This window comes from Lactobacillus sp. W8172, from assembly GCF_016102055.1.
GTDB lineage: Bacteria > Bacillota > Bacilli > Lactobacillales > Lactobacillaceae > Lactobacillus > Lactobacillus apis_A.
Map to the genome: position 1 here is coordinate 346,030 of NZ_JACFPG010000001.1, position 57,671 is coordinate 403,700.

The 57,671-nt window shown below is 36.5% G+C and carries 60 protein-coding genes and 1 riboswitch (2 of these 61 only partly in view); of the genes, 10 read left to right on the forward strand and 50 right to left on the reverse strand.

Going from position 1 to position 57,671, the window contains the following annotated elements; translation table 11 throughout:
* The 6 genes from topA to H3R21_RS01605 form a co-directional block, all read right to left on the reverse strand.
* On the reverse strand, positions 1-9 hold the start of the coding sequence (topA, locus tag H3R21_RS01580; RefSeq protein WP_198182540.1) for a type I DNA topoisomerase. The gene continues 2,097 nt to the left of window position 1, outside the view; only the first 9 of its 2,106 coding nucleotides appear in the window; the start codon lies at positions 7-9; its stop codon lies off the left edge, out of view.
* A 78-nt stretch (positions 10-87) separates the two neighbouring features.
* Entirely contained in the window at positions 88-924 is an 837-nt protein-coding gene (gene dprA, locus H3R21_RS01585; RefSeq protein ID WP_198182542.1) for a DNA-processing protein DprA, read from the reverse strand.
* Positions 925-969: 45 nt separating this feature from the next.
* Entirely contained in the window at positions 970-1,725 is a 756-nt protein-coding gene (locus H3R21_RS01590) for a ribonuclease HII (protein WP_198182544.1), read from the reverse strand.
* Positions 1,722-2,561 carry a ribosome biogenesis GTPase YlqF gene (gene ylqF / locus H3R21_RS01595; RefSeq protein WP_046306843.1) on the reverse strand — a complete coding sequence of 280 codons (840 nt, stop codon included), beginning with the start codon at positions 2,559-2,561 and terminating at the stop codon, positions 1,722-1,724. The genes H3R21_RS01590 and ylqF overlap by 4 nt, the downstream gene beginning before the upstream one ends.
* A 44-nt stretch (positions 2,562-2,605) precedes the next feature.
* Complete coding sequence (locus H3R21_RS01600) at positions 2,606-2,836, reverse strand: YozE family protein (protein ID WP_046306842.1); 231 nt, start codon at positions 2,834-2,836, stop codon at positions 2,606-2,608.
* Positions 2,837-2,840: 4 nt separating this feature from the next.
* Positions 2,841-3,701 (reverse strand): DegV family protein, encoded by an 861-nt coding sequence (locus H3R21_RS01605; protein WP_198182546.1) that lies wholly within the window; start codon positions 3,699-3,701, stop codon positions 2,841-2,843.
* A 122-nt stretch (positions 3,702-3,823) separates the two neighbouring features.
* Here H3R21_RS01605 and H3R21_RS01610 point away from each other — a divergent pair, with 122 nt between their 5' ends.
* Positions 3,824-4,489 carry a hemolysin III family protein gene (locus H3R21_RS01610; RefSeq protein WP_198182548.1) on the forward strand — a complete coding sequence of 222 codons (666 nt, stop codon included), beginning with the start codon at positions 3,824-3,826 and terminating at the stop codon, positions 4,487-4,489.
* Here H3R21_RS01610 and H3R21_RS01615 read toward each other — a convergent pair.
* Positions 4,486-5,688, reverse strand: a complete 1,203-nt coding sequence (locus H3R21_RS01615) for a CCA tRNA nucleotidyltransferase (RefSeq protein WP_198182550.1) — start codon at positions 5,686-5,688, stop codon at positions 4,486-4,488. The genes H3R21_RS01610 and H3R21_RS01615 overlap by 4 nt on opposite strands.
* An 87-nt stretch (positions 5,689-5,775) precedes the next feature.
* Here H3R21_RS01615 and H3R21_RS01620 point away from each other — a divergent pair, with 87 nt between their 5' ends.
* Together H3R21_RS01620 and H3R21_RS01625 are read left to right on the forward strand one after the other, a co-directional pair.
* Positions 5,776-6,663, forward strand: coding sequence for a YitT family protein (locus H3R21_RS01620; protein ID WP_198182551.1), 888 nt, complete (start codon positions 5,776-5,778; stop codon positions 6,661-6,663).
* Between the two features lie 161 nt (positions 6,664-6,824).
* Entirely contained in the window at positions 6,825-7,544 is a 720-nt protein-coding gene (locus H3R21_RS01625; RefSeq protein ID WP_198182552.1) for a TatD family hydrolase, read from the forward strand.
* 40 nt (positions 7,545-7,584) lie between these two features.
* On the opposite strand, the gene H3R21_RS01630 is transcribed toward H3R21_RS01625, so the two are convergent.
* The 18 genes from H3R21_RS01630 to H3R21_RS01715 all read right to left on the reverse strand — a co-directional run bounded on the left by H3R21_RS01630 (position 7,585) and on the right by H3R21_RS01715 (position 26,140).
* Entirely contained in the window at positions 7,585-8,844 is a 1,260-nt protein-coding gene (locus H3R21_RS01630) for a lipopolysaccharide assembly protein LapB (protein ID WP_046306836.1), read from the reverse strand.
* Between the two features lie 115 nt (positions 8,845-8,959).
* On the reverse strand, positions 8,960-9,235 hold the full coding sequence (locus H3R21_RS01635; protein ID WP_046306834.1) for an HU family DNA-binding protein: 276 nt from the start codon (positions 9,233-9,235) through the stop codon (positions 8,960-8,962).
* Between the two features lie 185 nt (positions 9,236-9,420).
* Entirely contained in the window at positions 9,421-10,731 is a 1,311-nt protein-coding gene (gene der / locus H3R21_RS01640; protein ID WP_046306832.1) for a ribosome biogenesis GTPase Der, read from the reverse strand.
* 61 nt (positions 10,732-10,792) lie between these two features.
* Complete coding sequence (gene rpsA / locus H3R21_RS01645) at positions 10,793-12,001, reverse strand: 30S ribosomal protein S1 (protein ID WP_198182553.1); 1,209 nt, start codon at positions 11,999-12,001, stop codon at positions 10,793-10,795.
* Positions 12,002-12,073: 72 nt separating this feature from the next.
* Positions 12,074-12,748, reverse strand: a complete 675-nt coding sequence (cmk, locus tag H3R21_RS01650) for a (d)CMP kinase (RefSeq protein WP_046306829.1) — start codon at positions 12,746-12,748, stop codon at positions 12,074-12,076.
* A gap of 41 nt (positions 12,749-12,789) precedes the next feature.
* Positions 12,790-13,269: a LysM peptidoglycan-binding domain-containing protein gene (locus H3R21_RS01655; protein WP_198182554.1), complete on the reverse strand. Its 480-nt coding sequence runs from the start codon at positions 13,267-13,269 to the stop codon at positions 12,790-12,792.
* A 112-nt stretch (positions 13,270-13,381) separates the two neighbouring features.
* Entirely contained in the window at positions 13,382-13,810 is a 429-nt protein-coding gene (locus H3R21_RS01660; protein ID WP_198183057.1) for an Rrf2 family transcriptional regulator, read from the reverse strand.
* An 11-nt stretch (positions 13,811-13,821) separates the two neighbouring features.
* Entirely contained in the window at positions 13,822-14,673 is an 852-nt protein-coding gene (locus tag H3R21_RS01665; protein WP_198182555.1) for an NAD(P)H-binding protein, read from the reverse strand.
* A 123-nt stretch (positions 14,674-14,796) separates the two neighbouring features.
* Positions 14,797-15,480, reverse strand: coding sequence for an ECF transporter S component (locus tag H3R21_RS01670; protein ID WP_232352282.1), 684 nt, complete (start codon positions 15,478-15,480; stop codon positions 14,797-14,799).
* Positions 15,481-15,582: 102 nt separating this feature from the next.
* Positions 15,583-15,697, reverse strand: a riboswitch (FMN riboswitch).
* A gap of 26 nt (positions 15,698-15,723) precedes the next feature.
* On the reverse strand, positions 15,724-16,443 hold the full coding sequence (locus H3R21_RS01675; RefSeq protein ID WP_198182556.1) for a pseudouridine synthase: 720 nt from the start codon (positions 16,441-16,443) through the stop codon (positions 15,724-15,726).
* The gene (gene scpB, locus H3R21_RS01680; protein WP_187157893.1) at positions 16,443-17,051 is read right to left on the reverse strand and encodes an SMC-Scp complex subunit ScpB; all 609 of its coding nucleotides are present in this window, start codon (positions 17,049-17,051) and stop codon (positions 16,443-16,445) included. The genes H3R21_RS01675 and scpB overlap by 1 nt, the downstream gene beginning before the upstream one ends.
* On the reverse strand, positions 17,041-17,778 hold the full coding sequence (locus H3R21_RS01685) for a ScpA family protein (protein WP_074425401.1): 738 nt from the start codon (positions 17,776-17,778) through the stop codon (positions 17,041-17,043). Before H3R21_RS01685 ends, scpB begins: the two co-directional genes overlap by 11 nt.
* Positions 17,779-17,781: 3 nt before the next feature.
* Positions 17,782-18,135: a reductase gene (locus tag H3R21_RS01690; protein ID WP_074425402.1), complete on the reverse strand. Its 354-nt coding sequence runs from the start codon at positions 18,133-18,135 to the stop codon at positions 17,782-17,784.
* Between the two features lie 8 nt (positions 18,136-18,143).
* Entirely contained in the window at positions 18,144-19,043 is a 900-nt protein-coding gene (gene xerD, locus H3R21_RS01695; protein WP_198182557.1) for a site-specific tyrosine recombinase XerD, read from the reverse strand.
* Positions 19,036-19,923, reverse strand: coding sequence for a S1 RNA-binding domain-containing protein (locus H3R21_RS01700; protein WP_198182559.1), 888 nt, complete (start codon positions 19,921-19,923; stop codon positions 19,036-19,038). Before H3R21_RS01700 ends, xerD begins: the two co-directional genes overlap by 8 nt.
* A 162-nt stretch (positions 19,924-20,085) precedes the next feature.
* Positions 20,086-21,855 carry a pyruvate kinase gene (pyk, locus tag H3R21_RS01705; protein WP_074425407.1) on the reverse strand — a complete coding sequence of 590 codons (1,770 nt, stop codon included), beginning with the start codon at positions 21,853-21,855 and terminating at the stop codon, positions 20,086-20,088.
* 30 nt (positions 21,856-21,885) lie between these two features.
* Positions 21,886-22,845, reverse strand: coding sequence for a 6-phosphofructokinase (gene pfkA, locus H3R21_RS01710; RefSeq protein WP_046306809.1), 960 nt, complete (start codon positions 22,843-22,845; stop codon positions 21,886-21,888).
* A gap of 166 nt (positions 22,846-23,011) precedes the next feature.
* Positions 23,012-26,140, reverse strand: coding sequence for a DNA polymerase III subunit alpha (locus H3R21_RS01715; protein WP_198182561.1), 3,129 nt, complete (start codon positions 26,138-26,140; stop codon positions 23,012-23,014).
* A gap of 105 nt (positions 26,141-26,245) precedes the next feature.
* Between H3R21_RS01715 and H3R21_RS01720 the strand changes: the two genes are divergently transcribed.
* Positions 26,246-26,452, forward strand: a complete 207-nt coding sequence (locus H3R21_RS01720; protein WP_046306805.1) for a YjzD family protein — start codon at positions 26,246-26,248, stop codon at positions 26,450-26,452.
* Positions 26,453-26,495: 43 nt separating this feature from the next.
* Here the strand turns inward: H3R21_RS01720 and H3R21_RS01725 are convergent, their stop codons facing one another.
* The 8 genes from H3R21_RS01725 to uvrC all read right to left on the reverse strand — a co-directional run bounded on the left by H3R21_RS01725 (position 26,496) and on the right by uvrC (position 35,516).
* Entirely contained in the window at positions 26,496-28,043 is a 1,548-nt protein-coding gene (locus H3R21_RS01725) for a bifunctional UDP-sugar hydrolase/5'-nucleotidase (protein ID WP_198182563.1), read from the reverse strand.
* Positions 28,044-28,114: 71 nt separating this feature from the next.
* Positions 28,115-28,306: a 50S ribosomal protein L32 gene (gene rpmF, locus H3R21_RS01730; protein WP_046306801.1), complete on the reverse strand. Its 192-nt coding sequence runs from the start codon at positions 28,304-28,306 to the stop codon at positions 28,115-28,117.
* Between the two features lie 114 nt (positions 28,307-28,420).
* Positions 28,421-28,642 (reverse strand): lipopolysaccharide assembly protein LapA domain-containing protein, encoded by a 222-nt coding sequence (locus H3R21_RS01735; protein ID WP_046306800.1) that lies wholly within the window; start codon positions 28,640-28,642, stop codon positions 28,421-28,423.
* 8 nt (positions 28,643-28,650) lie between these two features.
* Positions 28,651-29,445 (reverse strand): SDR family oxidoreductase, encoded by a 795-nt coding sequence (locus H3R21_RS01740; protein ID WP_198182565.1) that lies wholly within the window; start codon positions 29,443-29,445, stop codon positions 28,651-28,653.
* Entirely contained in the window at positions 29,438-30,379 is a 942-nt protein-coding gene (gene rnz / locus H3R21_RS01745; protein WP_046306797.1) for a ribonuclease Z, read from the reverse strand. The genes H3R21_RS01740 and rnz overlap by 8 nt, the downstream gene beginning before the upstream one ends.
* 12 nt (positions 30,380-30,391) lie before the next feature.
* Complete coding sequence (locus tag H3R21_RS01750) at positions 30,392-32,311, reverse strand: acyltransferase family protein (protein WP_198182567.1); 1,920 nt, start codon at positions 32,309-32,311, stop codon at positions 30,392-30,394.
* Between the two features lie 22 nt (positions 32,312-32,333).
* The gene (obgE, locus tag H3R21_RS01755) at positions 32,334-33,638 is read right to left on the reverse strand and encodes a GTPase ObgE (RefSeq protein ID WP_198182569.1); all 1,305 of its coding nucleotides are present in this window, start codon (positions 33,636-33,638) and stop codon (positions 32,334-32,336) included.
* 75 nt (positions 33,639-33,713) lie between these two features.
* The gene (uvrC, locus tag H3R21_RS01760; protein WP_198182571.1) at positions 33,714-35,516 is read right to left on the reverse strand and encodes an excinuclease ABC subunit UvrC; all 1,803 of its coding nucleotides are present in this window, start codon (positions 35,514-35,516) and stop codon (positions 33,714-33,716) included.
* A gap of 149 nt (positions 35,517-35,665) precedes the next feature.
* On the opposite strand from uvrC, the gene H3R21_RS07510 reads away from it, so the two are divergent.
* A complete protein-coding gene (locus tag H3R21_RS07510) occupies positions 35,666-35,785 on the forward strand; it encodes an SPJ_0845 family protein (RefSeq protein ID WP_255524804.1) in 120 nt (39 codons plus the stop codon).
* A 23-nt stretch (positions 35,786-35,808) separates the two neighbouring features.
* Here H3R21_RS07510 and yihA read toward each other — a convergent pair whose 3' ends face one another.
* From yihA to rpsO, 7 genes are all read right to left on the reverse strand, one after another.
* Complete coding sequence (yihA, locus tag H3R21_RS01765; RefSeq protein ID WP_198182573.1) at positions 35,809-36,393, reverse strand: ribosome biogenesis GTP-binding protein YihA/YsxC; 585 nt, start codon at positions 36,391-36,393, stop codon at positions 35,809-35,811.
* Positions 36,383-37,654, reverse strand: a complete 1,272-nt coding sequence (gene clpX / locus H3R21_RS01770; RefSeq protein ID WP_074425422.1) for an ATP-dependent Clp protease ATP-binding subunit ClpX — start codon at positions 37,652-37,654, stop codon at positions 36,383-36,385. The genes yihA and clpX overlap by 11 nt, the downstream gene beginning before the upstream one ends.
* 128 nt (positions 37,655-37,782) lie before the next feature.
* A complete protein-coding gene (tig, locus tag H3R21_RS01775) occupies positions 37,783-39,105 on the reverse strand; it encodes a trigger factor (RefSeq protein ID WP_046306788.1) in 1,323 nt (440 codons plus the stop codon).
* Positions 39,106-39,248: 143 nt separating this feature from the next.
* Positions 39,249-40,439: an elongation factor Tu gene (tuf, locus tag H3R21_RS01780; RefSeq protein WP_046306787.1), complete on the reverse strand. Its 1,191-nt coding sequence runs from the start codon at positions 40,437-40,439 to the stop codon at positions 39,249-39,251.
* Between the two features lie 184 nt (positions 40,440-40,623).
* Complete coding sequence (locus tag H3R21_RS01785; RefSeq protein WP_198182575.1) at positions 40,624-41,457, reverse strand: tetratricopeptide repeat protein; 834 nt, start codon at positions 41,455-41,457, stop codon at positions 40,624-40,626.
* A gap of 1 nt (position 41,458) precedes the next feature.
* Entirely contained in the window at positions 41,459-43,243 is a 1,785-nt protein-coding gene (locus H3R21_RS01790) for a ribonuclease J (protein WP_198182577.1), read from the reverse strand.
* A 165-nt stretch (positions 43,244-43,408) separates the two neighbouring features.
* The gene (gene rpsO, locus H3R21_RS01795) at positions 43,409-43,678 is read right to left on the reverse strand and encodes a 30S ribosomal protein S15 (protein WP_046306781.1); all 270 of its coding nucleotides are present in this window, start codon (positions 43,676-43,678) and stop codon (positions 43,409-43,411) included.
* Positions 43,679-43,877: 199 nt separating this feature from the next.
* Here rpsO and rpsT point away from each other — a divergent pair, with 199 nt between their 5' ends.
* Positions 43,878-44,129, forward strand: a complete 252-nt coding sequence (gene rpsT, locus H3R21_RS01800) for a 30S ribosomal protein S20 (protein WP_046306779.1) — start codon at positions 43,878-43,880, stop codon at positions 44,127-44,129.
* Positions 44,130-44,195: 66 nt separating this feature from the next.
* Here rpsT and holA read toward each other — a convergent pair whose 3' ends face one another.
* The 9 genes from holA to typA all read right to left on the reverse strand — a co-directional run bounded on the left by holA (position 44,196) and on the right by typA (position 53,744).
* Entirely contained in the window at positions 44,196-45,182 is a 987-nt protein-coding gene (gene holA, locus H3R21_RS01805) for a DNA polymerase III subunit delta (protein ID WP_198182579.1), read from the reverse strand.
* Positions 45,179-47,467, reverse strand: a complete 2,289-nt coding sequence (locus tag H3R21_RS01810) for a DNA internalization-related competence protein ComEC/Rec2 (RefSeq protein ID WP_198182581.1) — start codon at positions 47,465-47,467, stop codon at positions 45,179-45,181. Before H3R21_RS01810 ends, holA begins: the two co-directional genes overlap by 4 nt.
* A complete protein-coding gene (locus H3R21_RS01815) occupies positions 47,436-48,149 on the reverse strand; it encodes a helix-hairpin-helix domain-containing protein (RefSeq protein WP_198182583.1) in 714 nt (237 codons plus the stop codon). Before H3R21_RS01815 ends, H3R21_RS01810 begins: the two co-directional genes overlap by 32 nt.
* A gap of 65 nt (positions 48,150-48,214) precedes the next feature.
* Positions 48,215-49,258 (reverse strand): SepM family pheromone-processing serine protease, encoded by a 1,044-nt coding sequence (locus H3R21_RS01820; protein WP_198182585.1) that lies wholly within the window; start codon positions 49,256-49,258, stop codon positions 48,215-48,217.
* Positions 49,248-49,742 (reverse strand): pantetheine-phosphate adenylyltransferase, encoded by a 495-nt coding sequence (gene coaD, locus H3R21_RS01825; protein ID WP_046306766.1) that lies wholly within the window; start codon positions 49,740-49,742, stop codon positions 49,248-49,250. The genes H3R21_RS01820 and coaD overlap by 11 nt, the downstream gene beginning before the upstream one ends.
* Positions 49,739-50,293 carry a 16S rRNA (guanine(966)-N(2))-methyltransferase RsmD gene (rsmD, locus tag H3R21_RS01830; protein ID WP_198182587.1) on the reverse strand — a complete coding sequence of 185 codons (555 nt, stop codon included), beginning with the start codon at positions 50,291-50,293 and terminating at the stop codon, positions 49,739-49,741. The genes coaD and rsmD overlap by 4 nt, the downstream gene beginning before the upstream one ends.
* Positions 50,290-50,634, reverse strand: coding sequence for a YlbG family protein (locus tag H3R21_RS01835; protein ID WP_046306762.1), 345 nt, complete (start codon positions 50,632-50,634; stop codon positions 50,290-50,292). Before H3R21_RS01835 ends, rsmD begins: the two co-directional genes overlap by 4 nt.
* The gene (locus H3R21_RS01840; protein ID WP_198182589.1) at positions 50,618-51,811 is read right to left on the reverse strand and encodes an FtsW/RodA/SpoVE family cell cycle protein; all 1,194 of its coding nucleotides are present in this window, start codon (positions 51,809-51,811) and stop codon (positions 50,618-50,620) included. The genes H3R21_RS01835 and H3R21_RS01840 overlap by 17 nt, the downstream gene beginning before the upstream one ends.
* 91 nt (positions 51,812-51,902) lie before the next feature.
* The gene (gene typA / locus H3R21_RS01845; RefSeq protein ID WP_109715429.1) at positions 51,903-53,744 is read right to left on the reverse strand and encodes a translational GTPase TypA; all 1,842 of its coding nucleotides are present in this window, start codon (positions 53,742-53,744) and stop codon (positions 51,903-51,905) included.
* A 257-nt stretch (positions 53,745-54,001) separates the two neighbouring features.
* Here typA and def point away from each other — a divergent pair, with 257 nt between their 5' ends.
* The 4 genes from def (at position 54,002) to H3R21_RS01865 (ending at position 57,628) form a co-directional block, all read left to right on the forward strand.
* Positions 54,002-54,556, forward strand: a complete 555-nt coding sequence (gene def, locus H3R21_RS01850) for a peptide deformylase (protein WP_198182591.1) — start codon at positions 54,002-54,004, stop codon at positions 54,554-54,556.
* Between the two features lie 177 nt (positions 54,557-54,733).
* Positions 54,734-54,958 (forward strand): DNA-dependent RNA polymerase subunit epsilon, encoded by a 225-nt coding sequence (locus tag H3R21_RS01855; RefSeq protein ID WP_046306751.1) that lies wholly within the window; start codon positions 54,734-54,736, stop codon positions 54,956-54,958.
* A 5-nt stretch (positions 54,959-54,963) separates the two neighbouring features.
* Positions 54,964-56,643, forward strand: coding sequence for a ribonuclease J1 (rnjA, locus tag H3R21_RS01860; RefSeq protein ID WP_046306748.1), 1,680 nt, complete (start codon positions 54,964-54,966; stop codon positions 56,641-56,643).
* Positions 56,630-57,628, forward strand: coding sequence for a diacylglycerol kinase family protein (locus H3R21_RS01865; RefSeq protein ID WP_232352283.1), 999 nt, complete (start codon positions 56,630-56,632; stop codon positions 57,626-57,628). Before rnjA ends, H3R21_RS01865 begins: the two co-directional genes overlap by 14 nt.
* A gap of 34 nt (positions 57,629-57,662) precedes the next feature.
* Here H3R21_RS01865 and H3R21_RS01870 read toward each other — a convergent pair whose 3' ends face one another.
* Positions 57,663-57,671, reverse strand: partial view of a GNAT family N-acetyltransferase gene (locus H3R21_RS01870; protein ID WP_198182593.1) — the 3' end only. It continues 408 nt past the right edge of the window; the window shows 9 of its 417 coding nt (coding positions 409-417); the start codon falls outside the window, past its right edge; the stop codon is at positions 57,663-57,665.

Consider the following 57,671-nt stretch of genomic DNA (forward strand, 5'->3'; position numbering starts at 1 on the left):
CGTAGGCATCAAAAGCCTCCTCATTAAAAATCTATTTAAAAATACTAGTCTGAGAATAGAATATTTGCCTACCAATTGTCAACTTATTCAAGCTAAAGAAGAAAAATCAGTTATTGGTGTTGCCCCTGCCTCAATCAACTTATTCGGACCAGTCGAAAGTTGACTATTAATCGGACCGGGAACTGCATAAATATTACGATTCTCTTGAAGCGCAATATTGGCCGTTATTAAGGAACCCGATTTTTCTTTAGCTTCGGTAACAATTACGCTATCAGCAATTCCAGCCAAAATTCGATTTCTTTCTGGAAAGCGAAAGGGCCTTGGTGGTGTATCAGGCAAATATTCACTCAGAACTAAACCTTCATTTATAATCTGCCTTTGAATTTGACTATTGCGTTCTGGATAAAAGTGATTTAAACCATTTCCAATAACGGCAATGGTTTTCCCGCCATTATTCAATGTAACGCTGTGCGCCATTACATCAACACCCATTGCCAATCCACTAGCAATAACAAAGTTGCTTTTAACTAATTGCGGCACTATTTTATTCAAAACCAATTGACTATAATCAGTTGCTTGACGCGAACCCACAATAGTGATGACGTTTTCCTGCAACAATTTCAAATTACCTTGCGCAAACAAAATTAACGGCGGTCGATATATTTCCCGCAATTTTTGGGGATACATTTGATCAAAAAAACTAATTATCTGACACTGCTTTTTTATTCGCACAATCTTTGCTTCAGCCTGTTGATTATAAAATGCTGTTAACGCTGACTTGATCAACTCACTTGGCAAATCCATTTGCTTAATTATTTCAGGATTAACTTCGCTAGTAGGCAATTGACTAGCAATTTGTAACATCTTAACATAACCGATTCCGTTTTGTAATTTTAAGCGCAAAAGAAAATTTGTTATCTTCATAAAAAGCCTCCTATTTAGAATTACGTAAAAAGGAGACAAAATTTCTTATTTATAAAAATCACTAACTGGTGCAAAAGTTTTTCGATGAATTGGAGTCGGCCCATATTTTTTAATTGCGGCAATATGATCTTTGGTTCCATAGCCCACATTCAGATCAAAGTGATACTCGGGATAAACTTTTGCGTAATCTTCCATCAATTTATCTCTGAAAACTTTGGCCACGATTGACGCAGCAGCAATTGAATTCGACTTACTATCACCTTTGATTAATTCTATCTGTGGTATGTCAACCGGAACGTTCATTGCATCTACTAATAAGGCATCTGGACGAACGTCAAGATTATTAACGGCTTGAGCCATAGCCAAACGATCGGCTTCATAAATATTAACCTGATCAATTACTTCAGCATCTTTAACACCAATTGCTACACTGACAGCTTCTTCCAAAATTTTAGGATAAAGTTCCAGTCTTTTTTGTGCACTTAACTTTTTGGAATCATTAACATCGATTAGGTCAAAATTCTCATCAATGATTACTGCTGCCGTAACAACTGGACCTGCTAAGGGGCCCCGTCCTACTTCATCGACACCAGCAACCATTTGATTCTTAGCCCAAAAAGTTTTCTCATAAGTAAATCTCTTTTCAAAGGATTCCCTTTTTTGCGCCAGTTTTTCTTTACGACGTCGATAGCTGTTCAAGAGCTTTTTGGCACCTGCACGTGAATCATTTTCAAGTTCGGCAAGTTCAGTTTCATTTAATCGGTCATTGGTCAATAGTTCTTTTATCTCATTAATTGTCATGGGCGGTCCAAAGTTATCCTTCCTACTTTACCTTTGCGCAAGCGTTGTAACAGATAAAGTGAAAAGCGGTCATAATCATCCCTCATCCCATATTGCTCCGTTAATGCAAGCAATAAATCAGTATCATTAATTTTGCTAACCTCTTCTTTAGTTGACCGAGCAAATTTAACGACATCGTTTAAGTAGTACTTACGCAATTTTGAAAGCAGGTATAGGGCAACATCATCAGCACTAAAAATACTATCTTTAATTGAACCAAGTGCTGCCAACTTATAGCCAACTTCCTGATCTTCAAATTTAGGCCAAAGAATACCCGGAGTATCCAAAATTTGAATGTTATACGGCGTTTTTAGCCAAGTTTGTCCCTTAGTGACTCCAGGCTTATTACCAACGGCAGCGACATTACGTCCAACCAATCGATTGATAATGGTTGATTTACCGCAATTAGGGACACCAGCTAAGGCAATTCTAATTACTGGATTGGAAGCACCCTTTGATTCAAGTTTAGCCACCTTTGAACTTGCAGCTTTTTTAATCATTCGGATTAAGACCTGCATATTAGTGCTATGCAATGAATCAAGGGCCATAACAACTTTACCCTTGCCACTGAGCTTTTTCTGCCACATCTTAGTCATCACAGGATCAGCTAAATCAGCTTTATTTAAGATAATTAAATGTGGTTTGTCGCCCACCAGCTCACTAATCATTGGGTTTCGGGATGATTCAGGGATGCGAGCATCCAAAACTTCAACTAAGACGTCGATTAACCCCATCTTATCTTCCAGTTGGTTACGCGCCTTGTTCATGTGACCAGGATACCATTGAATATTAGCCATTATTTCGCCTTCTTTTAACACTAAAAGGCCCAAAAGGGCCTTTGTTAATACATCATTTTATCTCGATACATTTGATAAGCTTGATCAAAAATACTCATGCTAGACAAATATCCTGCATTTAATTCAAGATAGTCTGACAGCTTGTCATAGTCCTGTTCCTGTTTAGGAAAAGTTTGATCATTTTGAGCATTATTTGCGAATTGCGCAACTTCATCGTTTGAATCGGCGTCACGTAATGTCATTAAATATCGGTAAAAACTCTCTCGATAGGCCAATTATTTACTCCGTATAATACAAAATTGCATATGCATCCATACCAGCATGTGTTGCAATAATTGGACTGGTCTCACGAACCAAGACATCAATTTTTGAATTAATATCTTTGATTTTTTGAGCAAAATCGAGCAATTTTTGCGGAACACCATCTAGCGAAACATAAGAAATTCCAACTTCTTTAATTTTCTCTTTATTTGCTTCAATATCATCAAGGACTCGTTGGTCAAAAGCCATCATGAATTTCTTACCACGACCTTTTTTGGCCACTTTCAATTCGCCGTTAGGCATTTGTAACTCAATTCTAATATTAAGCATATTAGCGATTTTACCTGAAATGGGACCCAAACGACCGCCCTTGACAACATTTTCTAAGTTGACAATCATCAGACGTAAACGTTGAGTCTTCTTAATTTTTTCAAGATGATCAATTATTTCAGAAATAGATTTGCCTTTTTCGGCATCACGAGCTGCTTCTAAAACTTGTAGACCTTCGGCCCGATCCGTCAGCTCTGAATCAACAATGTGAACTTGGTCAGATTTACCGGTAAGCTTCACTGCTTGACGAGCAGCATCAATTGTACCGCTTAGAACTTTCGCTAAGAAAATCCCAATAACTTCACTACCATCACTAGTTAAATCGTTAATTGTATCAACTAAGCGACCAATTGATGGTTGGCTTGTCTTAGGTAGTTCAGCTGACTCACTCATTTTTTTAACAAACTCTTGTCTGGAAATTTCAATACCATCAAGATAAGTATTTCCGCCAACTGTTACCGATAAGGGCACAACTGTAATATCATATTTTTCAATTTCTTCTGGTGTTAATTGTGCAGAAGAATCGGTCAAAATTTTTATTCTTGACAACTTACTCGACCTCAATTCTGAATTGCTTTTCACATTCTATGATAGAATGTGAACTGAATCAATTATAAATTATTATATCAAAAAAACCAGTAAAAAAAAGAAAGCGGATAGATTGTTGCATCATGAAATTTAAAGAATTTTGGCAAGAACCGAAAAACAGAAGTAAGAATTATCAAATTTGGGATAATACACTAAGTGCAGTAACACATGGAATCGGTTTCTTCTTAGCTGTGATCGGTTTAATTCTATTAATCATTAAAGCCATTTCTCTTCAGAGTCCACTCAGGCTAATTACATTCACTATCTATGGTGTCTGTTTGATTTTGCTATATCTTTTTTCAACTCTTTTTCATAGCTTGATTTTTACCAGAGCAAGAAATGTCTTTCAAATCTTCGATCATTCCTCTATTTACCTTTTAATTGCTGGATCTTATACTCCATTTTCGTTAGTAGCCATAGGCGGAAAATGGGGTTGGCTATTATTCACTTTAATCTGGCTAATTGCGATTTTTGGAATTGTTTATTACATCTTTAACCGTGGCAAGCACGTGATTTTAGATACAATCCTCTATGTCGGAATGGGCTGGCTAGTCATTTTAGCAGGCAACTATTTGTATGCTCGTCTTAGTCCAATCGGTTTTTGGCTACTAGTCGGAGGCGGGGTAGCTTACACAGTAGGTGCAGTTTTATATACGATGAAAAATGTACCATTTATCCATGTTATTTGGCACCTATTTGTCATCTTAGGTTCTGCATTAATGTACTTTTCAGTTTTGTTTTACGTTTAGGCACTGAGTCCGTTTAAATAAACCGTAATTGCTTCTTCACTATTTTCAAGCTCACCTGCAATGACTTTTTGCTTAATTTCGGTTAAAAGTTCGCCCAATCCAGGTCCAGGATGAATTCCTGCATTAATCAAAAAGCGTCCATCAATTGCTAAATCAGCTGAAGACTTAATTGGTAAAGCAGTATAGCGGTCTACTAAAGCTTCTGAATTAACAGGCTGTCCAAGTATTTTAGCCACATCGATTGTGTTTAGCAAAACATCCTTACCCGCCTTAAATAACTCATAATCCGATGGACTATGTTCAGAAAGCAAGTCAAATAGTTCAACGATTCGTTCTACATTAGTTGTCATTGCATTTGAATTTTTCCAATCACGCATAAAACTGGTGATTTGCTCATTAGGCAATTTTAACAAAATGATAATAATTGCCCACAAGCTAGACTCCATGCTTGGACCAAATTTCAAACTAGGAAAAATACTTAACAGTTCTTTTTTACCTGCAAAATCAGGAACTCCTTCACTTAATTCTGTATCTAGGAAAACCTGAAATGCTTGACGTGAATTAGGACCGGCTCCCATTTTGATGAACTCATCGCGGATCCGTTCAACAGAGATTTTAGGCAAAAGATCATGTAAATTCTTAATTGCCTCTTTTGTCTCATCCTCAAGATCAAACTTTAGTTGGCTCATAAATCTAACTGCTCGCATCATTCGAAGAGCATCCTCGTGGAAACGTTCCATAGGATCACCAACAGCTTTAATTAGGTGATTATTCAAGTCCCCTAAGCCATTGAATAAATCAACAATTTCGCCTTCTGTATTCATTGCCAGCGCATTAATTGTAAAGTCACGTCGTTTAAGATCTTCTTTTAAGCTACGGACAAAAGTAACATGGTCAGGTCGTCTAAAATCTTGATAACCGGATTCAGTTCTAAACGTAGTAATTTCATAACTTTCCCCTTCAAAAAGTACTGTTACCGTACCATGCTTGATACCGGTATCAATCGTTTTATGAAAGAGGGATTTTACTTCTTCAGGATATGCACTAGTAGCAATATCAATATCATGGATATGCCTTCCTAAAAGCAAATCTCTGATTGAACCTCCAACAAAATATGCCTCATAACCAGCTTCTTCTAATCGCTTTAGGACAGGAATTGCTGATAAAAAAATTGGTGGTAATTCATTTATTTTTTTCATTAATAATCAACTCATTTGTTTCGTGTTTTTTAGATCAAAATATGTTACGTTTAAGGTGATGAAAATAAAAAGAAAGATGACAACTTTATGCATAAACTTACAAAAAGAAACATACTTGAATTATTCATGATAATGCTTGGTTGCGCCATATACGGCCTAAGCTTAGATATGATTTCTGCACCTAATCAACTCACCGATGGCGGTATTAGTGGAATCACCCTTTTGCTCAGACACTTCTGGGGCATTAACATGGGACTTTCTTCACTTCTATTAAACATCCCTCTTATAATTCTTGGTTACCGTTTTATGGGTAAACGACTTTTAGCCTACACAATTTGGGGAACACTTTGGCTCTCTTTTTTCTTGTGGTTCTGGCGCTTAGTTCCTATTATATATCAATTAAACTTGGAACACGACCTCTTCCTGTCCGCAATTTTGGCCGGAACACTTTCCGGAATAGGGTTAGGTTTAGTTTTTCGCTATAATGGTACTTCAGGTGGGACTGATATTATCGCTAGAATTTGCCAGATAAAATATGGCCTATCTTCTGGAAAAGTTTTATTATTCTGCGATGCAATTATTTTATTTGCTTCCCTTTCATACTTAGACTTAAAGCATATTATGTATACGCTTGTTGCATCGTTCATTCTGTCTCGTGTGATGGATACTGTACAACAAGGGGCATATTCTGCAAGGGGGCTACTCATCATTTCTGAAAACTATGAAAAGATTGCTGAAATGATTGATTTGAAACTAGATCGTGGTTTTACTTATCTTGAAGCCCGCGGCGGTTACAAAAAGACAAAGCGCCCTGTAATCTACCTCGTAGTTTCACCGCGTGAAATTCCTGCAGTTAAGGAACTAATCGCAGCAGAAGACCCTAAAGCATTTGTGAGCGTAATTGAAGTGCACGAGGCCTTAGGTGAAGGATTTACGTATAAACAAAAACGACAACATTTACTAATTCGTAAATAACTAAAATAAAACTCAACATGTCATTAAGGTCCCCTGTTCTCGCTGACCTGCGAAAGTTAGGGGTTTTATTTTATTGATTAACTCTACCTACTCTAAAAGTGTTAGACAACAGTTTAAAAGACATTTACGATAGAATTTTATTGTATAAGGGACAAAAGTAAATGCTAATTGACGCACACTGCCATTTGGCAAGCAACCAAGAGCTTGCACAATTGCAAATCAAACAACAAATAACATCCATTATCAACTGCCAAACTCCAGAAGAGTGGCAAATCAATTCTAAGTTAACCATGCATATGCAGCCACTTAGTTTTGGCATTCACCCATGGGATGTTAACAAGTTAAAGTTTGAAGAAATTGTTCCTTATTTAGAGCAAGCCGACGCAGTTGGTGAAATTGGGCTTGATTCGGTTTGGACAAAAAATGATATAAAACTTCAAACAAAAACTTTTAGAAAACAACTTGCTTGGGCAGCTAAAAAGCAAAAACCGGTTCTTCTTCACACCAAAGGCTGCGAAAAAGAAATTCTCGCAATAATTCGGCAATATCCCAATAACTACTTTGTGCATTGGTATGATTGCCTAAAATATCAAAAAGACTACATTGACCTTGGCTGCTATTTTAGCATTTGCCTTGATATTTTAGACAATCCTGCCGTTATCAAATTAGCCCAAAGTGTTCCATTAGATCATTTATTAATCGAAACTGATGGTTTGAATTCAGTAGAATGGCTACTAAATAAACCAGTTAGCGTAACTGACTATTCCGGTATCTTGAAACAAACTCTCACTGCTTTAGCCCACTTACGCCATATTGATTCAAATAAGCTAGCTACAATATTAGGAAAAAATTTAATACACTTTCTTGATCAAGCCAAATAACAAAAACTTCTTAACTGAATTTACTCAGTTAAGAAGTTTTTTAACTATCTAAAAGATTATTATTAAGTTCTTGCATTTCAGTATCTTCAGGCTCAAGCTTGAGATAGCGCCTAAGCAATTCCTTAACTACCTGTTGGGAATTTGCTTCAGTATTAAAGAAGCGAATCATTTGTTTCAAGAAATCTGCATTATTTTGAAATTCGGGATATGCAAGCAGGAATTCACTTTTTGCTTGGTCATCTTGCTCCAAAGCTTGATATGACAATGCTAAGTTCCAGTGTGCTTGTGGGTCAAGATTATCTTCATCTACTTCTTTAAACAGCTGCAAATTCTCTTCATACTTGCCTTCTTGCAAATAAACATTTGACAACTGTAATAGTAAGTCAATATCTTCTGGAAGAAATTTTAGTCCCTTTTGAAGTAAATCCTCAGCAGTAGAAAAATCATTGAGTCGTACAGCAGCACTAGCACTCTTAGAATATAACACTGGATCAAGCTCATTATAAGCAATACCAGCTTGCGCTGAACGTAAAGTTTGATCATCATCATTTTTATTTTCATATGCTGTAGCTAATAAGCGATATGCATTAACATAATCAGGACTTTGGTCAATTACTTCATCAAGGTACTTAATTGCCTGATCATTTTTACCAACAGCAAGCATAATTAGTGCAGCTTGATATTTGCTGTCAATATCTAAGATATCACCACCATGCTGATCGATTACTTCACTAGCTTCTTCATAGCGTCCCAATTTTGCAAGTGTTTGAAACAGGCGGTCATTCAAGTTGATTTCACTAAAAGTGCTTTGCCGTTTTAACAAGTCACGATATAAATCAAGTGCTTGCTCGTAGCGGCCACTTAGGTAGTCTAATTCAGCCAAACCAAATTTAACAACATCTTCATCTGGGGCAATTTTAGCTGCTTTTTTCAGCTTGCTATATGCCGTCTCGAGTAAACCATTGGTTTGATAGTAATCAGCCTGTACCAAAAGGCTGTCTAGATATGAAGGTGAATCCTCTGGAATATCGTAAAGTAAGGACAAGCCATCATCGTCTTTACCATCATTTAATAAAATCTCTGCTAAATAAATTTTAAACAAATCTTCTTTAGGAAACCTGGCAATTAGACTTCGATAAACATCCTTGGCCAAGTCAGTAAAGCCGAGCCCCATTAAATTTTCAGCTAGCGACGCCAAAACTTCTGGTTCATCCTCGTCTAAAGCTTTTTTCAGTAAAACTTTTTCTTGCGAAAAATCTTGCTTCTCTATTGAATCAAGAAGTTGTTCGGAATAGCTCATCATTATCACCTTTTTAATTATAGAAATAGTTATAATCTAATGCTCTTTAAAAGAATAACAATCAAAAAAGATGATAGCAACTACGCCATCATCTTTTTTGATAGAACCATTAGTTTTATTTAACAGCGTCTTTAAGCGCTTTACCAGGTCTAAATGCAGGAACAACACTAGCTGGAATTTCAATTTCATCACCAGTTTGTGGGTTACGTCCCTTGCGAGCTGCACGTTGACGTACTTCAAAAGTACCAAAACCAATCAATTGTACCTTTTCACCTTTAGCAAGGTCTTCTTGGATTGAGTTAAAAATTGCATCAACAGCTGTTGCAGCATCTTTTTTGGTCAACTTAGTTTTTGAAGCAACTTCAGTAACTAATTCTGCTTTATTTGCCATCTGGAAATTCACCTCCCAAAATTGAATTTCATAATAGAAATTCATACTTATTTCTCAATAGAGAAACAAGGAACAATGATTCTTTCCCAATCATTCTTTCCTTGTTTCAAAATAGCACAAAACCTATAGTACAACAAGTGATTTAGGCAAAAATTGCCATTTTTCTTTATTTGGCAGATACAAAGTTATTTCCTTTTACGTCCAATAACTTTGATTGGTGTACCGGTAAAGTCAAAGTTATCTCGCAGCTGGTTAATCAAAAATCTTTCGTAAGAAAAGTGCATTAATTCCGGATCATTGACAAAAACGACAAAAGTAGGTGGATTAACCGCCACTTGCGTCATGTAATATACTCTAAGTCGCTTTCCTTTAATTATTGGTGTTGGAACTAACTTACTTGCTTCAAGCAATAGATCATTTAGCACACTAGACCTAATTCTCTGAACTTGGTTTTCGTGTACACGTTTAACCATTTTCGGAATTTGATCAAGATTTTGACCAGTTTTAGCGGAAACAAAAATAATTGGTGCATAATCAAGATATTGGAATTCTTCTCTTATTGTTTGCTCAAATTCCTTGCCACTATTACTATTCTTCTTTGGTAAATCCCATTTATTGACAACAATAATAATTCCACGCCCCGCATCATGTGCATATCCGGCCACATGTTTATCCTGCTCTCGGATACCAGTACTTGCATCTAAAACTAAACAAACGACGTTTGAATGCTCAATCGCACTCATTGCTCTCATTACGGAGTATTTTTCAGTTTTTTCATATACTTTCCCGCGGCGTCTGATTCCTGCGGTATCAACTATACGATACTTAGTGCCATCTTCACCTTCAAATGGCGTGTCAACTGCATCTCTAGTTGTTCCTTCCTCATTGTTCACGATTACTCGTTTTTCACCGAGTAACCGATTGACAATTGATGATTTACCAACATTAGGACGTCCAATAACACTGAAAGAAATTTGATCACTATCATTGTTGTTCAAGTCTTTTGGTAATTCACTGACGATTCGATCTAGTAAATCACCAATACCAGTACCGTGGACACTTGAAATTGGAATTGGCTCGCCAAGACCTAAACTGTAGAAATCATAAATATCCATTCTTTGTTCAGGATTATCGGCCTTATTAACTGCCAAAATTACAGGTTTTTTAGTCTGGTAAAGCATTTGTGCGATACGTTCGTCCAAATTGGTTACTTGATTTGTTGCACTAGTCAAAGCAACAATGACATCTGCTTCGTCAATTGCTATTTCAGCCTGCGCCCTGATCTCATCCTCTATCCGGCCGTCTTCCCAAGTAATACCACCGGTATCGATCAAATCAAATTTGTGCCCTAGCCATTCAGCTTGTGCGTAGTTTCGGTCTCGGGTTACCCCTGGCTTGTCTTCGACGATTGCCAAACGCTCATTAATAATCCGGTTGAAAAGCGTTGATTTACCAACATTTGGTTGTCCAACAATAGCAACTACGGGTAAAACCATATTTCCAGCCTCCTAACAATAAAAGAGCCGACTTAACAAAGTCGGCTCTTTTAATTAAAAACTAACGACGATCTTTCAATTGGTCACCAATTATGTCACCTAATGCAAAACCGCTGTCATCATTGCTCATATACTTCTTGTTAACTGCGTTTTTGTTGTATGAACTGTGTGAATGTGATTCTCCGCTATTTTCAGAACCTTTAGAATCTGCAGCCTTCATTGAAAGAGAAATTCTACGTTCACTAGGGTCAATGTTTAAAACCTTAACCTTAACCTTTTGTCCAACTTCCAAAACATCGCTTGGCTTATCTACATGCTTAAATGAAATTTCAGACACATGTACTAAACCTTGAATGCCGTCAGCAACTTCAACAAAAGCACCGAAGTTAGTTAAAGACTTAACTTCGCCTTCAAAGATATCACCTTCGTTTAATTCAGCAGTAGCTTGTTCAAATGGGGAAGGTTCAGTTTGTTTAATTGAAAGGGAGATACGATGTCTGTCATCGTCTATACCGATTACTTTAACTTTAACATCTTGACCAACCTTCAAAGCATCACTAGGTTTGTCCACGTGCTTGTATGAAATTTCAGATATGTGAACTAAACCGTCCACACCACCAACATCAACAAAGGCACCAAAGTTAGTTAAACGAGATACTTTGCCTTCAACTACATCACCAACAACTAATTGTGATGCAACTTTATCAAAGGCTTCTTCACGTTCTTCTTCGATTAAGTCTTTGTGTGAAAGAATCAGACGGTTCTTACTTGGGTCAATTTCTGTAATCTTAAGCTTCATTGTTTTACCAATGTAAGGTTTAAGATCTGAAACATAACGGTTAGAAATAAGTGAAGCTGGTAAGAAACCTCTAGTACCAACATCAACTAATAAACCACCACGTACTGATGAAGTAACAGTACCCTCGATTGTTTTACCTTCTTCGAAGTCTTTTTGTAATTCGTCATAAGCTTCTCTTTCCTTAAGACGAGTTACTGAGAAGAAGAATTCACCGTTCTCCTTGTCACCACCAGCTTTTCTCAAAACTAAAGCTTTGAATTTATCACCTGGTTTAACTGCTTCACGTAAGTCTAAGTTGCGATCTGAAGTGAATTCACGACGAGGAACAACACCTTCGACACCAGCATTTTCCACACCAACATCGATTTGACCATCTTCAACGTCTAAAACTTCAACGTCTACAATATCGCCAACCTCAACTCCTTGCATTTGCTTTAATGCATCTAAAAATTGATTACTGTTTTCTGACATTATTTACCTCCCAATATCATAATCTAATTCTAAATGAAAGTAAGATATTTTTCTACTCTTTTAGCCTGTTTTTTAAATATTTTTTTGAGATTTTTTGATTTGTACTAAAATTGCTTCAACTACTTGGTCAATATTCATCTCAGTTGTGTCAATTTCAACAGCATCAGTCGCCTTTTTTAAAGGAGAAATTTGACGATGAGAATCTTTATAGTCTCTTTCCTGAATACTCTGCTCTATTTCTTTCAAGGTTTGGTCACTTTTAATTCCTTGTTGTTTCAAGTCAAGCATTCTTCTTTGTGCTCGAGAATGAGCTGTTGCAACCAAAAATATTTTTACTTCTGCATTTGGTAGAACAGTAGTTCCAATATCTCTCCCATCCATTACCACATTCATTTCACCGGCCATTTTTCTTTGAAGGCTGACCATTTTCTCTCTGATTTTTGGAAGAGCTGAAACTTGAGAAACATTGGCAGAAATTTCAGGTAAACGGACATCACGAGTTATGTCCTTGTCACCAGCGTATACTTTTTGCCCACCGTCAACTGCTTTAAGTTGAATTTCATTGCGATCGATTGCAGCTAAGATGCCTTGTTCATTACCATAATCTATGTTATTTTCTTTTGCGATAACCGTACAGGCACGATACATTGCTCCTGTATCAATATATGTAAAATTCAATTTTTGTGCAATAATCTTTGCTACTGTACTTTTTCCAGCTGAAGCTGGTCCATCAATTGCTACTTGCATGCCAATAAAAAAGGGACTGTATGTCCCAACCTTTCTACAATTTATTTTAATTTAAGAACTTGTCCAGCATTAACTTGACCGGTTGAATCAAGTTGATTAATCTGAATCAACTCATCAACTGTTAAATGGAATTTGTCCGCAATACTGGTCAGAGAATCCCCTGTTTGTACAGTATACTCTGTTGGTTGCGAAATTTTCTTTTTAGTTTTAATCTCATCTTGCGAGTTAACTTGCGTTTTTTTCCTAGTCTGTTTCTGGACAGTAGATTTAGTTTTTTTCTTGCGCATCTCTTTAAGCTTAGAATGCACCTTTTTCTTAGTTGACTTTTGCAATTCAACAACCCGTTCATTCGTCTTTTCAGCCGAAGACAAGTGATGAACTACTGGAACAAGTGCTACTAAGACAACAACCAAAAAAATAACCGTCACTTGCCATGCTCGAGAGCCAGTTTTATTTATTATTGCTCTTTTGCTGCTAGGACGTTCATAATGTTTATATGGTCCTTCATGGTTTTGCTGCATTTAAAAAACTCCTTCAACCTAGCTGGCTTAATTTTAGCATATTTACTAATTAAAATGGATAAAAAATAATCTAGAAAAAATTCCTTTTTCTAGATTATTTAGTCAGTTTACTTTACTTATCTTTATTTTTTTGCAAAATTTGATCTACAACTTCTTGTAGAGAAATTTCTTTCATTTTTTGTTTTGCGCTTTGCTCAATTTCAGAATAGACATTCCCTAATACCTCCTGGATATTGCCACCAACAATACACTTAGGATTGGTCTCGGGATCAACATGCAAAAGATGATGATTGATATTAATTGCTTGATAGATATCAAAAATACTAATTTCTGCTGGATTTCTGGTTAGAGTTGGTTTAGCTAAGCCTTGACGCCCAGTAATGATGTTGGACTTTTTCAAATCACTCATCAAACTTCTAATTACACTCGGATTTGCTTCAATGCTGGCAGCGATTGCTTTACTGGATTGGTCACAGTCCGAACATATTACTAGATAAGCTAGCAAATGAATCGCGTCACTTAATTTATATGAGTATTTGATTTGTCCTCACCTTACTTCGAAAGTATCTCTTTGATACCATCACTTAGAGTGGTCAATTCTCTTCCAAGTACATTTGGCAGATCACTACTGTTTTCATTTAATGAGCCATTGTCAATTGGATCCTGGAAGGAAGCATATAATGCAGCTGTTTGACTGTCTAAGCCTTGATTTTCTAAATCAAAAGTATACTCCTGTTTAGAAACCTGTGCAACATCACATGGTTGAGCAAGTACCTTATTTAAAGCTTCTCCTAGCACTTCGTATGTAACTGATTTGCCTGAAAATTCATAAATTGCTTGTGGATTTTCAGAAGTAAGAACTTTTGCAGCAGCTTCCGCATATTCACGTTCAAGCGCCCAACCTGCTTTATTACCTGCCCAGTAAATAGCCTTTTGCCGTGCTTTTCCACTTTCAAAAAAGCCAGCCTCATTTTCTAGATACCAATTGTTTCGTAAAAATGAATGTGGGATATCTGCTTCTTCAATTAAGTTTTCTGTCAGCTTATGGTCAGCTGCCAATGCAGTTTTTGAAGATTGCGCATTAGCAAAACTAGTATAAGCCACAAAACTCACATGATTTTTTTGAAGTGCAGAAACAACATTCTGATGTTGCACACTACGCTCTACCGGACCACCAGGCTGTGATGAAATAAAGAGTACTCGATCAATTCCTTCAAGTGCGTCAGTCATTTCTTCTACACTATCATAATTGCCTTTTCTAATTTCAAAATCTGGGAAAAGTTGTTGAGCCTTTTGCTCATTTCTTGCGATAACAATAATATCTTTGGGATCAACTAACTTTGATAAATAATTGACTGCTAACAAACCAAAATTGCCTGTAGCAGCAGTAACAGCATATTTCATTAATAAACGCCTTTCTTTCATGTTGGTTTATAATTAACAAGTTATATTATACTTGATGTTGAAATAAAAACAACATGTTTAAGCAAAATAAAAGCGCTAGGAAAATCCTAACGCTTCTTATACTTATTTATTTAATTTGAAATATTTACGTACGAATGGTTTCAAGCTTCTCAGAACAGTTTCAAATAGTAAGAATACAACTACACCGTTAATTGCGCCCTTTAATAAATTAAACGGCACAATAATTCCGAAAATGTAAGCACTCATTGATGGAATATGAAGTAATTGTCCTAAATAAACCTTTTCTGTGAAGTTAAGTAAACCAGAATAACCGTGAATAGCTGGTAAGTTTGGCACTGTTGATACAGCATAAATTGGTGTTAGAACCAGTGCGTTCAATGTTGCCAAAACAATTGTCATTGCGACAATACCAATTAATATTCCCAAAAGTGGCTTCAGGTGCCTTTTGGTTGTATTTTTTTCGTCAACAGAAAGATCTTTGGTAACAAAGTAAAATGGTAGTGCGAATGACATTGATGCAAGTAAAGCAGCTAATTGGCCAATAATACTTGGCAATGCAAAGCCCTTATATATCAAATCAATTATCATTCTGATAAAAGCGATAAACAAGCCAGGCAAAGGTCCAAATAGAAATGTTCCAATCGTCACGATAACATCTGAAAAATCAAATTTCAAAAAGCTGGCAACAGGCAACGGAAAGGCAATTTCCATTAAAATGAATGCAATTGTACCGATTAAAGCGTATGCAATAATATTGGCTAAATTACTAGTATTTTTCCTTTTCAATATGTTTTCCTCCAAAAAACAACAGGTCTGTTGCTCCTAGCAACAGACCCGCTTAAATGGAATGAACCCGTATATCATTATATCATTCACAGCTTAAGTTTAGTCTGTCTTCTTTCATCTAGACTTTAACTATCGGTATCATAACTGATTCCACCACTTGCGTGGGTCGTGGACTCTCACCACCGGTCGGGATTTTCACCCTGCCCTGAAGACAACAAACTTATATTCAATTACAAACATATATTAGTTCACATGCTTTAGCCTGTCAACTTCAGCATGAGATAATTCACGATACTTTCCTGAAACAAGAGATTCTAAAGTTAAAAACGAATAGCGCTCACGTGACAGTTTAATAACCTGATGCCCAACTGCTTTAAACATTCGTTTAACTTGATGGTAATGTCCTTCGTGGATAGTAAGCTGCACAATTTGGAATTTTTTCTTTTTATCAGTGCGAACAACTTTAACCTTGGCACGTGAGCTTTTACGATGATCAATTTCTATACCAGAAGATAATTTTTTAATTTCTTCCGGCGTTAATTTACCTTCAATTTTAGCCACATAAACTTTGGCTACCTTGTTACGTGGATGCATCATCAAGTTAGCTAATTCACCATCGTTTGTCATTAATAACAAGCCTGACGTATCATAGTCCAAACGACCAATTGGATATAACCGATAAGGTACATCTTTAAAGAAGTCAACCACAGTCTTACGCCCCTTATCATCCTTAACGGTTGAAACAACGCCTCGCGGTTTGTAGAAAAGATATGTATGCAGACTCTCACGCTCAATTGGCTCACCATCGACGGTGATATTACTGAAAGTATCAACTTTTGTGCCAAGCTTAGTAACGACATTACCATCAACCGTTACCCTACCTTCTTGAATTATTTTTTCAGCACCTCGACGTGAAGCAATGCCTGCTTCCGCAATAACCTTTTGTAATCGTTGTAAGACCATTATTTTTCTCCCTTTTGTGCCTTGGCAATATTTTCATCAGCTTTTCCTCTTGCAGAGAATAAATCAATTTCTCCCTCAGAGTTAATGCTCTCATCTTCAAAATCTTCTATTAAAGGTAAATCAGCCAAACTTTGATAGCCAAAATATTGTAAAAAGTATGTTGTAGTTACATATAAATTTGGATGTCCCGGAACATCTTTTTTTCCCTCGGTTTTAATCAGACCACGCCAAATCAGTGTCTGCAAAGCACCCGAGGAATTAACTCCCCTAATTTCATCTATTTCAACTCTAGTAATTGGCTGTTTATAAGCAACTATCGACAGAATTTCAAGTGCCGATTGACTGAGTGTTTTTGTAACATCTTTTTGGAAAAAGTTCGAGACTAACTCACTTACTTCAGGCCTTGTAGTTAATTTATAGCTGTGATTTATATACAATACCTGGAGGCCAGAATCAGGATTTTTACTTAGTTTGTCAGCTAACTGCTTGGCTAGTTCTCGCAATGCAGAATGCTCCACTTGCATCAGATCACACAAGTTACTGGTTGGTATGCCGCTATCTCCTGCCACATATAATAGAGCCTCTAATTGAGCTATTTTACTTATCATTTTGGTCTATTCTTTCTAGTTCTAAGTCACCGAAGGTATGTGCCTGCTGCACTCTGATTTCCTGCTTTTTACAAAGCTCAAGTAATGCTAAGAACAAGCCGATTACATCAGATAAATTCTTCATTTTATCCGTACAAGAAAAAAAACTAATTTTCCGTTGTGTAGCCAATTTTTGGTGCAAGTAATCAATCATTTCGGTAATTGGCGTTTCCTTGACGTCAACCGAAACAGCATCAGGCTGTCTAATTTTTAACCGCTGCAGAACTACAATAAAGGTATTTGCCAATTCTGAGGAGGTAATTTGTCCTAATGGTAGCGGCTGAACTTTTTTAGTCTGCGGAACACTTTCTTCTTTAGCAGCAGTAATCGGAACCTCCTCATTTCGTTCTTTAAAATAAGCAGAGATCTTTTTAAAAACTGAATATTGTACTAATTGTTGGACAAGTTCATCCCTTGGGTCTTCTTCAGGCCCCTCATCTTCTGTAAAATCGTTTTTTGGTAATAAAGACTGTGACTTAATCCGTAACAACATTGAGGACATCACAAAATACTCACCAGCAATTTTTAAATTTAATCTTTGCATTTCATGCAAATAGGATAAATATTGACTAGTGATTTGTGCAATCGGAATATCATAAATATCAATTTTTTGCGATTTGATTAAATGAAGGAGCAAATCTAATGGTCCCTCAAAGTTTGGTAATTCTAAAGTTAAATTACTGTTCATCTTTTAATTATCTTTAGTTAAATATTTTACTAAATAAATGTACTCTGGTACGGCGGTAATTTTTTTGGTCGGATTACTGCTTGCCAATTCTTGCATTATTTTACTCTCTGTTTTTGCTTGACGATAATCTGGCGCCAGTGAGAGATAACGTACAACAATAAACTCATTATCCCATTGAGTTCCCATTACACCAACAAAGTTAGGGTCATCATCCCGATACAAAAACAGCCGAAATTCTTCACTATTTTTATTGAGTTCAATTTCGTCTCTTAAATTATCTAAATTTTTAAAATCTGGCAAGTAGGACAATAAGCCCATTGCCACTTTTTCTTTATCTTTTTTGCATTGAATCAGCATTCAATCACCTAGGTTCGTGGATGTGTTTTAGCATACACTTGTAAAATATGCTGCTGCGATAAATTAGTATAAATCTGCGTCGTACTGATATCTGAGTGCCCTAATATTTCTTGCACCACTCTTAAATCAGCACCATTTTCAAGCAAGTGAGTTGCAAAAGTGTGGCGCAATGTATGTGGAGTGACATTTTTTTTGATTCCGGCCATTTGACAATAGCGCTTAATAATTTGCCAAACAGCCTGTCTAGTCAATGTACCACCACGATTATTCAAGAAAATGGTGTCAGTGTACTTGCCAGATTTTAAAAGAAGCGGATCTCTTACTTTCTCCTGATAACTCTTAATCCAAGAAATTGCCACATCACTAATTGGTATCAGACGTTCTTTTGATCCTTTTCCCAATACTTTTAGCAGCTTTAGTTCTTCGTGCAGGTCACTAAATTTCAAATTAATTAGTTCACTCACCCTAATTCCTGTTGCATATAAAGTTTCTAACAGAGCTCGATCTCGTATGCCCAATTTTTTAGTTACATCAGGTTGATCAAGCAACTTTGTTACTTCATCAACACTTAATGCTACAGGTAAGCGGTGTTCTTTTTTGGGTGAATCAATTTCAAGCATTGGATTTATTTTTTGAATGTTTTGTCTAACTAGCCATTGGTAAAACTTTCTTAGACTTGAAATCATTCTACTAATCGAACTTGTTGCTTTGTTCAAATCACGCTGTTCAGCCAAAAAAGCATCTATATCCACCGCTTTTGTTGGCCAAGAATTTAACCCTTCTTTTTTCAGAAAGGCCAAAAAATCCATTAGATCTTGTCGATAAGCAAAAATTGTATTATCACTTAATCCACGCTCAATTTGACTATAGCGCAGATAATCTTCAACATCTTCTTGCAGCTTATTCATTTTTTTCAGCTTCGGGATCATTAATCAAAGTGATTGATCCTACTTCCTTATCTTCTGAAATGTATCTGTTTTTAAGTAAATGGCCTAAAGCACGTTTAAAAGCTGACTTAGAAATGCCAAAGTAGTTTTTAATTTCCTGAGCATCTGACTTGTCATAAAAAGGCAAGGTCTTATCTCTTTTACGACGTAAGCTCATCAGAATCATTTGAGCGTCATCATCAATTTCTTCAAATGCGCGCGGCAAACTACTTAAGTTTAAGCGTCCATATTGACTAATGCCCACTACACGACCTTTAAATTGTTCACCAACACGTAATGGTTGTGCCATTTGTGAAGCATGAACGAAAGCCAAATAATAGTCACTAGTAATGACAAAAGCACCTACATCGCGACTAGAATACACTGTTCCAAAGACATCTTTATTTTTCATATCATTTGGAAAGTGAGCTGAAAGTTGTTCAAAAATATCTTCATCTGCTAGCTTTGCCCAGATACGGTCTTTATCATCAGTTTCAAGATGAACTAAAAGCTGATCATCTTTTCTTGGCCACACATCTTTGTTAAAAGGTAAATCATCGACTGATAAAACAACATCTTTATCAGGCAACCCGATATCAACAAAGACCCCTAAGTCAAACCTTACGTCTGTCACTTTACTCCAGCCGTACTGATCCGCTTGAGCAAAAGGTAAAAACTGGGTCATTTGGCGATTGTGCTGTTTATCGTCATACAGAAAGCCTTTTACTTCATCACCAAGTTTAGGTGGTTCTTCTTGAGTTATTTCTTTACGTTTCAGCTCATAAGTAACACCCTCAATTTGAACGTAATAGGCATCATCATTTTGATCGATGACCTTTCCTTTTGCAATTGTGCCAAGCATAAAATTCTCCCTTTAATTTTACATATTCTATTCACTAAGTATAACATTTTACCACGTAATATTTTTCTTAAGAAGCAATTTAATTTATTTACAAGGTGATAAGAAAAAAGCAAAACAAAAAAGCCAGCTAACTAAGCTGACTTTTTCGTTTAAAGTTATTAATTAAAGGTTTGAAACTTCACCTTGGTAAATTGCACCACGACGAGCATCAACAGTAACAGTAGTACCACCAGCAATCTTTTCAGTTGCATCAGTTACACCTACAACTACTGGAATACCAAGTGATAAACCAACAACTGCAGCATGTGAAGTTAAGCCTGAAGCTTCAACAACTAAACCTGAAGCCTTCTTGATAGCAGGCATGTAATCAGGATCAGTGTTCTTAGCAACAAGGATGTCACCTTCATTAGTCTTGCTAATTGCTTCTTCAGCACTGTTTACAACAACTGTTTTACCAACAACTGAACCGTTACCAACGCCTAAACCTTGAGCTAATTTGCTACCAATGATTTGAAGCTTCATTAAGTTAGTTGTACCTGAATCACCAACTGGAACACCAGCCACGATGATTACTAAGTCGCCATCCTTAACGTAACCTTGTTCTTTAGCAACTTTAGCAGCTACATCAAACATGTCGTCAGTTGAAGCAGGTTTTTCAGTAAGTAATGGTTGAACGCCCCAGCAAATGCCAAGTGAGTGTTGAATTTTTTCATCAAAAGTCAAAGCTAAGATGTTAGCATTTGGACGGTATTTTGAAATCATTCTTGCAGTGTAACCTGAGTTAGTTGCAGTAATGATAGTCTTAACGCCTAATTCTTGAGCAGTACGGACAACTGATTCACCAATAGCTTCAGTAACGTTTGAACCCTTGTATTCTTCAAATCTTTGAAGAGCTAAAGTGTTACGCTTAAGAAGTTCTTGTTCAGTTCTTTCGTCAATTTCAGCCATTGCTGAAACAGCTTTAACTGGGTAAAGACCGTTTGCTGATTCACCTGAAAGCATAGTTGCGTCAGTACCGTCAAGTACTGCGTTAGCAACGTCAGAAACTTCAGCACGAGTTGGACGAGGATTTTCTTGCATTGAGTCAAGCATTTGGGTTGCAGTGATAACTGGCTTACCAAGTGCATTAGCTCTCTTGATTAAGTCCTTTTGAACAAATGGTACATCGATAAATGGAATTTCAACACCCATGTCACCACGAGCAACCATCAAACCATCTGAAACTTGTAAAATTTCGTCTGCGTTATCAATACCTTCTTGTGATTCAATCTTAGGATAAATCTTAACATAATCACAGCCAGCATCTTCACAAAGCTTACGGATATCAAGAATATCTTGAGCTTTACGTGCAAATGAGGCAAAGATAAAGTTAATACCGTGCTCTAGACCAAACTTGATGTCATCAGCGTCTTTATCAGTAATTCCTGGGAGGCGGATTTCAACACCAGGTGCGTTAACACCCTTCTTAGAACCAATAACTCCAGTATTTTGAGCTTCACAAACTAGTTCTTTCTTAGCGTCGTCTTTTTCTTTAATTAATAAATCAACTAAACCATCATCAATTAAAACATGACCACCAACGTGAGTATCACCATATAGACCTTCGTAAGTAACGTGAATCATGTCCTTATTACCAGGTTTTGAAGCATCCATTGAAACGCGGATTTCGTCACCGGTATTAATAGTGAACTTGCCACCTTCTTGATCAGTGGTTCTAATTTCAGCACCTTTAGTATCCAAAGCAATACCAAGAAGTATTCCAGTTTCTTTTTCAACTTGGCGAACCATCTTCATACGTGATAAATGCTCAGCATGATCACCGTGTGAAAAGTTGAAACGAAATACGTTTACGCCTGACTTAGCCAAAGCTGTAATAGTTTCAATATCGTTTGAAGCTGGCCCTAAAGTACTAACAATTTTAGTTTTCTTCATTATGTAAAATTCTCCCCAAAATCGACTAAATTATTTAGTCATTTCATCATTTATATCTAATAACGTCTCATCACTGCGATGAGTATCATCAAACAGGTCTAAGATATCGTGCGTTTCAAGTTGGCCGTTCTCCATACCGACAGCCAAACCGCCTTTACCATCGAGAAGCAACTTAACGGCATAATTCCCCATCTTAGTTGCATTAACTCTATCCAGAACTGTTGGTGATCCACCACGTTGCATATGACCTAAGATATTAGCTCTAGCGTCAAAGTCACCGTATTTTAGAAGTTCAGTTCTAAATTCTTCGGCATCCATTACGCCTTCAGCTAATACGATAATACCATGATCCTTGCCTGCTGCAAAGCCTCGCTTAAGTGTCTCAGCAATTTCTTTAACATCGTATGGACGTTCAGGAACAACAATTGCATCGGCACCACTTGCTAAACCAACACGCATAGCAATATCACCACAACCACGTCCCATTACGTTAACAATGAACACACGGTGGTGGCTACTTGCAGTATCACGAATCTTGTCAATTGCTTCTAACGCAGTATTGCAGGCAGTATCTAAACCGATTGTGTAGTCAGTACATGGAATATCATTATCAATTGTACCCGGTAAACCGATTGAGTTAATGCCAAGACGAGTTAAGGCTAAGGCACCGTGATAAGAACCATCACCGCCGATTACGATAACAGTGTCAATATCATGCTTCTTTAGTTGTTCAACTCCCTTTTTTTGCACCTCTGGTTGTGCAAATTCTGGGAAACGTGCACTATATAAAAATGTGCCACCTAAACTTATCATGTGGTCAACGTTTTCAGCAGTAAGCGTAACAAAGTCACCAGCAACTAACCCGGCAAAGCCATAACGAATACCAACGACACCAAGCCCGTTATGAATTGCAGTCTTAGTAACAGCTCTAACAGCCGCATTCATACCGGGAGCATCGCCGCCGCTCGTTAAAATACCAATTCGCTTCATGAATTCACCTCATTAATATTAATTGTGTAATTTCTCACATCTACTAAATTCTAACATTCTTTGCCAAAAAAATCTCAAAAAAATGACTTATTTTACTGTTTTATCGGTCTTTTCGCTTGTTAGCGCTAACAGTAATTACTCGCGAAAAATTATTAGAAAAAACGCTTTATCCCTTAAAGTTCACCACTTTTATGTTCAGTAAAACGTATTGTTTTTTGCTTGAATCAAAACGATCATTTTGAACTTTAATATTCAGAAGGTAAATATCACCCTCTTTTAAAATAGACTGAGCTTTTTCATAAACATTTGGAAAAATAACAATATCTTCTCTACTTGAAGAATCAACAAAATTGGCAAATGCCATCGTTGTATTTTTCTTAGTTTTGACAAGTTTTAGTGTCATCAGTTTTCCTACTGCGACACCAATTTCGTTAATTTCAAACTCATTAAGCGCTTTTGCATGAAACTTTTCGGCATATTTTTGCACCGCAACTATTGGTGATGTCATGGTCGAAAAGCCTAGTGCTTCTTGCTCCATATCAGCTTTTTCTGTACTAGTTGGTGCTTCAGCTGGTTTAATTGGTACGCCACCCAAGCTTTCAGATAGAGCCAAATTGTTGCCAGTCAATTCAATATTTTCAATAATCTCTGGGCTATTTTTAAGTAATTCATTCCGATTATTATTTAAACTATCAAAGCAACCTGCCTTAATTAACGGCTGAATTAACTTAACTTTTAAAAACTTGGAGTCAATTCGACGCAGAAAATTAGCAAACGAGGTAAAAGGTTTATTTCCACGTGCTTTTAAAATTTCCCTAAGTGCATCAATTCTTATTCCCTTGATTGCGCGAAGACCAACCAGAATTCGACCATCAACCATCTGATAATTCAAATCACTCTTATTGATATCAGGTGGCAAAATTTTCACTCCAGCTCCTTGAGCACGCATAATGTAATCACTAATTTTAAAATGATTACCACTATTAGAATTTAGCATTGCGCCATAAAATTCTGCTGGATAGTGAACCTTTAAGTATGCGAGCCAAAATGCCATTTTGGTATAGGCAACTGCATGGGAACGATTAAAACCATAGTTAGCAAACTGCTCAATATAGCTGTATACACGTTCTCCTACTTCACGAGGGTGTTCATTTTTTACTGTGCCCTCAATAAATTTATCTTTTTCTTGATCAATGACTTGCTGGTTCTTTTTCGACATTGCCCGGCGTAAGATGTCAGCTTCACCTAAAGAAAAGCCAGCTAAAATCTGAGCTGCTTGCATAACTTGTTCCTGGTAAACCAAGATACCATACGTTGGTGCTAAAATTTCCTTAAGGCTTGGATCAGGATAAGTAACTTTTTCCTTTCCTCTTTTCCGAGCAATGAAAGAATGGATATTTTGCATTGGACCCGGACGATATAAAGCATTAACCGCAACGAGATCTTCAAAGTTATCTGGGTGAAGCTCACGAAGAACATTCTTAATTCCTCCAGATTCAAATTGAAAGACTAAATCCGTATCCCCTTTCTGGAAAGCTTCCATTGTCTTTTGATCATCAAGCGGTATTTGATTTACATCAATTGTCTTACCTTGACTCTGAATCATATCTACAGTGTCACCCAGAATTGTTAAGTTACGAAGTCCTAAAAAATCAATTTTTAATAAGCCAAGGCTTTCAACATACTTTTTAGTTTGTTGTGTAATTGGTATACCGAGCTGACCGGCTTGCAATCCAGAAATCGCTGCAATTGAGTTATCGCTTAAAACCAACCCAGCAGCATGGATTGAGTAATGCCGTGGCAGACCTTCAAGCCCCTTTGCCGTTTCAAAAAGGAGCTTATTCTTCGAACTAGCGTCAACCAATACGCGCATCTTATTAGAATTTTGATAAGACTCTTCAAGTGAAATCTTTGTTTTAGAAAACGGCACGCTTTGCGACCACTTACTCATTTCAGCTTCACTTAAACCAAATGTACGCCCAGTATCACGTAAAACTTGTTTAGCTGCCAAAGTACCAAAGGTTAAAATTTGCGCTGCATGATCTATCCCATACTTTTCAAACATATACTTGATAACATCATCTCGGCGATTATCAGGAATATCGAGATCAATATCAGGCATTTCGTGTCTTGAAGGATTCAAAAAACGCTCAAACAGAAGATGATATTCAATTGGATCAACTTCTGTAATCCGCAATGAATATGAAACAAGTGATCCACAAGCTGAACCACGTCCCGGACCTGTGACAATTTTAGCACGGTGGCAGTAATTAATTACGTCCCAAACGATTAGGAAATAATCGTTAAAGCCCATTTCATCAATTATGCCTAATTCATAATCAAGTTGTTTTTGGTAATTAGCAGGAATTGACTTATTTTTAAACCGAGTCTGCAAACCCGTTTGCGCCAAATAAGTAAGATATTTCTTTGAAGTCGGAAATTTGTTTTGTTTATATTTTGGTAAAACAGGTTCTTGAAAAACAATGTTAGCGTTACATTGCTCAGCAATTTTCCAAGTATTCTCTAGTGCTTCATCAAGGTCCAAATCATGGTACCTGATGCTTAATTCTTGCGTACTTGGTAAATAATGCGATCCTTCTTGCATAGCCAGTGATTCGATGTCTTCCATAACAAGACCGTTTTTTACAGCCTGCAATGTTTTCTTTAAAAATTGATCATGTGGTTTCAAATAGTTGGTATCTTCCAGGCTAACAATTGGTAGTTTAAACTGTTTAGCCAGTTCTTTAACGTATGTAAGATAAACTTCCCGTTTCTTTGAACCATATACACCCAAGTATAGAGAGCTAGTTTCTGGCACTAATTTAAGCAACTTTCGTACAAAATCGTTGCCGAGCTGGTCATCCTGTTTTTGTAAATTAAGCAACTCGCTATATGAATTTGCCGGAACAATTAAAACTAAATCACCAAGATCTTTAGCCAATTTGTCTAAAGTTAGTATTTTCTTATTAGCCCCATTCTCAGTTAATAAGTTAATCCTACTAGATAAGCGTAGAATGTTGCGATAGCCCTCATCAGTTTTTGCTAGTGCAATTACGTCATATTGGTGCGAACTATCAATTAGACCGTTTAATCTGAGCTGCATCCCTAAAATAGGTTTAATGCCAACATCTTGCGCCACTTCAAAAAAGTTAACTAGACCATAGGTAACATTTATGTCAGTTAGACTAACTGCCTCATAGCCTTCACTTTTAGCAGCAACCAAAAGATCTTTGATTTTAATTGGACTTTCAAGAAGTGTGAAAGAACTTGTATTTTGTAAAGCAGCAATTTTCATTTGGCATCTTCCCTTCTATTAAAATTAGTATACCAAAAACTACTCTTTTAGTTTGAAAACCTGCCCAAACTTTGCTAAAATTCTCCTATGAAAGAGGGCAACACTATGGGACGTTATATTGTAACCATTTGTTGGAGCGTTGTTTATATGTTAATTGTGGGCTTTATTGCTGCTCCTTTAACGCAAAACGTCTTCAACTTAGGTGAAGCTGCTATTATTGGTGTGATTTTCGGTGTTCTGTTTGCCGCTATTATTCCAACCATCACAGCTCATTCTGTTAAAGATAAAAGTGAATACACTAAATTAAAATAGATATTAAAAAGCCGTTAGCAGTCTATGCTAGCGGCTTTTTGCTTTAATAAAATTTGTAATTTTTCCTTGGATCAAGCGGTATATTTGCTTGAGTTAAAAACTCTTGAAACATTTGGACATAGTCTTTATCAAGTGTTTCCTCAATTTTGTCCTGACTATAACATGGATAAAAGCCGCCACCCATTGCCCGATAATTATTAACGGCTAAGTAGTAGCTCTTTTCTGGCTCAATTGCTTTGCCTTTTAACTCAAATTTGCTTAAGCGCTGGCCTACTTCTCTATCAAGATCAGCTTCATAATCAATTGGATAAAAAACGTCAAAATTAAATAATAAATCTTGATATTCTGGTGCAAAACCTATTTTTCCTTGATCGTCCTTTTTTAAAAAAGATAAACTATGCTCAACAATTGCTCGTAGTTCAGAGCCTAAAACCTTTACTTTGCATAACAAATTGGAATACGGATAGTTTAGCAAAATATCGCGCATTGTTACCTCTTGTTTAAAGCCTTTCGCCGTTTCACTCATCACTGCAGTAGCAGAAATATCTGCTCCAGTAAAATAAAGTTGCATTTGCTGTAACAAGTTAATAAAAGGAGAGCCCTCAATCCGCGCTTTATTTGCATCTTCAATTGGTGCTGACTGGCTCAACTTTGCTATCGGCTGATCCAGCCATTTTTGTGTATTTTTGTTTAAATCCGTAGAAAGATTAATAATTTCTGAATCAGGAGCGGCTTCTGCAGTATCAATCAACATTGCCTTTTTAGAGATGATTTTTTTAGTCTGTTCGTCAATCTCTAATACCACTTTTCCAACTGCTTCACCGCGATATCCTGGCTGTACAATTGCTGTGTTATTAACTACCGCACTCATCTTTTTATGCTGATGTCCTGTCAGGAAAACATCAATTTCTGGAATTTCAGTCAGCATTTTGTAGCCTTCGTTTTCCCCTGTTGCTGGTTCAGTTTGCATACCACTTTCGGGATCAGCTTCAAAGCCACCATGATAAATTACGGCTAAAACATCTACTTGTGGGCGTAGAATTTGCGCATAATACTTTGTTTGAGCAAATGCAGAGGCAAATCTAAGCTCCGCAACATGTTCAGCAGGTTCCCATGAAGGAACTTTTTTAGTGGTAGCACCAATTAATCCTACCCTGATTCCATTTTTATTGACAATTAAATAGTCTTTTCCAAAAGCAGGTTGACCGGTTTTTTCATCCAAAACATTGTCATTTACAAATGTCGCTCTACTGTTATTAATGCAATCGTTTAAGTAATCAAGTCCGTAATTGAAGTCGTGGTTACCCAAGCACCGTGCATCATAATCGATTGCATTATATAAAGAAAGAAATTCTTTTACCTGCTCAATATTTTTAGTTGACTGGGCAAATGAGGCTAATGGCGAGCCCTGCAGGAAATCGCCGGAATCAGTGATGACAACATTATTCTTTCCATACGTCTCTTGCTCACGCTTGATGACGCTACTAACCCTACTTAATCCAAAAGGAGCATCGCAATCTTGAGGACTTTGATAGTCTGTCGGTAATATATAACCATGTAAATCACTTGAACTTAAGAAAACTAATTCCATCTTGTCTAATCCTATCTACGTGAACAAATTTCAGGTAAAAAAAAGACACCCTTAATTGAGGTGTCTTTAAATTAGTTGTTGTCGCTTGCGTTAGTTTCACTAACAACTTGACGACCCTTGTAATAACCTTTAGGTGAAACGCGGTGGCTCAAACGGTATTCACCAGTAGTTGCATCATAATGCATTGCTGGAACAGCTAACTTGATATGGCCACGACGTGAACGTTTCTTTTGCTTAGAAGTATGTCTCTTAGGAACTGCCATTTTATTTGATCTCCTTTGTTGTAGAATTACGTTTTTAGGTCACTAATAAAACAGTGCCTAAAACACTTCACGTTTGTTAATGATACTATTGTATCTTAAATAAATCAAGATATATTAGTTATTCTTGTCCCTTTTATGCCCATTTGCACCAAAAAACCAGCCAATTAAGACGCCTATAATAATCATTAGCACCAAAATAATAATTAGCGGTACCTTGACATTAAACAAGCCAAAATTGATTGCAACATTTTTTGTATTAAGTACGACAAAAATCACTGCTAAAAGAGTAAGGATCAAGATTAAAATCAATTTTATTTGTCTTGTCTTATTTTTCATTTATCGCACTACTTTCTTGAAGCAAACTTAAGGGATAATTTATCCCCAATTGATGGAAATAGATTATAAAGCTTAGCTAAAGCGGCCAAACTAAGCGGAATATTTAATTCGCGCTTATTGCTACCGAAGAAGTGAACTACTTGCCAAGCAACATCATCAGGATCAAGAATGTATCTTTCAACGTTTTTAATATATTCACCGCTTTTATCAGCAATATTAAAGAAATTTGTATAAACAGGGCCTGGATTGACCGTCATTACTTTAACACCGAATGGCTTTAGTTCTAGACGTAAGACATTTGAAAATTGAATTACGGCAGCTTTTGATGCACTATAAGCAGCCGATTTTACAGTTGGAACCTTGCCAGCCATTGAACCAAAGTTAATGATTTGACCAGTCTTTTGGTCCATCATTACTCTTCCGATCAATCTAGTAAAGTACATCAAGCCCAAAACGTTAACTTGGAACATTGCAGTAACTTCACGGCGATCCATTTCAACAAAATTTTCAAATTTACCGAAGCCGGCACAGTTAACTAAATAATCAACATGTTTAGTTACTTTAACAATGTCCTTGAAAGTAGCATCAATTTGCTCACTTTCACTCATGTCAGTAACAAAGCTGTAAGTTGGTGCACCAGATAGTTCATGTGCCTCAGCCGCCACCTTTTCCAACTTTTCCTTGTTTCGTGCTATCAAAATTACGGTTGCACCGCGTCCCGCACTTTCTAAAGCAATTGAATGGCCTATGCCACTGGATGCTCCAGTAACAACCACGACCTTATTTCTTAATGAGTCACTCATTCTGCTCACCCTCCATTGGAATTATTACCCGGTCAAAATCATTCGCTAATTTCGTATTAGGGAAAATTTTTTCGGCTTGATTTACTAGTTTTCTGGCTTTTGCCCCTAAATATCTGGCTGAAATATGATCCAAATACAAGCTCTTTACTCCATTATCGCGCGCAATTTTAGCTGCTTCAACCGCCGTTGAATGAAAATATGAATGCGCTAAGTCGGCTTCATGACCAGCAAAAGTTGATTCATGGACCAATACATCAGCATCCTTAGCAAGCTTTGCAATTGTTGGCGTAGAACGAGTATCGTAAATAATTGTAATTATCCTACCTGGCTTACTTGGTCCTAAAAAATCATTTCCATCCAATATTGTACCATCGTCTAAGGTCACTTTTTCACCATTTTTAAGTTTACCAAGTAATGGTCCATTAGGAATATTATATTGCGTTAACTTACTCATTAGCAACTCACCTTGATGGTTATCTTCGACTACACGATAACCAAAACTTGGAACACGATGCGCAAGTTTCTCCGCATATACTTTAAATCCTTGACCCTGGAATATTAGGCCACCCTCTTCAAGCTGAACAAACTTGATTGGATAGGATATTTTTGTGCGCGAAATTTTAAGTGCCGTGCGAACAAACTGTTCCAGTCCTGGAGGACCATAAATAGTTATCGGACCAACATCCCCTTGAAACGATCTAGTTGCAAGCAAACCAGGTAAGCCAAAAATATGATCACCATGATTATGAGAAATAAAAATTTTGGTTACTTTTCGCAATCTAATATTTGTACGTAAAATTTGATGCTGTGTTGCTTCTCCAACATCAAATAACCAAATTTCGTTAATTTCATCTAACATTTTAAGTGCAATACTTGAAACATTGCGCTGCTTAGATGGCTGCCCTGCACCCGTTCCTAAAAATTCTAATTCCATATGTCCCTCGTTCTAATATTTGGCGTTTTTTGTGATCGTTTTGACGATTAAAGCACTGTAGTACTTTGATCCTATTGGTGTTGGATGAGTCAAATCTTCGTAAAACCAGTTGGTTTTATTTTTAGAAAAATCATACCAGTCAATAATTGTAAGATTGTGATAACGTTTCGCCGCATGTGCCAGTAATTTATTTACTTGATTCTGCCATGGTTTATTTGGTACGTGCGTATTTATCCAAAAAACATGTCGCTTTGGACCAACTTCTTTCATCAACTGTTCTAAATCAGACATGGCAAATGGCCCATTTGTGCCTAAACCAATTAGCACATTGTCAGCAAGTGCGTGTTGGGCTTTATATTGACTAACCAATCCAAAAGCAACATTTAGCTGACGTGAAATAGCCGCATCAATAATTGCTTTGGGCATTAACTTAGTTAAGTCATTACTCGAACCGGCCATGACCGAATCACCTATTGCAGTAAGGCTCACTTTTTGTCCCAGCTGTAGGTCAACTTGGCTAATCCCATATTTTGTATAGGACCGATTTAAAGGATGCTTTTTAGCACTTCGCTTCGCTTGAGCTATCAGCTTGCTCTTTTTTTTATCCTTCTTTTTTGCCGTTTTCATTTTTGCAATCAGAGCTTTATTATCTTTGTTTTGTTGCTTTCGATTTGCACTGATTCTTAAGGCAAGTTGGGATTTATTAAAGTCTTCCGCCTTAACCGTTGGCGAAACAAGCATTGCAATACTACCAACGATAAAAACTAAGCCAATTAAAGCTGTTCTTATTCTAAGAAAATTGTTTTTGGCATCCAAGTCACGTAATCTGGAGAAAAAAGCTTTACATTTAGCCCAAGTAATCTTTCCCAGTGGCTTTTCAATAATACGATATGAAACTTCACTGAATACTAAAATTAATAATAGCTCAATTAGTCGGTATAACACCACATGATCGGCCATATTAGTGACCTTATCTTCAAAAAAGATCATAATTGGAAATTGATACAGGTAAATACCATAACTCCTAGAGCCCAACCAATTAAAAATTGGATTAGTCAGCCAGCTATTCCAATGGCTTCCCGGATGAGCAATGACGCCAACCAAAATAACAGTAAAAATAGTGAACAGTAGCATGCCGCCATAATATGGGAAGCCCTTTCCTGGATTCATTGTTGGACCAAAGAAGAGAAAGAGCATCGTAACTAGCGATATCGCACCTACAATATCAAGTAATGTCGTATCTATTTGCTCAATTCGAGATTTCATTCTGTCCATTGGCCAAATAACTGCAAACGCGGCACCCAGACCAAGTGAAAAGAAGCGTGTATCAGTCCCATAATATATCCGATTAAGATCAACACCGGTTTTATACATTATTGCCATTTCCAACGCGGAAAGGATGGACATACCAAAAAGAATTTCAAAGATTCTCTTCCTTTTTTTACCGTATTTTACGAGTAAAAAAATCACTAGTGGCCATAAAATATAGAACTGTCCGTTAATTGACATTGTCCATAAATGCGTGAAGGGAGATTCATTTGTCGCAAAACGCTCAAAATAACTCTGTCCGTTAAAAATTTGCCAGAAATTATAGATATTTAATAGATTAGCAATAACAATTTGATTTAATTTCGCTAATAAATTTCGTTGAAATAAAATAATATAAGCAGCAGCTAGCCATAAAACAGCAATTAAAGATGGATATAGCTTCTTTAACCTACCTAGATAGAATTTCTTAACGTCAAAGGATCCTTCCTCATCATAAGATTTAAGTATCTGACATGTAACCAAATAGCCTGTTAAAACGAAAAAAATCGGCACTCCAAGATAGCCGCCAATAAAAGTATTAGGATCCAGGTGATATAAAATCACACCGATAACTGCTAATGCTCTGAGTCCAGAATATCCCGTAATAAACCGATTTTTTGCCATTTTTCTACTTTTCTATTTTTAATTATTGCACAAATTCAAAATTAAATGTGCCAATTATTACATCGTCGCCGTCAACGGCTCCTTTTTCACGTAATGCTTCATCCACACCAAGTTTTTTCAATTTACGTGCTAAACGGACAACACCGTCTTGATAATCAAGATTTGTACGTTTAACTAAATTCTCTAAACTTTCACCCTTAATTTCAAAAACATGATCTTCAAGTTTGATAACTGTAAATTCATTCTTTTTAGGTGAACTATAACGATATTCCTTAACTTTTTGAACAGCTTTTGGTTCTTCTTGGGCTTTTTCTTTTTCAACTTTTTCAACTAATGAAGCTGTATCCTGCATTAGGACATCAACTCCCTGATGTGTAACGCTAGATATTGCATATACCGGCTCCGTAATGCCTGCCTCTTTCAAGTTCTCCTTAAATTCAGCCAGTTTTTCTTCAGAACCAGGAATATCCAATTGTGTTGCTACAATTAGCTCTTTTTTGTTTTTAAGTTCTTCATCATAGAGCAACAATTCCTTACGGATTTTTTGATAATCCTCAAGTGCATCACGACCATTTTCAGGATCCATTGATACTAAGTGTAAAATAACTTTTGTTCGCTCTATGTGTCGTAAAAACTGAATTCCCAATCCAACACCTTGACTTGCACCTTCAATTAATCCAGGCAAGTCAGCCATTGAAAAGTCTCGACCATCTGGTAAGATGACCATCCCTAAATTAGGAGTTAATGTGGTAAATGAATATGAAGCAATCTTTGGTTTGGCTTTGGTAACAACAGAAAGTAAAGTTGATTTACCAACTGATGGAAAGCCAACTAAGCCAACGTCTGCTAGAACCTTTAGCTCTAATCGCAAGACACGGTCTTCACCAGGCTCACCATTTTCGGCAATCTCAGGTGCAGTGTTGACACTTGTAGCAAAGTGAATATTTCCACGGCCTCCACGGCCTCCACGTGCAACAACTAATTCCTGCTTGTTTTCAGTTAAATCGCCAATTTCTTCATTAGTATCAAAATCATATACCGTTGTTCCAATCGGGACGCGCAAATATAAGTCCTTTGCACCGCGACCGTATTGTGATTTGATACGTCCATTTTCACCGCTTTCAGCTTTAAATTTGCGCCGGTAACGAAAATCCATCAATGTTCTTAAGCCGCTATCTGCAACAAAAATAATGCTTCCACCACGGCCACCGTCTCCACCAGCAGGTCCGCCATTAGGAACGTATTTTTCATGGCGGAAAGCAACCATACCATCCCCGCCTTTACCGGCTTGAACTTCTATCTTAGTCTGATCGACAAATGTAGGCATGCTAATTCTCCTTCCGTCTTCTCTAACTTTACTACTATACCACAAAAAAGCAGCTCTTTCGTGGTAATTTAATTGCTATAGCGTTAATTTTACTGTTTGTGCTTGCGGGAGTGTCAAACCTACTTCGCGCAATTCATCAATTGATGCTTCTTTAATTTTCTTAATTGAGCCAAAATGGCGCAATAGCTTGTTTCTACTCTTCGGACCAATTCCTTTAATTGAGTCTAATTTACTCGATAAAGCATTTTTCGCATGTGTCCGCCGATGGAATGTAATTGCAAAGCGGTGAACTTCATCCTGAATCCTAGTCATCAAATAAAATCCTTGTGATTTTGGATCTAGTGGAATCAGTTTCATTGGCACGCCGTTAATCGGATCACCGTACAATAGATGATTGGTTCTATGCTTATCATCTTTAACCATTCCTGCTACAGGGACATTAAGGTTCAGCTCATTACGTAAAACGTCTTGACAAGCATCTACTTGGATTTGACCACCATCCATTAAAATTAAGTCAGGCATCGCTTTATGCTCACGTAAAAGTCTTCCATATCTTCGACGCACAACTTCTCTGGTATTGCGAACTTCATCGCCACCATTTTGATGTTCAACTTCTCCCTTTAACTTATACTTTCGATAAGAATTTTTGTCTGGTTCGCCGTCTTTAAAAACGACCAAAGCAGAAACAGGATCTGTTCCTTGAATATGAGAGTGGTCAAAACTTTCGATTACATGGCCATACGGTAAGCCAAGTGCATCAAAAATTTCTTTTTGCGCACCTTTGGTTTTTCTATTTCCTAGTTCCAGCAAACGAAATTTATCATCGAGTTTAAGCTTAGCATTCTCTTTAGCCATCTTTAAGAGTGCTCGTTTTTGCCCTCTTTTTGGTGTTCTTACAGGGACTTTTAATACTTCGCTTAAGGCTTCATTATCAATTCCTTCAGGTACAAGAACTTCCTTAGGAAGAACTCGATTTTTTTGACCATAAAACTGAACAATAACTGATGCAAAAGCGTCTTCAGGATCACCAGTATCTGTCAAAGGATACATTCTTGTTTCTCTTCTAAGCAATTTTGCCTGGCGCAAGAAAAACACTTGAACTGAAATCCATGATTTATCAACGTAAAAATTAAAAATATCGCGTTGAGTATTATCGTTAGAAATGATTTTCTGCTTTTCGACTGTTTCTTCAATATATTTGAGTTGATCACGAATATCAGCTGCTCGCTCAAACTCAAGGTTTTGCGACGCCTCTTCCATTCTTTGATTTAACTCTTGCTTCACTGAAGCAATATCACCGTTCAAAAAGCTTTTGATTTTTTTGATTTGGGCATCATATTCTGATTTAGGAACTGTCTTAAAACATGCTCCCAGGCATTGACCCATGTGATAGTACAAGCAAGGTCGCTTTTGCTTACCGTTACATCTTCTTAGAGGAAAAACTTTTTGAATAAATTTCAGAGTTGCCTGAGCAGCATAAACATTGGGGTATGGGCCAAAATAATAGCCGCCATCTTTTCTAACAATACTAGTTAGTTTTGTCTGCGGATCCCGTTCATTGGTAATTTCAATGTATGGATAACCTGTACCCTGCTTCAACTGAACGTTATAGTACGGTTGATACTTTTTGATTAAAGTCACTTCTAGAAGAAAGGCTTCTTTATCAGTTGAAACGGTAATAATATCATAATCCCTAATTTCATTAACTAATTCAGCCCTTCGACCAACTTGGGTGCTCTTAAAATATGAACGTACTCGATTCTTAAGATTTTTTGACTTACCAACATAAATTACTTTCCCGTTAATATCCTTCATCAAATAGCAGCCAGGTTTAGCAGGAAGAAGTTTTAACTTGTTTTCAATTAATTCGGACGCCAAAAAACCACCCCTTCTCTAAATTTGCTTTATCAATTTTAACACAAAATACGAACTAGTGATTCTGTCAGCTTTTATTCTTACTACCTATTTTTTTACTAGCTTGTCACAGCTTTTTCAATTATAATTATCAAAAATGAAAGGAAAAAGCTATGGGCCTAACATATAAAAAACAGGATGAACTGGAAAAATTATTTGATAAATTTGCGACAGTTCCAAAAGACAAAAAGAAAAAGCTTACTAAAGATAAAGACGATAAGAAGAAAAAATGACTCTCAAGATGAGAGTCATTTTTTTAAAGCTTTTCTTCTATCCAGTCCCAGACTTCTTTGACATGTGTTTTCTTAACTGAACTATATGTTAGAACAGTAACGTTGTCATGTGCCAAATCAAGGTGCTTCTTTAAATTGGATAGTACTTTATTTTCTTGGTTTTTCTTTACCTTATCAATTTTGGTACAAACAACCAAAATTGGTAAATCAAGATAGAGCGAATAATTATACATCGCAATATCATCTTTAGTCGGCTCATGACGTGAGTCAGTTAATAGGATTAAGCCTTTTAAATTTTCTCTAGTTTCAAGATAATCTTGAATCATTTCACCAAATTGTTGCCGTTTTACTTGAGAAACCTTTGCATAACCATAGCCAGGAACATCGACTAAATAAAATTCTTCATTAACAATATAAAAATTTAGTGTCTGCGTCTTACCAGGTTGCGATGAAGTTCTAGCAAGGTTTTTTCTTCCTAATAATGAGTTAATCAAACTTGATTTACCCACATTTGATCTACCTGCCAAAGCTATTTCAGGAAGTTGATCCTTAGGATATTGTTCTTCTTTTACAGCACTGATTGCATAGTCGCTCGTTTTAATTATCATTTGCGGCCTTAATTTCTTCACTATCTTCATCAGCATTTCGCCGAATTACGTTTGGCTTTGCTTGATCAGTAATAACTTCTTTAGTAACTTCAACCTTTTCAATATCAGGTTCACTTGGTGTTTTGTACATTATGCCCATCATTGCATTTTCAATGATTGTTCTCAAACCACGTGCACCCATGTTACGTTCGATTGCTAAATCTGCAATTGCTTTAAGCGCACTATCAGTGAATTCCAAATCAACTTGATCAAGCGAAAGCAATTTCTTGTATTGTTTTACCAGCGCATTCTTGGGCTCAGTTAAAATTCTTACCAAGTCTTTACTGCTAAGCTTATCAAGCGTTGCAATGATTGGAATACGACCGATAAATTCTGGAATCATACCGAATTTAACCAAATCACCTGTAGTTAAATGCTGTGTCCATGAATCATCTTTTGTTTTGTTCAATTCATTTTCTGCACTAAAACCGATAATTTTCTTACCCATACGGTTTTTAACGATTTGTTCAATTCCATCAAACGCACCACCAACGATAAACAAAATATTGGTGGTATCAATTTGAATCAACTCTTGTTGTGGGTGCTTTCTCCCACCTTGAGGTGGAACCGAAGCAATGGTACCCTCAAGAATTTTTAGTAATGATTGCTGTACTCCTTCGCCGGAAACATCACGAGTAATTGAGACATTTTCAGATTTTTTGGAAATCTTGTCTATCTCATCGATATAAACAATTCCTCGTTCAGCACGTTCAATGTCGTAATCAGCGTTTTGTAAAAGCTTTAATAAAATATTCTCAACATCTTCTCCGACATAACCAGCTTCAGTTAAAGTTGTTGCATCAGCAATTGCAAACGGAACGTCGAGAATACGAGCTAAAGTTTGTGCCAAATACGTTTTCCCTGACCCAGTTGGTCCAATTAAAGCAATATTTGATTTTTGTAATTCGGTCGAAGAATCAATATTCATTTGACTTATTCGTTTGTAATGGTTATAAACTGCCACTGACAATACCTTTTTTGCCTGATCTTGACCAATAACATATTGATCAAGTTGTTGCTTAATCTCCATTGGCTTAGGTAAATCTTTGGCTTTCTTGAGCGAATCTGATTTTAATTCATCATCAATAATCTTTTTGGATAAATCAACACACTCATTACAGATATAAACTCCATTGCCAGCAATCATTTTCTTAACTTGATCTTGTGTTTTATCACAAAAAGAACATCTAATTTCATCCTGATCAGTAAACTGTGATGCCATTCTATTCCTCCTAATATCTACAAACTTAAGAGTATCATAAATCAAGAAAATTGCATAAAAAATTTGCTTGTAGGAAAAATAAAAAGGCAGTCTTAACAACTACCTTTTTATTTCGAAATTAAATCCGACTATTTTTCAGATTTAGTTTCTTCTTTCTTATTCTTAGAATTAGCAACTTGCTTTGCATTATCAGTTACTAAGTTGATTGCTTTACGAACATCAATATCATGTGAAAGCATGTCATCAGTTAAAGTACTGCGGACTGTCTTTTCATCCATGTTATATTCACCAGCAAGATCTTTGATTTCTTTATCAATTTCTTCCTTGGATGCCTTGATGTCTTCAGCCTTAACAATAGCTTCAAGAACTAAGTTAGTCTTCACTCTTTCAGCAGCGTCCTTACTAAACTGAGCACGTAATTGATCTTCAGTAGTATTAGTCAACTTGTAATAGGTTTCTGGGCTGATGCCTTGACGTTGCATATTACCAAGGTATTGATTCATTTGTGAATTAACGTCTTCTTGAATCATTGCATCTGGAATTTCATCAATTGTGGCGTTCTTAACGGCACCTTCGATAGCTGCTTGCTCAATTGCATCATTTGCAGCTTCTTCTTTCTTAGCCTTTAAGTCTTTCTTGATCTTTTCTTTTAATTCATCAAGAGTTTCAACTGAATCATCAACGTCTTTTGCAAATTCATCATCAAGTTTAGGTAGTTGTTTTGACTTAACTTCGTGAATCTTAGTTGCAAAGTGAGCTTCTTTACCAGCCAAATCTTTAGCACCGTAGTCTTCTGGGAAAGTAACTACAACATCAACTTCGTCACCAGCTTTGTGGCCAATTAATTGATCTTCAAAGCCAGGAATAAAGGTATTTGAGCCTAATTCTAGTGCATAGTCGTCTGCAGAACCGCCATCAAATGCCTTATCATCAACAGTACCCTTGTAATCAATAGTTACTGTATCGCCCTTAGCAGCAGCACTCTTCTTAAGTACAAGTTCTGCGTTCTTTTCACGTTCTGCATCAAGTTGAGCGTCAACATCCTTAGCATAAACACGAGTGTTTTGCTTAGGTACTTCAATGCCTTTGTAATCACCTAATTTAACTTCGGGCTCAACAGTTACAGTGGCCTTCATTGTCCAGTCTTTGCCCTTTTCCATTGAATCTGGAACAACTTGAGGTTGACCTACTGCAGAAATACCAGCTTCTTTAATAGCAGCAGCATATGCATTAGGTAAAACCATGTTTAATGCTTCTTCATATAAAGCTTCTTCACCATAATATTGATTAAAGATTACCCGCGAAACGTGACCTTTTCTAAAGCCGGGAACACGCAAATTCTTTTTTATTCTTCTGAATGCTTGATCTAACCCAAGCTTTACTTCAGCTTGAGAAATATCAAAAGTAAGTTCACCGGTAGTTTTACCAGTTTTATTCCATTTTACAGACATTAATTAAATACCTCCAATGTCAAGTTTACTTGCATCTTGCATACTAAATTATCTTACATTAAACGCACGCAAAAAACAAATTTAGGCAAAAAAAGATGCACTTCTATGAAGAAGTACATCTTTTTAAACTGTTTTATTACGAACTAGTCGAGGATATCAGTAACCTGACCAGCACCAACAGTACGACCACCTTCACGGATAGTGAACTTAGTACCCTTTTCAATGGCAGCTGGTTTGATTAACTTAACAGTAAATTCTGTATTATCACCAGGCATAACCATTTCAGTACCCTCTGGCAATTCAATCTCACCAGTAATATCAGTAGTGTGGAAATAGAATTGTGGACGGTAGTCTGAGAAGAATGGGGTGTGACGTCCGCCTTCTTCCTTCTTCAAGACATAAACTTGACCCTTGAACTCGCGGTGAGTTTGAATTGAGCCAGGTGCGGCTAAAACTTGTCCACGAACGATTTGGTCACGGTCGACACCACGAAGCAATACACCAACGTTATCGCCGGCTTCACCTGAGTCCAAAGTCTTGTGGAACATTTCCAAACCAGTAACAACTGATTTAAGAACTTCTTGAACTAAACCAACGATTTCAACTTCGTCGCCGACTTTAACAGTACCACGATCAATACGACCTGAAGCAACAGTACCACGACCAGTGATAGTGAAGACATCTTCAACAGGCATCAAGAAAGGCTTATCAGTTTGACGTTCTGGAGTTGGGATGTACTCATCAACAGTGTCCATTAACTTCATGATAACTTCTTCTTGTTCCTTGTCGCCTTGTAAAGCTTTCAAAGCTGAACCACGGATAACTGGAATATCATCACCAGGGTAATCGTATTCAGTTAACAAGTCACGAACTTCCATTTCAACTAAGTCAACCAATTCTGGATCGTCAACTAAATCAGTCTTGTTTAAGAAAACAACGATGTAGTTAACACCAACTTGACGAGCAAGCAAAATGTGTTCACGAGTTTGAGGCATAGGACCATCAGTTGCAGCAACAACTAAGATGGCACCATCCATTTGTGCGGCACCAGTGATCATGTTCTTGATGTAGTCAGCGTGACCTGGAGCATCCATGTGAGCGTAGTGACGTTTTTCAGTTTCGTACTCTACGTGAGCGGTATTAATAGTAATACCACGTTCTTTTTCTTCTGGAGCTGCATCGATGTCTGAATAGTCTTCAGCCTTTGCTAAGCCCTTTTCTGATAAAACTTTAGTAATAGCCGCTGTCAAAGTGGTCTTACCATGGTCAACGTGACCGATAGTACCAATGTTTACGTGTGGCTTTGTTCTAACGTAATGTTCTTTTTCTGCCATTAAAATGACCCTCCTGTAAATTTGCAAGAAGTCCGTTGAGTAAGTAACGGATAGTTCTCTGTTGAATATTGTACTACTTTCATTGGCAAATGCCTAGTATTTTAATGCATAGAGCCATGCCTAATGAAAACGTCCTTTGATATTATACTAAATAGGAAAAAAATGTAAAGACCTTTTATCTAAATTATTTTGGCAAATTATGGTCAATTTGTCTGAATAAATCATGGTGACTTCGACCATCTTGAAAATCAATGTATGAAGCAATGTCACTCGCAAAACTATCTGGTTCTTCGACGTATTTAGATAGTTTTGGATACAAGCTACCTAAGATCAAATTAACTTCGCCTAAGACAGCTGGAAGCTGACTCGGGCGGTGATAATATCTTGATCCGATTGCCGAAACTACTTCACGATAAATCGGATCCTTCTCTAGCAAATTAATCTGGTTAGGAATGAACTTTTCTCTTTTACCTAGCACCAAAACATCAAAAGATTCATTAATCCCCAAGCGAAAGAGATCTTCACATAATACTAGATGCACAGCGAAACTTAAGCTGGGGTCTAATAATAGACTCTGTGCAAAATTCGTAAAGTTAATTAAATCCAATGTAAAAAGTTGGTCATATTCATACTTAGTTGGATTTTTACTAAGACGAAATTTCTCCATTGTTGCTTGCTGCTCAGAAATCGAAGCTGGTAAGACTTCAACTTCTTTTTCGCCCTTACTCAAATTTTTAATCTCGAGTGCTTCAATTAAAAAGTGATTGGCTTGCAAAACCCTAGAATAAGCAAAAAAGATCTCATCATCTGAAAAGAGATCTTTTTCCTCTTTGATTAAGCTATACGCAGAATAGGCTTGATCGGCTTTTAAATATAAGTCACATAAGCGAAGAACAATTTCCTTGTTACTGCCAGTTCGCAGAGCTTCTTCAACATTTTGAATTGCTAAATCTAATTTACCGTTTGCTTCATTTTCTTGTGCTAAAGTTAGTAAATTTTTTTGGCTTAAAGTTGTCATACTAGTCTTTCTTAACTATTTTCTTACCAGATTTTTTCACGTCAACGGAATGATGCTCATTATTTTTTCCAGTAGTCGCATCTTTGCCCGAACGCTTTTGCATCGCACGATGTCTATTCTGGTTTACTTCCATGACCACTGGTAATACTACAGGACGACGATTAGTTTTCTTATATAAGAACTTCTCTAAATCGTTTCTAACATCCTGCTTTATTTCAGTCCAATCAAACTTCTTATGCTCAAAGTTATTATTTATAGTCTTTTTAATTAATTCAATACAATCATTCATCAATTGATGATTGGCTTTGATGTAAACGAAGCCACGACTAGTAACTTGTGGTTGTGCAATGATTTTTTTCTTACGACGATCAATTGTAACAACGGCAATAAAAATACCATCATCTGACAAAATTTCTCGGTCACGCAGGACAATATTGCCGACATCACCGATGCCTGAGCCATCAATCATTATATCTTCGCCTGGAACAGGATCAGTTAAATTAAACTTCTTTTGTTTAAAATCGTAATCCAAACAATCACCATTTCTGGTAATCAAAACATTTTCTTTCTTAATTCCTGCTCTTATTGCAAGGTCGCGATGAACTTCCAACAAGCGATATTCACCGATTACTGGAATAACAAATTGTGGTTTTAGAATATCAATTAGCATTTGCAAGTCACGTCCAGTTGCATGACCGCTTGTGTGCTTAGCTCTACCAAGCTCAATTACGGTTCCACCTGCTCGATAAACAAGATCACTAGTCTGCGCAACTACTGTTTCAACAGAATGAGATGGTGTTGTTGCGATGAAAACTAGGTCATTTTCATGAATCGTAATCATACTGTGACGTTTTTTAGCCATTTTTTGCAAAGAATTTAATGGCTCACCCATTTGCCCAGTTTCAAGAATTACCACTTTGTTATCTGGTGTAGTGCTCAAATCTTTGACACGCATTAACAGATTTTTAGGAACATAAAGATAACCTAAGTCCATAGCTGTACGAACTATTTTTGCTACATCACGTCCAGTTAATAGTACCTTCCGGCCTGTTTCATGCGCAGCATTTAAAACTTCTTGAATTCTGATTAAATTAGAAGCTTTAGCAGCTACAATTACTCGACCAGTGGCATTACGAAAGACATTGGTCACATATTCACCTATTTCTTGTTCAGAAACGTTAGGTAGTGATGCTTCTGCATTAGAAGAGTCACTTAAAAGTGCCAGAACTTTCTTCTGTGAAATTTCTGCCAACCGATCTAAATCAGTTCGATATTTTGGCGTTGCAGAAGGGTCAAACTTAAAGTCACCAGTATAGACTACTTCTCCAGCTGGAGTGTGCGCATCAATTCCGAGCGAGTCAGGAATTGAGTGCGTCGTGTGGAAGAATGAAATATTCGCGTTTTTAAATTCAATTTCAGTTTCAGCGTCTATTACATGGAACAAACTGTTTTTAATTCGCTTATTCTCTCTTTTAACTGTAATTTTAGCCAGTTCAATCGTTAACCGAGACCCAAATACAGGTATATCATATTGACGCAAAATATATGGTAAGGCTCCAATTGAATCAGCGTGTCCATGAGTTAGAAAAATACCAACAACTTGGTCACCATATTTTTCAAAGAAGTCGAGATCTGGAATAACCAAATCAATTCCATATAAAGAACTATCAGGGTATTTTAATCCAGCATCAAGAACAAAAATTTCATCATTAACTTGAACAGCAAACATGTCCTTTCCTTGTTCACGAACACCGCTCAAAATCATTATCTTAACTTGATCAGCCATTTTATTTCCTTTTCTATAATAATTGTTATTAAGTTGTTTATTTATGGATCGTAAGATCACAACGTAAAAAGTATCTTTTTTTATTCTAGCATAAAAAGCACTTATGGCAAAAACAAAAAGCCAGTTCTTTAATAGAACTGACTTTTTTAAATCTAAGTTTAGAAATTAACGACGTAAACCTAACTTCTTGATTAATTCACGGTAACGATTAATGTCGTTATCTTGTAAGTAACGAAGTAAGTTACGACGGTGACCAATCTTCTTAAGCAAACCAACATATGAGTGGTGGTCATGAGAATGTTGTCTCATGTGTTCAGTCAAGTTGTTGATGTCTTTAGTTAAAATAGCAACTTGTACTTCAGTTGAACCTGTGTCACCTTCATGAGTAGCAAATTGCTTAATGATTTCATCTTTTTCTGCTTTTGAAATTGCCATAATTATTCACCTTTCAATAAAAAAATTGCCGTTAACAACGTTAACCGTCAGGTGTGAGCGAGCAAACAGCGTTAACGGTTCACAACAATAGTATAATACAGATTATTTTTTTAAAAAGCAAGTATAAATTATCTTGCATCTACAACTATTCTTCAGTATAATTTACTAAGTAAAATTACGATCAATGGAGGTGAATGTTATGCCACAAATCAAATCAGCTATTAAGCGTGTTAAAACTCAAGATGCTGCTAGAAAGCGCAGAGCCGCTCAAATGACAGAATTAAGAACTGCTGTTAAGAAGTTCAAGACTGCCCAAGCCGCTGGTGCTGAAAACGCCTCCGAATTACATGTTGCTGCTGCCCGCGCATTGGACAAGGCCGCTTCTAAGGGGCTTATTCATAAAAACAAGGCTAGCCGTGATAAGAGTCGCTTAGCTAAGTTAGCTAAATAATTTGAATTCAAAAACTAAAAAGCAAGGATTGAGTAATCCTTGCTTTTTTCTTTGCCCAATTTATCCTCATACACTCAAAACAAACAGTTTTAAGAAATTATCTTCCCGATATTGCCCATTCTTGTAGTTATAATCTAGCTTGATTGCCTGCTCTAATAAGCTTGCCAATTTATTAGTCGAAATTCTATTATTGAGAGCTAGCTTTACTCGATACGGGTGAACTCCTAGCTCTTTAACAATTTCAGTTTCATTTCTGCCGCGTTCATGTAATGTTTTTGCAACTAAAATTAATTCCAACTGGTTTTCAAAGACTGCAAGCAATTGAATCGGATTACTACCCTCTCTCAATTGGTTATCTAATCTTGCAATCGCTTCTCGATAATTATGCTTTAAAGCTGCTTCTAAAACTGCAAAAACATTTTGGGCAAATGATAAGTCAACGTTTTTACGAACTAGTGTCTCATCAATTTCATTCTCAGTGGCAGCCATCTTTAATTTATTAAAATTGCTCAGTACAGTATCAAGAACCTGATCGCTTCTTTCAAGTAAAAGCTGCAAAGCCATCTCTGTAATCTGATATCCTTCAGCACTAATTAATGCCTTAGTTACCTTTTTAACTTCATAACTTTTAACTTCAGTATCCACGACATTAAACTTCTTCAAAATTGTTTTTGTCAGCTTCTTTCGCCGATCAAGCTTTTCATACGATGCTACTATTACTAGTTTGTTGTCGAGCTGATCAATATGATCAAAAATTTGCTGCAACTGATCAAGTTGCTTTTTTGCTTTTTGCGGAACTTTAGCAGTTAAAAAGAACGGATTTTTGATAGTGATTACTTTTTGCTGGCTAAAAAGACTTGATTCTGTTAATTCAGCAATCAAATCATCTAGACTATCGCTTTCACAATCAACGGATACTTTCTCTAGTTCTTGAAATGATTCTTCATATATGTATGAGCGCGCAATATAATCATTCAAAAAGCTATCTGAACCCAAAATTAAGGTTTGCGCATTGCTATTATTTGAATTTTTAAACAAAGAAAGTAAAGTCATTTTTGATTCACCACTACAAAACGTTTGAATTTTGGCCTAGAAAAATAGCCATATGTCCAAGTAATCATACCACAGTCCTGCGTCGAAGCCCATGGAATGTGTTGATTGCTTAAAGTATCAAGCGTTTCCTTATGCGGGTGCCCAAAACGATTATTTCGACCAGCTGAAATAAAAACTAATTTTGGTCTTAAAGCTTTTAAAAAATCAGGATTTGAAGAAGTGCGACTACCATGGTGTCCTAGTTTGAAATAGTCAGCTTGAATATTAAACTTGTTCATTATTTCTTTTTCACCTTCTTGACCTAAATCACCAGTAAAAAGCCATCTTTTGCTCTTCACAACAAATGTCAAAGATAGTGAATCTTCATTTTTACCTAGGCCAGGCTTAAAAGGATAAACAACATTAAATGTAATTTGTGGCTCAGCTACTTTCTGACCAGCTAATAGTTCTACAACTTGATCTCGCTTAATTTGTCCCACTATTCTTTTTATAAAAGACGGATTACGAATTAATCCTGCTGCCGTATACAATTTTTGAACGTGAACTTGTTCGAGCAAGGGTCTTAAATCTCCAACGTGATCGGAATCTTGATGAGTTACAAAAACACCATTAAGTTTACTGATTCCCAGTGCTTTCAAAAAAGGAATAGTAATTTTATTAACTTGAGGCGTCGTTTTTTGGCCACTAAAATTCAATTTTCCGCCAACATCAATTAAATAAACACGCCTTGGAAAAGGTGTAGAAATCAGAATACTATCGCCCTGCCCTACATCAATCAATGTAACCTGACCTGTTAAGGGAAAATGAATCGAGAAAAAGATCATCACGTACAAAGTCGCAATGCCACCAATTGCTTTTAACCTCCTTTTTTTCGTCAATTCTTTCTCATTTACAAAAGCCAGCAAAATAGCCGTAAATATAGTTAACATCACACATTGCCACCAGTTGATCTTACCAAATGTTAATAGTCCCAATTTAGAAGCGGATACTTGAGCTATTAACTTTTCACATGTCTTTAAAACATTCTCAAAGCACCAGGAAATTTCAGGACATAATTTAAAAGTAGCTAAGTTCAAAAAGACAATTGGCATAACTAGCCAATTAAAATATGGTACTACTACCAAATTAAAAAAAACGGTCAACAAATTAAATTGAAAAAAATGAAAAAGTAGTAATGGCGTTAGTAAACAATTTAAGGCAAATGACTGTTTAAATGAGGTTAATTTAGTTGTTAATTCTAAACCTAGAGCCAAGACATAACTTAAAATGGCTCCCACATTGAGCATCAAACACGGATTAATTATTAAGTGAATAATATAAGTGAGACCTAATAAATCAAAATGAGTAATTTTTTGCTTCTGGAATTTAAAAATCTGATCAAGTACATAAGTTAGACTGGCTCGAATAAAGCCAGCTTGACCATTACTTAAGAAAATACCAATTAATAGAATGAATAAACAAATTGCAAATGTTTCTTGTTCGGTTAATTTCAAATAATAACAAATTGTACTAATTACTAAGGTATAGATGCCAACGTGAAGACCGGAAATACTTAACAAGTGAATTACGCCAAGGTCACGGTAATTAGATAAAATCGATTGGTCCGCTTGGCTTGGACTTTCGCCAAGAACTAATTCGCTACTGAAAAAGGACAAAATCGGTGGCATTTGCGCAAAATACTTTTGCAAGCAAAAGCGAACATGATGAGCAACATCCCTAAAATCTTGCTTTTTATTTATGATTATACAATTCTCCAATTCAATCTTTTGTTTAATGTTTTTGCTCAGATAATATTTTTTTGCATCAAATTGTCCATAATTTGTAGCAGGCTCGATTTCTTTAACCTCTCCTTGTAAATGCGAAAGATAAAGTGAGTACCCAGAAAGTAGTTCTTTTTTCTGCATTTGGCTAATTTTTGTTGAAACTAGTACTGACTTTCCATCTGCTTTCCCTTGGCCAAACATTCGGTTTCCAGACACTTTGCTTTGATCTGGGTATATGGTAACCACAGAACTATTTTTGAGCGAAAAATTTTGTTGGTTCTGATTAATAGCAAAACTGATAAATGCAACAAATAGCACTAAAAAGGCTAAACAACTTGTTTGTCGGTGTTTATGAAACAAAAGAAATATCAAATAAAGTGCAATTACCAAACAAAATAGCCATTGAAGAGGCGTAATAGACTGTGAAAGACCAAAATTTATGTCTGCTAATAATAAAGAAACTAGCAATAAAAAACCTGGTGTCAGAATTTTAGACTTCCAGTTGACTTCGAAGTGCCTCAAAAGTCTTATCTCCTATCCCAGAAACTTGTTTCAAATCTTCAATGCTTTTAAAATTTCCATTTTTTTGCCGATACGCAATAATTTGTTCAGCTTTTTTAGCGCCTATTCCAGATAACTTTTGCAAATCTGCAGTGTTTGCCGTATTGATATTTACTTTTACTCCAGAAGCTTGGTTAGCACTTTCACTCTGGGAAGAATTATCTAGTTCTCCTGAATTAGTACTACCATTAACAGAAGAAACAATTTCGTTTTCCTTTAACTTTTCTCCATGATATGGAATATGAACTTTGTCCTGGTCACGAAGAATTAATGCACGGTTAACTTTTTCAATTTGAGCCTTACTTGTCAATCCACCTGCTGCCGCAATCAATTCATTTAAGCGAGCACCATACTTCAATGTATAAACACCTGGATTTTCAATTGCACCAGAAATATCACAAGTAACTTCTTTAGGCTCTTTTACTTCCTTCTCTACCTCTTTATTAGCAATTTGTGCTTCTTCTTTTATTTCAGTTTCTTCTTGCTCATCAGTCTCTGTTTGCTTTATGGCAAAATCAGAATCATTAGATTGTTCATTTCCAGAATGACCAATTAACCAAAGCAAGACAAACAAAATCCCTATTCCTATAACAAAATACTGTTTATGCTCAATTATGAATTCCTTAACTTTTGCCCAATTCATATTTTCACCTCCTAATTTTAAGTACGAAAAAAGTTCAGAATTTCTTCTGAACTTTTTATTTTTTATTAGTAGTGTTTTTGCAAATAATGTAAAGCATCTTCAAAGGTAGCTACTGGGACAATCTTCATCTTCGTTTTTATTTGCTTCGCCGTTCTTTTAGCAACTTGATAGTTACTATCAGCTTTTTCCAATTGAGACGTATCTGTCGGCGCAAAGAAAACTTCTGCTCCGGCTCTGTCGGCTGCGACTACTTTTTTGTCAACACCACCGATTGCCCCAACTTTGCCTTTAGGAGAGATAGTGCCCGTTCCGGCAATTTTATGTCCCTTAGCCAAATCCTGTTGCGTGAAAGTTTCATAGCTCGTTAGTGTAAACATTAATCCTGCTGAAGGCCCCCCAATTGCACCAGCATCTATTTTTAGCTCTGGTTTTGTCGTGACTTTGACATGTTCAACTAACTGAATTCCAATTCCTGGTTTATTAGTACCCTCAACTTTAACAATTTTTCCTGAAAAAGTTAGTGGTTTCTTATTTCTTAAAACGTTAATTTTAACTTTAGAGCCAATTTTCTTTTTCTGAAAATATGAAAGCATTTCTTCTGTTGATTTGAAGCGATGACCGTTTGCGCCCAGAACGGTATCACCAATTTGCAGTTTTTTCTTAAAGCTTGAGTGCTTCTGAACCTGCATGACATAAACGCCTTCGTAATTCAGTTTTGGCTTTAAGCCTGCCTTCTTTGCTGCATAATAGATAGCATTTTGTTGACTGGTTTCCATGTACCAATTCTGCAATTCCTCATACTGACTACTTGTTGCATCCCCCAGCAAATCTTCTTTTGAAATTCTTGTTTCGTATTTTCTAGTATAACTTAACAAATACCGCAGCACTGAAGCTGGTCGCTGGGTTTCACTAACTGTCACTAAATAATAATTATTAGGTGCTTTTTTACCACTTCTAATAAATTGACTAACTTGGAATGCCTCGCCTGGCATTTCAAGATAATAATTAGTTGGCCAGCTTAAACCTACTACAATTGCGGCGACAGCTATGAAAAAGAAGAGCCATTTATGACTTTTTTTCTTACCTTTATCTTTGGTTTTATTGTTCATTAATTTTTACCAATTTTTTCTTTAAAGCATTTGCAGCTTCTATTGGCATAAATGAACTAATATCACCGCCAAATTGAGCTACCTCTTTGATAATACTAGACGCCACAAAACTGTTTTGCGGTGAAGTAAACAATAATACAGTTTCAAGATCATTCGCTAACTGCTTATTCATTGCTGCAATTTGTTGCTCGTAAGTAAAATCTTCACTGTTCCGCACTCCGCGAACAATCGCAGTTGCATCAATATCGTGTGCCACATCGACAGTTAAAGCTTGTGGTCTTTTTTGAACCTCAACATTAGAAATGTTCTTAACTGCATTTTTAATAAATTCTACCCGTTCATCTACACTGAACAAATAGTGTTTAGAGGTATTGTCCATTACCACAACAAAAACTTGGTCAAAGATTCTAGCAGCTTGCTGAATTACATCAATGTGTCCATTAGTAATTGGATCAAAACTACCTGGAAAAAGTGCAATACTCATCTGTTTTCCTTTCGATAAAAACGAACAATTGTTTTACCAAAATGGTGAGTTTTCGTTAGCTCAAAACCACCTATTTCGCCAAGACCAGTTTCATTATCTGTCTCAGCTACGATAACCGCATTATCTGTTAACAAACTTAAACTATCCATTTTCTTCATGTCAGAAGCAATTTTTTGTTTGGCATATGGCGGATCTAAGAAAACTAAATCAAATTTCTTTTCATCTTTGGCCAGTTTGGTTAATGCAACATTGCTTGACATTTTATAAACAGAAAAACGATCTTCTTCTTTAGTTAAAGCAACATTCTTCCGGATAATTTCTACAGCTTGGTAATTAATATCAATAATTGTTGCATGACTGTAGCCTCTTGAAACAGCCTCGATTGCAAGAGCACCACTGCCGCCATACAAGTCTAGCACTTCTCCACCTTTAAAAAATTGTCCTAGGCTATTAAACAAAGATTCTTTAACCTTATCACTGGTTGGCCTAGTTTTTTGACTTTTTAGAGTATACAAGTTGCGCTTAGCATACTTTCCAGAAATAATTCTCATAATAAGTAATCCGTATTCTGTTCCTGCTCATCAAGTAACTTTTTTTCTGCTTCAGTAGCAAGTTCAGTAATTTGTTCTTCAATATGCTTACTTGACAAGTCAATTTCATCATCACTAGATTTTTGTACATCCTTGACAAAATCCAGCTGTTTAATCGCGTTTATCGTTTTGTCAGCTTCTTTTTGATCAACATATAAAACACAATATGCATTTTTCTTAGAAAAATATACGATGTCCCCGTAACGTCTAAGCTTAAACTGACTATTAATAGAATTAAGATAAACAATTAGTCCTTGCCTCTTAGTTAAGGAAGTATTTGCCAAATCATGATTGATACTCATCAGCCAACTCCTCTTCTTTCTTAATACGTTCATTTGCAGCAATATTTAAAACTAATCCAATTGAAGCCGATAGTACAATTAGTGATGACCCACCGTATGAAATAAAGGGCAAAGTAACGCCTGTAATTGGTAATAGCCCCAAAACGGCACCAACATTAAACAGAGTTTCAGTAAAGATAATTGTTGTTACGCCAAAACAAACCAAGGCATTAAATTGCGTGCTTGCGTGAAGACCCACTTCCATAATGCTCCACATCAAATAGAAAAGTAGTCCTAAAACTAGTAATGCACCAATTACCCCAATTTCTTCAGCAGCAATCGCTAAGATAAAGTCCGTGTATGGTTCCGGTAAATAGCCTCTCTTTTGCATACTATTACCTAAGCCAACACCAAACAAACCACCATTATGAATCGCATAATATGAATTAACTAACTGGGCACCACCTTTTTGCTCTAGCTCAAAGGGATGCAAAAATGACATAAGTCGTTGATATTGATAACTTGACTGTAAAAAGTCAGGATTCCATTTAACAATTAAGAAAACTAAGAAGAAAACAACAATTCCAATTCCAATTAAACAGAGCAATGCATTTTTAGCTGGCACACCTGATAAAGAAAACATAATGATCACAATTGTGGCTAAAATGGCAGTACCACCTAAATCTGGTTCAACAATTACTAATAGCATCATTACCCCAGATAAAACCGCTGGTCTAATCAAATTATTAACAATATTCCCTTGACGGAAAGAACCATCATGACGGTCTAAATAGTATGCTAAATATATTACCAATGCTAATTTAGCAATTTCCAGCGGCTGAATACGGATGACTTTTAAATCAATCCAGCCAACCGCCCCATTAACTGCAGCGTCAGAGCCTTTAAATACCTTTAAAACAATTAGGTAAAACAGCAAAAACATACTAATTCCGAGAAACCAAGCAACAAACTTAGTTCGCTTAAAAAGTTCTAACCGCAAAAAGAACGCCAATGTAGCAAAACAAAAGAAAGCTATCACGGCATATATTGCTTGCCTAATCCCATATGTCGCTGGCTTAAAACCATTTACGAGCAAGATATCTGAACTAGCGGAATAAACCATAATTATGCCAAAGAAAACCAGCAATAAATATGGTAATAGAATTTTGTAGTCCAAATGTTGAAGTTTCCGTCGCAAAAGTAGCCCTCCTCTTACGAAAAAATATATTTTTATTATAAAACAAAAATGACACTACTTCATTAAGTGAGTGCCATTTTAATTACTTGATTTAGTTTTTATTGCGTTTCTTATCTGCTTTTTGACGTTCAGAAGTGTTTAAAATCTTCTTACGGAGACGAATTGACTCAGGTGTTACCTCACAATATTCATCATCGTTTAAGAACTCGATTGCTTCTTCTAGTGTCAATGTCTTTGGCGTTCTGATTGCAGCCGCATGGTCTTTACCGGCAGCACGGGTGTTGGTCAAGTTCTTTCCCTTAATTACGTTAACTGCAATATCACGATCACGTGATGATTGACCAACAATCATACCCTCGTAGACTTCAACACCTGCGCCGATGAATAATTCACCACGTTGTTCAACAGTTTGAAGTGAGTATGTAGTTGACTTACCTTGGCTGATAGCAACAAGAGCACCATTTTTACGTCCTGGTTCCCAGTTCTTAACTACTGGTTTGTATGAATCGAAGCTGTGATTTAAAATTCCATATCCACCGGTTTGAGACATAAATTCATTGTTATAACCAATTAAGCCACGTGATGGAACTAAGAAGTCCAAACGAGTTTGATTATTTCCAGTCGATTCCATGTTCTTCATTTCACCTTTACGTTGTGAAAGTGAATCAATTACTGAACCAACGTATTCATCTGGTGTATCAACTTGAACAGCTTCATATGGTTCACACATTTGACCGTCAATCTCACGATAAATAACTTTTGGACGTGAAAGTTGTAATTCAAATCCTTCACGACGTAATTCTTCAACAAGAATTGAAAGGTGTAATTCACCACGTCCAGAAACAGTCCAGGCATTGATTTGATCAGTAGGTTCAACCTTCAAAGAAACATCAGTCCGAGTTTGCTTGATTAAACGATCCTCTAACTTTTTAGGTGTTACCTTATCACCTTCACGACCAGCAAATGGTGAGTCACTTGCAACAAAGTCCATTTGCAAAGTTGGTGGGTCAATCTTAAGGAATGGCAATGCTTCTGGATCTTCTGCAGATGCAATTGTTTCACCAACAAAAATATCGTTAATACCACTAATAGCAATAATATCTCCAGCTTTAGCTTCTGTAATTTCATTACGCTTCAAACCAAAGAAACCAAATAGCTTAGTTACACGGAAGTTTTGCTTTGAACCATCACGTTTCATAACTGTGATGTTGTCGCCAACTTTTACACTACCGCGATAGATACGACCCACTCCAATACGACCTACATAGTCATCCCAATCAAGCATAGTGATTTGGAATTGTAAAGGCTCATCAGCATTATCAATTGGTGCTGGGATAGCTTTAATAATAGTGTCAAAAATTGGATCCATTGTTTCTTTTTGAGTGGATGGATCGGCTTCGTAAGAAGAAGTTCCGTTCAATGCTGATGCATAAACAACTGGGAAATCAAGTTGTTCGTCATTGGCACCTAATTCAATGAATAATTCAAGAACTTCATCAAGAACTTCCTTAGGACGAGCACCTGGACGGTCGATTTTGTTAATAACAACGATTGGCTTAACTCCTGCTTCTAATGCCTTCTTAAGAACAAAACGAGTTTGTGGCATTGTTCCTTCGTATGCATCAACTAAAAGTAAGGCTCCGTCAACCATATGCATGATACGTTCAACTTCACCACCAAAATCGGCGTGTCCTGGTGTATCTAAAATATTAATTGTGGTATCACCATATTTAACCGCAGTGTTTTTAGATAAAATAGTAATACCACGTTCACGTTCAATATCATTCGAGTCCATTGCACGATCTTCCAAAGCCATGTGCTCAGGGAGAGTGTCGGATTGCTTCAATAATTGGTTAACCAAAGTTGTCTTACCATGGTCAACGTGCGCTATGATCGCTATATTTCTAATATCGTCTCTTCTTTTTTCTGACAAAAGTATTCCTCCTCCACTCCTCAATAAAAAAACTGTGACAATGTCACAGTTTCGCCGGCACGTTCAAGAACATGCTAATCGAAGTGTTTCATATCTGTATATTTACGCTCATTGATTTTAACACCTAATTGTTATACTGGTCAACGTTTATCACTCTTTTTCAATTTTTAAATTTACGATAGAATAAAAAGCAGACAAAATGTCCTTATTTATGGTAAAAATATAGAGATAACTTTTTTATGAAAGAGTGAATTTAATTGATTTTAATGAAAGATATTGTTCGTGATGGGGATCCTGTATTGCGCAAAGTTGCTGAAAAGTTAACTTTTCCTTTGAGCGACCATTACCAAAAATTGGCCGAAGACATGATGGAATACCTAATCAATTCACAGGATCCGGAAATTGCTAAAAAGCATCAGTTACGTGCTGGAGTTGGTTTAGCGGCACCTCAAGTGGGTGAAAGTGTGCAAATGGCATCACTTCTTGTTCCAAATGATCAAAACGAGATTGTTTTTAAAGAAACAATTGTTAACCCTGAGGTTTTGTCCGAATCCGTTCGTCAGGCATGTCTCAGTGAAGGTGAAGGATGTCTAAGCGTTGATAAAGTTATTGATGGTTATGTTCCCCGTCCGGATAAGTTAAAGATTCATTACTATACCGTTGATGGTGAGGAAAAAACAATTAACTTAAAGGATTATCCTGCTATTGTTGCATCCCATGAAATTGAACACTTAAGAGGCCACCTATTTTATGACCGGATTGATAAGCAAAACCCATTTAAATTGGATGATGATACAGTCCTAATTTATTAGTATCATCAGTACATGATAGATTAACCGCCAATTTACTTTGACGGTTTTTTTATGAGTCAAACAAGTTGTGTTTCTATACTTAAAATTATAATTATGGTAAACTGAGATAAGCTATTGGGTACTTTTAGTTATCCAAAATTAAGAACGTTTTTATAACTGAATAAGGAGAATACAAATATGATCTACAAAGTTTTGTATCAAAAGGACAAAGTTGTTAATCCTAGACGTGAAACAACTCAAACCCTTTACCTAGAGGCTGATAATTTGGTCAGCGCTAGAACCTTGGTTGAGGACAATACCCCCTACAACATTGAACTCATCCAAGAATTAGCAGGAAATTCACTACAATATGAAAAAGAACACGCCGATTTTAAATTGACGACTTTTGATAGTAAGAAGTAGTTTCTGTGCGAATTAAAAATAATGAAGTAGCCGTCTTTGCAATCGGGGGGTTGCATGAAATCGGCAAAAATATGTATTGCGTTCAGTATCAAGATGAAATTATTATCATGGACTGTGGTATTAAGTTCCCAGAAGATGATCTTCTTGGTATTAACTACGTTATTTCTGACTATTCATATTTAGTCAAGAATCGTAAAAAAATCAAAGCACTGGTTGTTAGCCACGGTCACGAAGACCACATTGGTGGTATACCTTTCTTGCTTGAAAAAATACCCGAAATTCCTGTTTATGCTACACCATTTGCCTTGGCATTAATCAAAGGCAAGCTTGAGGAACACGGAATTCTTCGGACTACGGAGCTACACGAAGAACACGAAAACACAGTTCTAAAATTCAAGAAGCTTTCTGTTTCTTTCTTTAGAACTACCCACTCAATTCCTGATACGTTAGGAATTGCTGTTCACACTCCTCTTGGTGCTGTTGTCTTTACTGGTGACTTTAAATTTGATTTAACTCCAGTAATGAACCAACCTGCTCCTGATTTTCAAAAGATGGCTCAAATTGGTAACGAAGGCGTCTTAGCTCTTCTATCAGATTCAACTAATGCGGAAGTTTCGCAATTTACCAAGTCAGAAAGTTTTGTTGCTCATTCATTGCACGATATTATTACAGGTATCCATGGACGAATTATTTTCGCTACTTTTGCCTCTAACCTTTACCGTGTCTCAACGGCAATTGAAGCAGCAATTGATACTGGTAGAAAAGTTGCAATTTTTGGGCGAAGCATGGAGAACGGAGTTCAAAACGGTATCGACCTTGGCTATTTAAATGTACCCGAAGGTTTAATTGTTGATTCAAATGAAATCAACCACACTCCTGCTGATGAGGCAATGATATTATGTACCGGATCACAAGGTGAGCCTTTAGCTGCTCTTTCGCGGATTGCAAATGGTACACACCGTCAGATCAGTCTTCAACCAGGTGATACAGTCATTTTTTCTTCTAACCCTATTCCTGGTAATACACTTAGTGTTAACCACTTGATTAACAAATTGATGGAAGGTGGCGCTAACGTGATTCATGGACGCGTTAATAATGTTCATACTTCTGGTCACGGTGGTCAAGAAGAATTGAAGATGATGGTTAGACTAGCTAAACCTAAGTATATGATTCCTGTTCACGGCGAATATCGCATGCAAGTTGTCCATACTGAACTTGCACAAGCTGCCGGCGTCCCCGAAGACCATACTTTTGTTTTGGAAAACGGTGAAGTTGTCTGCTTTGGTCCTGATGGTTCTAGAATTGCTGGACATGTTCCTGCAGGCGATGTATATGTTGATACTTCTGGAACTGCTGACGTTGGCAATGTTGTTGTCCATGATCGCCAGGTTTTATCAGAAGATGGCTTAGTCGTTGTAGTTGCAACTGTTGATTACAAACATAAGCGTGTTCTAGCAGGGCCGGATGTTTTAAGTCGTGGATTTGTTTATATGCGTGAATCAACCGAATTGATTAGCCAAGCTCAAAAACATATTTACCATATTATAAAAAGTGAAATGGATAAAACAGATAATCCTAAAGACGCTGTTGTCCGTAAGGCAATTGTTGAAAATCTTTCTGATTTCTTATATTCCAAGACAAAAAGACGGCCAATGATTTTACCTATGATTGTTGAGAAAAAGTAAAAAAGCCCCAGATGGGCTTTTTTTAATAAATAAAAAAATGACGAATAAACTTAAAATCCATCTTCTGGTTAATGAAACCGCTGGAAATGGTCATGCCAAAAAGATATTAGACCAAACTACCCTCTTACTTGTTAATGAAAATATTGCTTTTGATGTTTACAAAAGCTCTTTTGCAGGTGAAGCAATTAAAATTGCACAAGGATATGGTAATAGGAACCATCATTCTAATGAAGTTCTGTTAGTAATTGGTGGAGATGGATCTTTGAATGAAGTTCTTAATGGGATAAAAAGATCAAGTCATCCTTCCACGCCGCTAGCTTATTTACCTGCGGGCACCGGAAATGACTTCGGCAAGGCTGCTAATCTTTCTGGAAATCCTGAAGAGCTTATTAATCATTTAAAAAATGGTGTTGCGCCTGAAAGAATTGATTGTGGCTCTTTCCACTTCCCGCGTTCAAGCAATGATGTTTATTATTTCGCCAATAGTCTAGGGGTTGGTTTTGATGCTTATGTTAATCATCTTAGTAACATTTCAGAATTAAAGAAACTCTTAAACAAAATCAATGAAGGTAAAATGATTTATGGACTTCATATTTTGTCAGCACTACGTAAACAAGATACATTTGCTGTTGATATTAAGTGCGATAATAAAAGATATCATTACGATAATGCTTTTCTAATAACTACTACTAATCATCCCTATTTGGGGGGAGGCATTCCATTATTTCCAAGTGCAAGTATTAAGAGCCGTGTGCTTGACACCGTTGTTGTTGAACGTTTCAGTTTAGGTAAACTAATCAAACTCTTTATTAACTTGTTAAAAGACGGCTCACATGTTCATGACCCTCAATTTCATTATTTTGAGGGTAAACAAATATCTATTCAAACAACTAAAAAAGAGTTTGCCCAAGTTGATGGTGAACAAATAAAACCAGATTCATTCAAAATAGATTTTAAACTTAGTCATTTTTATTTATTAAGATAATCACTAAAAAGGAAAAGCATACACGCTTTTCCTTTTATTTTAT

Coding starts and splice junctions, on each gene's coding strand:
- H3R21_RS01785 (WP_198182575.1), bottom strand. CDS start 41,457: ATGACAACTTTAAGCCAAAAAAATTTACTAACTTTAGCACAAGAAAAT.
- H3R21_RS01610 (WP_198182548.1), top strand. CDS start 3,824: ATGAAATTTAAAGAATTTTGGCAAGAACCGAAAAACAGAAGTAAGAAT.
- clpX (WP_074425422.1), bottom strand. CDS start 37,654: ATGGCATCACAGTTTACTGATCAGGATGAAATTAGATGTTCTTTTTGT.
- H3R21_RS01720 (WP_046306805.1), top strand. CDS start 26,246: ATGGGACGTTATATTGTAACCATTTGTTGGAGCGTTGTTTATATGTTA.
- tuf (WP_046306787.1), bottom strand. CDS start 40,439: ATGGCAGAAAAAGAACATTACGTTAGAACAAAGCCACACGTAAACATT.
- rpsO (WP_046306781.1), bottom strand. CDS start 43,678: ATGGCAATTTCAAAAGCAGAAAAAGATGAAATCATTAAGCAATTTGCT.
- H3R21_RS01615 (WP_198182550.1), bottom strand. CDS start 5,688: ATGAAAAAAATAAATGAATTACCACCAATTTTTTTATCAGCAATTCCT.
- rsmD (WP_198182587.1), bottom strand. CDS start 50,293: ATGAGAATTATTTCTGGAAAGTATGCTAAGCGCAACTTGTATACTCTA.
- pyk (WP_074425407.1), bottom strand. CDS start 21,855: ATGAAGAAAACTAAAATTGTTAGTACTTTAGGGCCAGCTTCAAACGAT.
- H3R21_RS01835 (WP_046306762.1), bottom strand. CDS start 50,634: ATGAGTATCAATCATGATTTGGCAAATACTTCCTTAACTAAGAGGCAA.
- rnz (WP_046306797.1), bottom strand. CDS start 30,379: ATGGAATTAGAATTTTTAGGAACGGGTGCAGGGCAGCCATCTAAGCAG.
- H3R21_RS01675 (WP_198182556.1), bottom strand. CDS start 16,443: ATGGTCTTACAACGATTACAAAAGGTTATTGCGGAAGCAGGCATTGCT.
- H3R21_RS01820 (WP_198182585.1), bottom strand. CDS start 49,258: ATGAACAATAAAACCAAAGATAAAGGTAAGAAAAAAAGTCATAAATGG.
- H3R21_RS01700 (WP_198182559.1), bottom strand. CDS start 19,923: ATGCTTGGCACAATTGCAAAAGGAAAGGTCATCGATCAAAATGATGAT.
- tig (WP_046306788.1), bottom strand. CDS start 39,105: ATGTCTGTAAAATGGAATAAAACTGGTAAAACTACCGGTGAACTTACT.
- ylqF (WP_046306843.1), bottom strand. CDS start 2,561: ATGGCTAATATTCAATGGTATCCTGGTCACATGAACAAGGCGCGTAAC.
- H3R21_RS01690 (WP_074425402.1), bottom strand. CDS start 18,135: ATGCTGATTCAATGCAAAAAAGATAAAGAAAAAGTGGCAATGGGCTTA.
- H3R21_RS01630 (WP_046306836.1), bottom strand. CDS start 8,844: ATGAGCTATTCCGAACAACTTCTTGATTCAATAGAGAAGCAAGATTTT.
- der (WP_046306832.1), bottom strand. CDS start 10,731: ATGGTTTTACCCGTAGTTGCTATTGTTGGACAACCAAATGTTGGTAAA.
- H3R21_RS01655 (WP_198182554.1), bottom strand. CDS start 13,269: ATGCAGCAAAACCATGAAGGACCATATAAACATTATGAACGTCCTAGC.
- H3R21_RS01665 (WP_198182555.1), bottom strand. CDS start 14,673: ATGAAATATGCTGTTACTGCTGCTACAGGCAATTTTGGTTTGTTAGCA.
- H3R21_RS01625 (WP_198182552.1), top strand. CDS start 6,825: ATGCTAATTGACGCACACTGCCATTTGGCAAGCAACCAAGAGCTTGCA.
- cmk (WP_046306829.1), bottom strand. CDS start 12,748: ATGCAAGTAGCAATTGATGGACCAGCTTCAGCTGGAAAAAGTACAGTA.
- scpB (WP_187157893.1), bottom strand. CDS start 17,051: ATGATAAGTAAAATAGCTCAATTAGAGGCTCTATTATATGTGGCAGGA.
- pfkA (WP_046306809.1), bottom strand. CDS start 22,845: ATGAAGCGAATTGGTATTTTAACGAGCGGCGGCGATGCTCCCGGTATG.
- H3R21_RS01735 (WP_046306800.1), bottom strand. CDS start 28,642: ATGAAAAATAAGACAAGACAAATAAAATTGATTTTAATCTTGATCCTT.
- rpsT (WP_046306779.1), top strand. CDS start 43,878: ATGCCACAAATCAAATCAGCTATTAAGCGTGTTAAAACTCAAGATGCT.
- H3R21_RS01815 (WP_198182583.1), bottom strand. CDS start 48,149: ATGAATTGGGCAAAAGTTAAGGAATTCATAATTGAGCATAAACAGTAT.
- H3R21_RS01725 (WP_198182563.1), bottom strand. CDS start 28,043: ATGGAATTAGTTTTCTTAAGTTCAAGTGATTTACATGGTTATATATTA.
- H3R21_RS01685 (WP_074425401.1), bottom strand. CDS start 17,778: ATGAACAGTAATTTAACTTTAGAATTACCAAACTTTGAGGGACCATTA.
- holA (WP_198182579.1), bottom strand. CDS start 45,182: ATGACTTTACTTTCTTTGTTTAAAAATTCAAATAATAGCAATGCGCAA.
- H3R21_RS01740 (WP_198182565.1), bottom strand. CDS start 29,445: ATGAGTGACTCATTAAGAAATAAGGTCGTGGTTGTTACTGGAGCATCC.
- rpsA (WP_198182553.1), bottom strand. CDS start 12,001: ATGTCAGAAAACAGTAATCAATTTTTAGATGCATTAAAGCAAATGCAA.
- H3R21_RS07510 (WP_255524804.1), top strand. CDS start 35,666: ATGGGCCTAACATATAAAAAACAGGATGAACTGGAAAAATTATTTGAT.
- H3R21_RS01620 (WP_198182551.1), top strand. CDS start 5,776: ATGCATAAACTTACAAAAAGAAACATACTTGAATTATTCATGATAATG.
- H3R21_RS01590 (WP_198182544.1), bottom strand. CDS start 1,725: ATGACAATTAATGAGATAAAAGAACTATTGACCAATGACCGATTAAAT.
- H3R21_RS01790 (WP_198182577.1), bottom strand. CDS start 43,243: ATGGCTGATCAAGTTAAGATAATGATTTTGAGCGGTGTTCGTGAACAA.
- H3R21_RS01750 (WP_198182567.1), bottom strand. CDS start 32,311: ATGGCAAAAAATCGGTTTATTACGGGATATTCTGGACTCAGAGCATTA.
- H3R21_RS01635 (WP_046306834.1), bottom strand. CDS start 9,235: ATGGCAAATAAAGCAGAATTAGTTACTGAAGTTGCTTCAAAAACTAAG.
- H3R21_RS01715 (WP_198182561.1), bottom strand. CDS start 26,140: ATGAAAATTGCTGCTTTACAAAATACAAGTTCTTTCACACTTCTTGAA.
- dprA (WP_198182542.1), bottom strand. CDS start 924: ATGAAGATAACAAATTTTCTTTTGCGCTTAAAATTACAAAACGGAATC.
- xerD (WP_198182557.1), bottom strand. CDS start 19,043: ATGAATAAGCTGCAAGAAGATGTTGAAGATTATCTGCGCTATAGTCAA.
- rpmF (WP_046306801.1), bottom strand. CDS start 28,306: ATGGCAGTTCCTAAGAGACATACTTCTAAGCAAAAGAAACGTTCACGT.
- obgE (WP_198182569.1), bottom strand. CDS start 33,638: ATGCCTACATTTGTCGATCAGACTAAGATAGAAGTTCAAGCCGGTAAA.
- coaD (WP_046306766.1), bottom strand. CDS start 49,742: ATGAGTATTGCACTTTTTCCAGGTAGTTTTGATCCAATTACTAATGGA.
- yihA (WP_198182573.1), bottom strand. CDS start 36,393: ATGATAATTAAAACGAGCGACTATGCAATCAGTGCTGTAAAAGAAGAA.
- H3R21_RS01855 (WP_046306751.1), top strand. CDS start 54,734: ATGATCTACAAAGTTTTGTATCAAAAGGACAAAGTTGTTAATCCTAGA.